The sequence below is a fragment of the Salinicola rhizosphaerae genome, assembly GCF_014652715.1.
Classification (GTDB): domain Bacteria; phylum Pseudomonadota; class Gammaproteobacteria; order Pseudomonadales; family Halomonadaceae; genus Salinicola; species Salinicola rhizosphaerae.
The window spans coordinates 135,184-192,854 of record NZ_BMZI01000001.1 but is presented as its reverse complement, the minus strand read 5'-3'; the positions used below and the strand labels follow the sequence as shown (position 1 = coordinate 192,854).

At 61.9% G+C, this 57,671-nt stretch carries 49 protein-coding genes (2 of these 49 only partly in view); 12 read left to right on the top strand and 37 right to left on the bottom strand.

All coding sequences use genetic code 11. From position 1 onward, the window contains the following. From nqrE to IE125_RS00740, 6 genes are all read right to left on the bottom strand, one after another. Positions 1-466: the 5' portion of an NADH:ubiquinone reductase (Na(+)-transporting) subunit E gene (gene nqrE, locus IE125_RS00765; RefSeq protein ID WP_189442687.1), read on the bottom strand. 155 nt of this gene lie to the left of the window's left edge; the window shows 466 of its 621 coding nt (coding positions 1-466); its start codon is at positions 464-466; its stop codon lies beyond the left edge, outside the window. Next, a complete protein-coding gene (locus IE125_RS00760; RefSeq protein ID WP_189442686.1) occupies positions 459-1,139 on the bottom strand; it encodes an NADH:ubiquinone reductase (Na(+)-transporting) subunit D in 681 nt (226 codons plus the stop codon). The genes nqrE and IE125_RS00760 overlap by 8 nt, the downstream gene beginning before the upstream one ends. Before the next feature lie 2 nt (positions 1,140-1,141). Next, positions 1,142-1,921, bottom strand: coding sequence for a Na(+)-translocating NADH-quinone reductase subunit C (locus tag IE125_RS00755; RefSeq protein WP_189443162.1), 780 nt, complete (start codon positions 1,919-1,921; stop codon positions 1,142-1,144). Next, complete coding sequence (locus tag IE125_RS00750) at positions 1,918-3,183, bottom strand: NADH:ubiquinone reductase (Na(+)-transporting) subunit B (RefSeq protein ID WP_189442685.1); 1,266 nt, start codon at positions 3,181-3,183, stop codon at positions 1,918-1,920. Before IE125_RS00750 ends, IE125_RS00755 begins: the two co-directional genes overlap by 4 nt. Then, the gene (locus IE125_RS00745) at positions 3,183-4,532 is read right to left on the bottom strand and encodes a Na(+)-translocating NADH-quinone reductase subunit A (RefSeq protein ID WP_189442684.1); all 1,350 of its coding nucleotides are present in this window, start codon (positions 4,530-4,532) and stop codon (positions 3,183-3,185) included. The genes IE125_RS00750 and IE125_RS00745 overlap by 1 nt, the downstream gene beginning before the upstream one ends. 305 nt (positions 4,533-4,837) lie before the next feature. Beyond that, entirely contained in the window at positions 4,838-6,289 is a 1,452-nt protein-coding gene (locus tag IE125_RS00740; protein WP_189442683.1) for a glyceraldehyde-3-phosphate dehydrogenase, read from the bottom strand. Between the two features lie 249 nt (positions 6,290-6,538). Between IE125_RS00740 and mfd the strand changes: the two genes are divergently transcribed. Continuing rightward, complete coding sequence (mfd, locus tag IE125_RS00735; RefSeq protein WP_189442682.1) at positions 6,539-9,988, top strand: transcription-repair coupling factor; 3,450 nt, start codon at positions 6,539-6,541, stop codon at positions 9,986-9,988. Positions 9,989-10,005: 17 nt separating this feature from the next. Here mfd and IE125_RS00730 read toward each other — a convergent pair whose 3' ends face one another. Together IE125_RS00730 and IE125_RS00725 are read right to left on the bottom strand one after the other, a co-directional pair. Further along, positions 10,006-11,430, bottom strand: a complete 1,425-nt coding sequence (locus tag IE125_RS00730) for a sodium:solute symporter family protein (RefSeq protein ID WP_189442681.1) — start codon at positions 11,428-11,430, stop codon at positions 10,006-10,008. A gap of 52 nt (positions 11,431-11,482) precedes the next feature. Beyond that, positions 11,483-12,628 (bottom strand): metallophosphoesterase, encoded by a 1,146-nt coding sequence (locus IE125_RS00725; protein WP_189442680.1) that lies wholly within the window; start codon positions 12,626-12,628, stop codon positions 11,483-11,485. 299 nt (positions 12,629-12,927) lie between these two features. Between IE125_RS00725 and IE125_RS00720 the strand changes: the two genes are divergently transcribed. The 3 genes from IE125_RS00720 (at position 12,928) to IE125_RS00710 (ending at position 16,761) form a co-directional block, all read left to right on the top strand. Then, positions 12,928-13,359: a universal stress protein gene (locus IE125_RS00720; protein ID WP_189442679.1), complete on the top strand. Its 432-nt coding sequence runs from the start codon at positions 12,928-12,930 to the stop codon at positions 13,357-13,359. A gap of 111 nt (positions 13,360-13,470) precedes the next feature. After that, complete coding sequence (locus IE125_RS00715) at positions 13,471-14,988, top strand: alanine/glycine:cation symporter family protein (RefSeq protein ID WP_189442678.1); 1,518 nt, start codon at positions 13,471-13,473, stop codon at positions 14,986-14,988. A 117-nt stretch (positions 14,989-15,105) separates the two neighbouring features. Next, a complete protein-coding gene (locus tag IE125_RS00710; RefSeq protein ID WP_189442677.1) occupies positions 15,106-16,761 on the top strand; it encodes an FMN-binding glutamate synthase family protein in 1,656 nt (551 codons plus the stop codon). A gap of 32 nt (positions 16,762-16,793) precedes the next feature. Here IE125_RS00710 and IE125_RS00705 read toward each other — a convergent pair whose 3' ends face one another. Next, a complete protein-coding gene (locus tag IE125_RS00705) occupies positions 16,794-17,741 on the bottom strand; it encodes a cation diffusion facilitator family transporter (RefSeq protein ID WP_189442676.1) in 948 nt (315 codons plus the stop codon). 232 nt (positions 17,742-17,973) lie between these two features. Between IE125_RS00705 and IE125_RS00700 the strand changes: the two genes are divergently transcribed. Next, on the top strand, positions 17,974-18,135 hold the full coding sequence (locus IE125_RS00700) for a hypothetical protein (protein ID WP_189442675.1): 162 nt from the start codon (positions 17,974-17,976) through the stop codon (positions 18,133-18,135). Positions 18,136-18,217: 82 nt separating this feature from the next. On the opposite strand, the gene IE125_RS00695 is transcribed toward IE125_RS00700, so the two are convergent. The 4 genes from IE125_RS00695 to topA all read right to left on the bottom strand — a co-directional run bounded on the left by IE125_RS00695 (position 18,218) and on the right by topA (position 22,681). After that, positions 18,218-19,114, bottom strand: coding sequence for an aldolase (locus IE125_RS00695; RefSeq protein WP_229808855.1), 897 nt, complete (start codon positions 19,112-19,114; stop codon positions 18,218-18,220). 44 nt (positions 19,115-19,158) lie between these two features. After that, the gene (locus tag IE125_RS00690; RefSeq protein ID WP_189442674.1) at positions 19,159-19,401 is read right to left on the bottom strand and encodes a hypothetical protein; all 243 of its coding nucleotides are present in this window, start codon (positions 19,399-19,401) and stop codon (positions 19,159-19,161) included. 206 nt (positions 19,402-19,607) lie between these two features. After that, on the bottom strand, positions 19,608-20,063 hold the full coding sequence (locus IE125_RS00685) for a DUF6586 family protein (RefSeq protein WP_189442673.1): 456 nt from the start codon (positions 20,061-20,063) through the stop codon (positions 19,608-19,610). Continuing rightward, positions 20,060-22,681: a type I DNA topoisomerase gene (gene topA, locus IE125_RS00680; protein ID WP_189442672.1), complete on the bottom strand. Its 2,622-nt coding sequence runs from the start codon at positions 22,679-22,681 to the stop codon at positions 20,060-20,062. The genes IE125_RS00685 and topA overlap by 4 nt, the downstream gene beginning before the upstream one ends. A gap of 565 nt (positions 22,682-23,246) precedes the next feature. On the opposite strand from topA, the gene pyk reads away from it, so the two are divergent. Next, positions 23,247-24,710, top strand: a complete 1,464-nt coding sequence (pyk, locus tag IE125_RS00675) for a pyruvate kinase (protein WP_189442671.1) — start codon at positions 23,247-23,249, stop codon at positions 24,708-24,710. A gap of 132 nt (positions 24,711-24,842) precedes the next feature. Here the strand turns inward: pyk and IE125_RS00670 are convergent, their stop codons facing one another. The 3 genes from IE125_RS00670 to IE125_RS00660 form a co-directional block, all read right to left on the bottom strand. Next, complete coding sequence (locus tag IE125_RS00670; protein ID WP_189442670.1) at positions 24,843-26,222, bottom strand: class II fumarate hydratase; 1,380 nt, start codon at positions 26,220-26,222, stop codon at positions 24,843-24,845. A gap of 211 nt (positions 26,223-26,433) precedes the next feature. Further along, complete coding sequence (locus tag IE125_RS00665; RefSeq protein ID WP_189442669.1) at positions 26,434-27,561, bottom strand: zinc-dependent alcohol dehydrogenase family protein; 1,128 nt, start codon at positions 27,559-27,561, stop codon at positions 26,434-26,436. A gap of 68 nt (positions 27,562-27,629) precedes the next feature. Beyond that, the gene (locus IE125_RS00660; RefSeq protein WP_189442668.1) at positions 27,630-28,559 is read right to left on the bottom strand and encodes a sugar phosphate isomerase/epimerase family protein; all 930 of its coding nucleotides are present in this window, start codon (positions 28,557-28,559) and stop codon (positions 27,630-27,632) included. A gap of 293 nt (positions 28,560-28,852) precedes the next feature. Here IE125_RS00660 and IE125_RS00655 point away from each other — a divergent pair, with 293 nt between their 5' ends. Then, positions 28,853-29,272 carry a secondary thiamine-phosphate synthase enzyme YjbQ gene (locus IE125_RS00655; RefSeq protein ID WP_189442667.1) on the top strand — a complete coding sequence of 140 codons (420 nt, stop codon included), beginning with the start codon at positions 28,853-28,855 and terminating at the stop codon, positions 29,270-29,272. 170 nt (positions 29,273-29,442) lie between these two features. On the opposite strand, the gene IE125_RS00650 is transcribed toward IE125_RS00655, so the two are convergent. The 6 genes from IE125_RS00650 to IE125_RS00625 form a co-directional block, all read right to left on the bottom strand. Then, positions 29,443-31,197 (bottom strand): IlvD/Edd family dehydratase, encoded by a 1,755-nt coding sequence (locus IE125_RS00650; protein ID WP_189442666.1) that lies wholly within the window; start codon positions 31,195-31,197, stop codon positions 29,443-29,445. Positions 31,198-31,290: 93 nt separating this feature from the next. Then, entirely contained in the window at positions 31,291-32,691 is a 1,401-nt protein-coding gene (locus tag IE125_RS00645; RefSeq protein ID WP_189442665.1) for a GntP family permease, read from the bottom strand. A gap of 220 nt (positions 32,692-32,911) precedes the next feature. Next, positions 32,912-33,916 (bottom strand): L-arabinose ABC transporter permease AraH, encoded by a 1,005-nt coding sequence (gene araH, locus IE125_RS00640; protein WP_189442664.1) that lies wholly within the window; start codon positions 33,914-33,916, stop codon positions 32,912-32,914. 76 nt (positions 33,917-33,992) lie between these two features. Next, positions 33,993-35,486, bottom strand: a complete 1,494-nt coding sequence (gene araG, locus IE125_RS00635; protein WP_189442663.1) for an L-arabinose ABC transporter ATP-binding protein AraG — start codon at positions 35,484-35,486, stop codon at positions 33,993-33,995. A gap of 66 nt (positions 35,487-35,552) precedes the next feature. Beyond that, positions 35,553-36,491: an arabinose ABC transporter substrate-binding protein gene (locus IE125_RS00630; RefSeq protein ID WP_189443160.1), complete on the bottom strand. Its 939-nt coding sequence runs from the start codon at positions 36,489-36,491 to the stop codon at positions 35,553-35,555. Positions 36,492-36,884: 393 nt separating this feature from the next. Then, a complete protein-coding gene (locus IE125_RS00625) occupies positions 36,885-38,126 on the bottom strand; it encodes an aldose epimerase family protein (protein ID WP_229808854.1) in 1,242 nt (413 codons plus the stop codon). A gap of 143 nt (positions 38,127-38,269) precedes the next feature. On the opposite strand from IE125_RS00625, the gene IE125_RS00620 reads away from it, so the two are divergent. Next, a complete protein-coding gene (locus IE125_RS00620; RefSeq protein ID WP_189442662.1) occupies positions 38,270-39,235 on the top strand; it encodes a LysR substrate-binding domain-containing protein in 966 nt (321 codons plus the stop codon). Here IE125_RS00620 and hda read toward each other — a convergent pair. Together hda and IE125_RS00610 are read right to left on the bottom strand one after the other, a co-directional pair. Then, entirely contained in the window at positions 39,213-39,914 is a 702-nt protein-coding gene (gene hda / locus IE125_RS00615; protein ID WP_189442661.1) for a DnaA regulatory inactivator Hda, read from the bottom strand. The genes IE125_RS00620 and hda overlap by 23 nt on opposite strands. Beyond that, complete coding sequence (locus IE125_RS00610) at positions 39,911-41,008, bottom strand: AI-2E family transporter (RefSeq protein ID WP_189442660.1); 1,098 nt, start codon at positions 41,006-41,008, stop codon at positions 39,911-39,913. Before IE125_RS00610 ends, hda begins: the two co-directional genes overlap by 4 nt. Before the next feature lie 104 nt (positions 41,009-41,112). Between IE125_RS00610 and purM the strand changes: the two genes are divergently transcribed. From purM to IE125_RS00595, 3 genes are all read left to right on the top strand, one after another. Continuing rightward, positions 41,113-42,207 (top strand): phosphoribosylformylglycinamidine cyclo-ligase, encoded by a 1,095-nt coding sequence (gene purM / locus IE125_RS00605; RefSeq protein WP_189442659.1) that lies wholly within the window; start codon positions 41,113-41,115, stop codon positions 42,205-42,207. A gap of 8 nt (positions 42,208-42,215) precedes the next feature. After that, complete coding sequence (gene purN / locus IE125_RS00600) at positions 42,216-42,962, top strand: phosphoribosylglycinamide formyltransferase (protein ID WP_189442658.1); 747 nt, start codon at positions 42,216-42,218, stop codon at positions 42,960-42,962. A gap of 264 nt (positions 42,963-43,226) precedes the next feature. Beyond that, entirely contained in the window at positions 43,227-44,312 is a 1,086-nt protein-coding gene (locus tag IE125_RS00595) for an aldo/keto reductase (RefSeq protein WP_189442657.1), read from the top strand. Positions 44,313-44,445: 133 nt separating this feature from the next. On the opposite strand, the gene dcd is transcribed toward IE125_RS00595, so the two are convergent. The 13 genes from dcd to IE125_RS00530 all read right to left on the bottom strand — a co-directional run bounded on the left by dcd (position 44,446) and on the right by IE125_RS00530 (position 56,856). After that, positions 44,446-45,012 (bottom strand): dCTP deaminase, encoded by a 567-nt coding sequence (gene dcd / locus IE125_RS00590; protein WP_189442656.1) that lies wholly within the window; start codon positions 45,010-45,012, stop codon positions 44,446-44,448. A gap of 207 nt (positions 45,013-45,219) precedes the next feature. Continuing rightward, a complete protein-coding gene (gene apbC, locus IE125_RS00585; protein WP_229808892.1) occupies positions 45,220-46,020 on the bottom strand; it encodes an iron-sulfur cluster carrier protein ApbC in 801 nt (266 codons plus the stop codon). Between the two features lie 152 nt (positions 46,021-46,172). Further along, the gene (locus IE125_RS00580) at positions 46,173-46,637 is read right to left on the bottom strand and encodes a tellurite resistance TerB family protein (protein WP_308430104.1); all 465 of its coding nucleotides are present in this window, start codon (positions 46,635-46,637) and stop codon (positions 46,173-46,175) included. Positions 46,638-46,893: 256 nt separating this feature from the next. Beyond that, positions 46,894-47,409, bottom strand: coding sequence for an S-ribosylhomocysteine lyase (gene luxS / locus IE125_RS00575; protein ID WP_189442654.1), 516 nt, complete (start codon positions 47,407-47,409; stop codon positions 46,894-46,896). Positions 47,410-47,551: 142 nt separating this feature from the next. Beyond that, positions 47,552-48,277, bottom strand: a complete 726-nt coding sequence (locus tag IE125_RS00570) for a glutathione S-transferase (RefSeq protein WP_189442653.1) — start codon at positions 48,275-48,277, stop codon at positions 47,552-47,554. Between the two features lie 250 nt (positions 48,278-48,527). Beyond that, on the bottom strand, positions 48,528-48,797 hold the full coding sequence (locus tag IE125_RS00565; protein ID WP_189442652.1) for a hypothetical protein: 270 nt from the start codon (positions 48,795-48,797) through the stop codon (positions 48,528-48,530). 103 nt (positions 48,798-48,900) lie between these two features. Further along, positions 48,901-51,288, bottom strand: a complete 2,388-nt coding sequence (locus IE125_RS00560; protein ID WP_229808853.1) for a DNA polymerase II — start codon at positions 51,286-51,288, stop codon at positions 48,901-48,903. A gap of 106 nt (positions 51,289-51,394) precedes the next feature. Further along, positions 51,395-52,732, bottom strand: coding sequence for a glycosyltransferase family 2 protein (locus tag IE125_RS00555; RefSeq protein WP_189442651.1), 1,338 nt, complete (start codon positions 52,730-52,732; stop codon positions 51,395-51,397). Between the two features lie 207 nt (positions 52,733-52,939). Beyond that, positions 52,940-53,404: a GNAT family N-acetyltransferase gene (locus tag IE125_RS00550; protein WP_189442650.1), complete on the bottom strand. Its 465-nt coding sequence runs from the start codon at positions 53,402-53,404 to the stop codon at positions 52,940-52,942. 23 nt (positions 53,405-53,427) lie between these two features. Continuing rightward, a complete protein-coding gene (locus IE125_RS00545; protein WP_229808852.1) occupies positions 53,428-53,898 on the bottom strand; it encodes an ASCH domain-containing protein in 471 nt (156 codons plus the stop codon). Continuing rightward, complete coding sequence (locus IE125_RS00540; protein ID WP_229808891.1) at positions 53,895-54,728, bottom strand: GNAT family N-acetyltransferase; 834 nt, start codon at positions 54,726-54,728, stop codon at positions 53,895-53,897. The genes IE125_RS00545 and IE125_RS00540 overlap by 4 nt, the downstream gene beginning before the upstream one ends. A 363-nt stretch (positions 54,729-55,091) precedes the next feature. Then, complete coding sequence (locus IE125_RS00535; protein WP_189442648.1) at positions 55,092-56,231, bottom strand: L-dopachrome tautomerase-related protein; 1,140 nt, start codon at positions 56,229-56,231, stop codon at positions 55,092-55,094. Between the two features lie 112 nt (positions 56,232-56,343). Further along, entirely contained in the window at positions 56,344-56,856 is a 513-nt protein-coding gene (locus tag IE125_RS00530; RefSeq protein WP_189442647.1) for an SRPBCC family protein, read from the bottom strand. Between the two features lie 116 nt (positions 56,857-56,972). Here IE125_RS00530 and IE125_RS00525 point away from each other — a divergent pair, with 116 nt between their 5' ends. Continuing rightward, positions 56,973-57,671 carry the 5' portion of a LysR family transcriptional regulator gene (locus IE125_RS00525; protein ID WP_189442646.1) on the top strand. The gene runs 216 nt beyond the window's last position, so only the first 699 of its 915 coding nucleotides appear in the window; the start codon lies at positions 56,973-56,975; its stop codon lies beyond the right edge, outside the window.

Below are 57,671 nucleotides of genomic sequence, written 5' to 3'. Positions count from 1 at the left end.
CACCGGCACCGGCGCCGTAGATCACGGACTCACCAAAGGTGTAGTCGCGTTGCACCATGAAAAGTGAAGCCCCCATGATGGCGCAGTTGACGGTAATCAGCGGCAGGAACACGCCAAGCGCGTTGTAAAGCGCCGGCACGAACTTGTCGAGAAACATCTCCAGGATCTGCACGATCGCCGCGATGACGCCGATATAGCTGAGCAACCCCAGGAAACTCAGATCGATGTTTTCCGCCCCATCAAGGCCGGTCCAGCTCAGGGCGCCGGCCTTGAGCAGATAGTTCAGGATCAAGTTGTTGACCGGCACCGTGATGGTGAGCACCACGATGACCGCGATACCCAGACCGATTGCCGAGGAAATTTTCTTGGAGACGGCCAGAAACGTACACATGCCCAGGAAAAAGGCCAACGCCATGTTTTCGACGAAGACCGCCTTCACGAAGAGGCTGAGATAGTGCTCAAACATTGGCGGTCTCCTTGATCTTGGCCTTGCTGTTGGCAACGATGCGGTATTCCGTCTTCTCGATCTGGTCCGGGTTCAACGTACGCAGCCCCCAGATCAGCAGACCGATGACGAAAAATGCCGAAGGCGGCAGCAGCATCAGGCCATTGGGCACGTACCAGCCGCCATTCTGCACCGTCGGCAGGATGGTCAGGCCGAAGACGCTGCCGGAGCCAAGAAGCTCGCGGATGAAGCCCACCACCAGCAGAATGACGGCATAGCCGAGCCCGTTGCCGACACCGTCGAGAAAGCTCATGACAGGGCCGTTTTGCATGGCATAAGCCTCGGCACGCCCCATCACGATGCAGTTGGTGATGATCAGCCCAACGAAGACCGAAAGCTGCTTGGACATATCGTAGGCGTAAGCGCGCAGCACCTGATCGACCACGATGACCAACGAGGCGATGATCGTCATTTGTACGATGATGCGAATCGACGAGGGAATATGATTGCGGATCAGCGAGACGAACATGCTGGAGAACGCCGTCACGGCGATGACCGCCAGCCCCATGACCAACGAGACGCTCATGGAGTTGGTCACCGCCAACGCCGAGCAGATGCCCAGCACCTGCAGGGCAATGGGGTTATTCTTGAAGACCGGTGACAGGACGACGTCTTTGACGGAGTCGTTAGCCATCTTCACGCACCTCCTTGAGAATCGTCGTGGAATCGGGCGAGATACGGGGCGTAGCCCTCATCACTCAGCCAGAACCGCAACATATTGGTGACACCTCGACTGGTCAGCGAGGCTCCGGACAGCGCATCGACTTCGTATTCGCCGCTGGCACCACCCTTCACGAGTTGAATCTGAGGATCCTGATAATCCCCGTTCTCGTAGATCTTCTTGCCGTCCCACTTGGCTTTCCAGCGGGGGTTGTCCACCTCTCCGCCAAGCCCCGGCGTCTCCGACTGATCATAGTAGGAGAGCCCCACGATAGTATTGCCATCGCCGCGGACCGACAAGAAACCTTCCATCAGGCCCCAAAGCCCCTGCCCGCGAATCGGCAGCACGATCTGGTCGGGATTCTCGGGATCACCGACCAGGTAGACCGTGGAGAAGTTTTCCTGTCGACCGATGCCGGCGATGTCGTCATCACCCGATAGCGTACGCGAGGTTGCCGGATCCTTGGCCGCATCGAACTGATCAAAGGTCTGCGGATCGAGACTTTCGGAGTACTCGCCAGTCTCGAGATTGACGACACGCGGGGTGATCAGTTCGGCGTACTTCTCCTCGACGTCGTCACCCGGCTTGTAGAGCTGAGTGACCTGCAGGATATTGCTCTTGCGGTCTAGCTCCTGGTTCTGAACTTGGCGCGGCTTGAGTACCACGGCGGCCGACGAAACGACTACCGAGCAGATGACACAAAGCGAAAACGCGACGATGAGCGTCTTCTTGATCGAGTTGTTGCTCGCCATCAGACGGCCTCCTTCTCGGCGGGCATCGCAGCCGTGTCAGCCGGCGTCGCCGGGGCGACCGCAGCCAGGCGTTTCTGGCGCCGCTTGACATTGGCTTGCACGAAGATGTGATCGATCAACGGTGCGAACAGGTTAGCAAACAGAATGGCCAGCATGATCCCCTCCGGAAAAGCCGGATTGACCACGCGAACCAGCACCGTCATTACGCCGATCAGCGCCCCGAATATCAATTTGCCCGGGTTGGTCATCGAGGCCGATACCGGATCGGTCGCCATGAACACCATGCCAAAAGCGAAGCCGCCGAGCACCAGGTGCCAGTACCACGGCATCGCGAACATCGGGTTGCTGTCCGAACCGATGAAGTTGAACAGCGACGAAGTCACGATCATACCCAGCATGACGCCCGCCATGATCCGCCAAGAGGCGATTCGCGTGAGTAGCAGCACGGCTGCACCGATCAGAATGGCCAGCGTGGAGGTCTCACCCAGCGAGCCCTGGACGAAGCCGAAGAACGCGTCCCCCCAGCTGTACTGCTGATGCAGGCCATCCATACCGTTCAGCGAGGCATTGGAGAGCGCGGTCGCACCCGTGTAGCCATCGGCAGGCACCCAGACGCTGTCACCGGAGATCTGCGCCGGGTAGGCGAAGTAGAGAAAGGCGCGGCCGGTCAGCGCGGGGTTGAGGAAGTTCTTGCCCGTGCCACCGAAGATCTCCTTGCCGATCACCACCCCGAAGCTGATGCCGAGCGCCACCTGCCACAACGGGATGGTGGCCGGCAGCGTCAGCGCGAACAGCACCGATGTCACGAAGAAGCCTTCGTTGACCTCATGACCGCGCTTGACCGCGAACAGCACCTCCCAGAAACCGCCGACCACGAAGGTGACGAAATAGATGGGAATGAAGTAGGTGGCGCCCAGCACGAAGTTGGCCCAGACGCTGCCCGGATCATGGCTCCCGGCAAGCGCCATGGTGATCGCCTCGCGCCAGCCACCGAAGGCGCTGAATCCGTCGGCGATCGCCAGGTTTGCCTGATAGCCGGCGTTGTACATGCCGAAGAACATCGCCGGGAAGGTGCACATCCAGACGGTGATCATGATGCGCTTGAGATCGATCCCGTCACGCACATGCGTCATGCTTTTGGTCACGCTGGGCGGCGAATAGAAGATCGTATCCACCGCTTCGTAGAGGGCGTAGAACTTCTCGTACTTGCCACCCTTCTCGAAATGAGGCTCCAGCTTGTCGAGCGTGTTGCGAATCCCCATCATCAGGCCTCTTTCTCGATCATGGTCAGGTTGTCGCGCAGAATCGGGCCATATTCGTACTTACCCGGGCACACGTAGGTGCAGAGCGACAGATCCTCTTCATCCAGCTCCAGGCAACCGAGCTGCATCGCGGTCTCGATGTCGCCGACGATCAGCGAACGCAGCAGCTGCGTTGGCAAAATATCCAGCGGCATCACCTTCTCGTAGGCACCGATCGGTACCATCGCGCGCTCGGAACCGTTGGTCGACGTATTCGGTGCGTACTTGGGCAGCCCGAGAAACTGGGAAACATAGATACCCATTACCGAATGACGGTTGCGACCCGGCGAGAGCCAACCCATGAAGGCACGCTTGTTACCCTCTTCGATCAGCGAGAACTGGCGATGAAAGCGTCCGAGATACTGCCGGGACCCTTCGCACTGCAAACCGCCGAATATCGAGCCGGAAATGACGCGGGTATCGTCGGCGCGATCGATCTCGCCCTCGAGGAGCTCTGCACTGCTGGCACCCAGACGGGTGCGCAGCAGTCGAGGTTGCTTCGCCCGCGGCCCGCCGACCGCCACGATTCGCGTCGGATCGAACCGCCCTTCGACGAAAAGCTTGCCGATGGCGATCACGTCCTGACAGTCGAGATGCCAAACCTGACGCTGGAGCCCGACCGGAGAGAGATGGTGAATGTGCGTACCGACCAGACCTGCCGGATGCAGCCCTGCAAACCCTTCGGCTTGCACGCCCTCGAGATCGTCGCCCGGCAGCGCGGCGCTACCCTGCCGGCAGACAAAGACCTTGCCCAACGTCAGGTGCCGTATCACCTCGAGCCCCTGGCGGAAGGCGTCGCTCTCGGCTTCGATGATCACGCGCGGGTCGGCAGCGAGCGGATGGGTATCGATCGCGGTGACGAAAAGATCAGCCGGCACCTCGGACAGTCCCGGCGTGCGCGAGAAAGGACGCGTGCGCAGGGCCGTCCACAGCCCGGATTCGACCAGTTGCGCGACGACCTGCTCGCGCGTCAATGATGCCAGGGCGTCGGCCCCATGCGCGGTGTAGCTCTCGCTCTGCTCGTCGTCGTCGAGTTTGATCACCACAGACAGCAGGCGACGTTTCTCACCCCGATTGATCGCGACGACCTCACCGGCGCCGGGCGCCGTGAAGCGAACGCCCTCGACCTTCTTATCGGTGAACAAGACCTGTCCACGCTTGACGCGATCGCCCTCGCGAACCTCCATTGTCGGCTTCATGCCGACGTAGTCGGTTCCGAGCAGCGCGACGTGACGCACGCGGCGCCCCTCGTCGATACGCTGCTCAGGCGCCCCGGTCACGGGCAGATCCAGGCCTCGTTTGACTTCGATCATAGTCTCGCCCAGTTATCGAATCTGATGTACGCAAGGAAAGAGTCGATGGACGTCCGGCATCCAGCAGCATCGCCGTGGACGAAACGACGTCACGGTCTTCGAAAGCTTTACTTATCAGACCTGAAATGGATTCTGCGACCCATTGCCACATGGACCGCACCTAAAAATCGCGCTCCATTATAAAGATACGCGCCTCGAAAGACCACTCGCCGGCCAGGGCCATGCCCCTCCCGACCACGAAAAAGCCCCGGCAGAACCGGGGCTTATACAAGACTAAAGTCTAACGTTCGGCGGTGAAATTCGCTTCAAGGACTCAGTGGCAGATAGCGATGATGCACGTGCGACATCGATTGCAGGATGCGCACCACCTGGCAGCTGTAGCCGAATTCGTTGTCGTACCAGACATAGAGCACGGCGTTCTTGCCATCCGCGATCGTCGCCTTGGCGTCGATGACACCCGCATGACGGTTGCCAACGAAATCGGACGAGACGACCTCCGGGGAGTCGACGTAATCGATCTGCTTGTGCATCGGCGAGTGCAGTGCCATCTGGCGCAGGTACTCGTTGAGCGAGTCTCGATCGGTCTCGCGCTCCAGCGACAGATTCAGAATGGCCATCGACACGTTCGGTGTCGGCACGCGGATCGCGTTGCCGGTCAGCTTGCCGGAAAGTTCCGGAAGCGCCTTGGAGACAGCCTTGGCCGCGCCGGTCTCGGTCAACACCATGTTGAGCGCCGCACTGCGCCCCCGGCGATCCCCCTTGTGGTAGTTGTCGATCAGGTTCTGGTCGTTGGTGTAGGAGTGCACCGTCTCGACATGGCCATGAAGGATGCCGAACTCGTCGTTGACCGCCTTCAGCACCGGTACGATGGCGTTCGTCGTGCACGACGCCGCGGAGACGATGCGGTCATCGGCGGCAATATCCCCGTGATTGATGCCACAGACGATGTTTTTCAGATCGCCCTTGCCCGGCGCCGTCAGCAGCACCTTGGCCACGCCACGGGACTCGAGATGTTGAGACAACCCCTCCCGGTCGCGCCACTTGCCGGTGTTGTCGACCACAATGGCGTTATCGATGCCGTAAGCGGTGTAGTCGATCTCGGCCGGAGAGTTGGCGTAGATGATCTGAATGTAATGGCCGTTGGCGATTAGCGCGTGATTGTCGGTGTCGACATCGATCGAGCCGGAGAATGGCCCGTGAACGGAGTCGCGTCGCAGCAGACTTGCACGCTTCTCGAGATCGTCGCCGCTGCCGCGCACCACGATCGCTCGCAGCCGCAGCAGATTCCCGCCGCCGGCTTTCTCGATCAGGATACGGGCAAGAATCCGGCCGATGCGACCGAAACCATAGAGCACGACATCCTGTGGCTCGCCGCCCATGCCGCTGGCATCATGACGACCCACGATATCGGCCAGTTCCCGCTTGAGAAACGCCACCACGTCGCTCTCGCCGGCATTCTTGAAAGCGACACCCAGGCGACCGATATCGATGTGCGCCGGTCCGAGGTCGAGCTCGGTCATCGCGCGCACCATGGGCAGCGTATCCGCGACCGAAAGCTCGGTACCTTCGACCTTTCTCACGTAGCGGTGGTTCTTGAGAATGCGGGTGACCGAGCGATTGATCAGCGAGCGGCCGTAGAGCGACGGGATGACGTTGTACTGGCGGTAGAGTTTGCCCAGCAGCGGAATCATCTCCTCTGCGCGGGTTTCGTTGTCCTGCCACGCCTGGAAGACGTTATCGAGCTGTTCCTGACTCACGTTCGGGCCCTCGGATCATCGGGTTCGCGGGAATCGGTCGGATCCGTGCGCGGATCGTCTCGTGCAAAAACTGCCGTATTATCCGCACCCTATGAAAAGCGCCGCAATCTCCGCGTAGTCGCAAACGGTGTAGTTTCACTACAAAAGTCGAATATTGCCGATCCCCGCCCCGCCCGATGACGCTCGCGCCCCGCAAGCCCGCGTAGCCTGCTATCATCCGTGCACGCAAACTCGTTCGTCGAAAGGCCCATGTCGCACTTCACACCGCTTGCCCCGCCGCTGCCGACCGGCACGCGAGAGATCACCTATTGTCAGCTGCCCCACGGTAGTGCCAGCGCCCTGGCACTCGCGCGGCTGGCCGATGACGCGCCGCTACTCGTCATTACGCCGGACACCGCCAGCGCGCAGCGTCTCGAGAGCGCGCTGCGTTTCTATGCCCAAGTGCCGGTGATGCCTTTCCCTGATTGGGAAACGCTGCCCTACGACAGTTTTTCACCGCATCAGGACATCGTCTCTTCCCGTCTTCGCACCCTGCGAGAGCTACAGGAAGGAACCCAGGGCATCGTACTGGTGCCGATCAATACCCTGATGCAGCGCCTGCCGCCGCGCGATTACGTCGCCGGGCGCGTGCTGACACTCGCCACCGGCGACAAGCTCGACCGCGAGGGCTTTCGCGAGCGCCTCTCCCGTGCTGGCTATCGCGCCGTGGAGACCGTCTACGAACCCGGCGAGTACGCCATGCGCGGCGCCTTGATCGACCTCTATCCCATGGGCACGAACGCCCCGCTGCGCATCGACCTGTTCGATGACGACATCGACTCCCTGCGCCGCTTCGACCCCGACACCCAGCGCTCTCAGGAAAAGATCGAGCGAGTCGAACTGCTGCCGGCGCACGAGTACTCACTATCGCGCTCGGCCATCGCCTGTTTTCGCGAGGGTTTCGAAACCCTTTTCGACGTCGACCCGCGCCAGTGCCCGCTGTATGTCGACGCGATCAAGAGAATTCCATCACCGGGTCTCGAACAGTATCTGCCGCTGTTCTTCGAGGAGACCGCCACCCTGTTCGAGCACCTCGCCGACGACACACGCGTCGCCCTGCTGCCAGGCGTCTTCGAGGCCGCCGAGCATCATTGGCGGGCGATCGAGAGCCGTTATGACAACCTCGGCGTCGATCCCACCCGACCGCTGCTGCCACCGGTCAAGGCCTTCGTGCCGGTGGCCGAAGCGTTCGCCGCGATCAAGCGCCACCCGCGCCTCGAATTCATCCGCGATACCGACTCGAGGTCGACGCTGGCCAGCGCGACACAGCCGCCACCCGAAGTCGCCATCAACGCGCGCGCCCAGCGCCCACTGGATCGTCTCGAGCAGTTTCTCGACAGCCACCGCGATGTGCGCGTGCTGTTCGTGGCCGAGTCTCGCGGTCGGCGTGAAGCCCTCGACGAGACCCTGTCGCCACTACGGCGCCATATTTCGCACGTCGATGACTGGCAGACGTTTCTCGCCAGCGAGCTGCCGGTGGCGATCACCGAAGGTGCCCTCGATGAAGGCCTGTGGCTGGGCGACCCTGCGCTGGCGATCATCACCGAGACGGAGCTTTATGGCGAGATCGTGCGTCAGACCCGCCGCCGCGCCAAGGCGACCGACGACAACGAGCTCGCCGTGCGTCACCTTTCCGAGCTCAAGCCCGGCTCGCCGGTGGTCCACCAGCACCACGGCGTCGGCCGTTATCAGGGCCTCGAGACGATCAGCGCCGGTGGGCAGGCGGCAGAGTTTCTCGCGCTCGAATACGCTGGGGGGGCCAAGCTCTACGTGCCGGTCGATAACCTTCAGCTGATCTCACGCTACGCCGGCGCCAGCGACGAACTCGCGCCCCTGCACAAACTCGGTTCCGACAGCTGGGACAAGGCCAAACGCAAGGCCGCGGAAAAGGTCCGGGACACCGCAGCGGAGCTTCTGGACATCTACGCCCGCCGTGAGGCCCGAGAGGGCTTTGCCTGCGACGAACCCGGTGAGGAGTACGCACGCTTCGCCGCGAGCTTCCCTTTCGAGGAGACACCGGATCAGCAGGCCGCCATCGAGGCGGTCATCGCCGACATGACCGCCCCAAGACCAATGGACCGCGTCGTCTGTGGCGACGTCGGCTTCGGTAAGACAGAGGTTGCCATGCGTGCAGCCTTCCTGGCGGTCAACACCGGTCGCCAGGTGGTCGTGCTGGTTCCGACCACCCTGCTCGCCCAGCAGCACTATGACAATTTCCGTGACCGCTTCGCCGACACCGCCGTGCAGATCGAAATGCTTTCACGCTTCACCGGCGGCAAGGGAGAGAGCGACGCGATGCAGCGCATCGCCGAGGGGCGTTCCGATATCGTCATTGGCACGCATAAACTCCTGTCGAAGTCGTTCAAGGCGCCCAACCTGGGACTGATGATCATCGACGAGGAGCACCGCTTCGGCGTCTCGCAGAAAGAGCGCCTGAAGCAACTGCGCGCCGAAGTCGACATTCTCACGCTCACCGCCACGCCGATCCCGCGTACGCTCAACATGGCCATGAACGGTATCCGCGATCTCTCGATCATCGCGACACCGCCGGCACGACGCCTGTCGGTCAAAACCTTCGTGCAGCAGCGTAACGAAGCGGTGGTCAAGGAGGCGCTCCTGCGGGAGATTCTGCGCGGCGGCCAGGTCTATTTCCTGCACAACGAGGTCAAGACCATCGAAGCCACCGCCGACAAGGTGCGTGAGCTGGTGCCCGACGCACGCGTCGGAGTCGCCCATGGCCAATTGCCGGAGCGCGCGCTCGAACGGGTAATGTCGGATTTCTACCACAAGCGTTTCAACGTACTGGTCTGCTCGACCATCATCGAGACCGGCATCGACGTGCCGAGCGCCAATACCATCGTCATCGAGCGCGCCGACAAGTTCGGCCTGGCTCAGCTTCACCAACTACGCGGAAGAGTCGGGCGCAGCCACCACCAGGCCTACGCCTATCTGTTGACACCGCCGCCCAAGGCGATGACCAAGGACGCCATCAAGCGGCTGGAAGCGATCACGCAAAGCGATGACCTCGGTGCCGGGTTCACGCTGGCAAGTCATGATATGGAGATTCGCGGTGCCGGCGAGCTGCTCGGCGACGAGCAGAGCGGCCAGATGGAGACGGTCGGTTACAGCCTCTACATGCAGATGCTCGATCGCGCGGTGAAAGCGATTCGCGCCGGCAAGACGCCCAACATCGAAGCGCCGCTGGACGACGGCACCGAGATCAGTCTCAACCTGCCGGCGCTGATCCCGGACGACTATCTGCCCGATATCCAGCAGCGGTTGATCATGTACAAGCGCATCTCCAGCGCCGCCAACGAAGGCGAGCTCAAGGAGCTGCAGGTCGAGATGATCGACCGCTTCGGACTGCTGCCGGCGCCACTCAAGACGCTGTTCCGTCAGACCCGGCTACGTCAGCGTGCCGAACGGCTGGGGATCGCCAAACTCGAGGCCGGCGCCGAGCGAGGCCGCGTGATCTTTGGCGCCGACCCGCAGGTCGATCCGATGACGCTGGTCGAACTGATCCAGCGTCAGCCGGCACGCTACAAGCTCGACGGCGCCGACACGTTGCGCTTCACCGGCGAAATGGAGAAAGAAGAAGCCCGCTTTCAGCGAATCGACGAACTGCTCGATACGCTCAACCGCAAAGCCAAGGCTGCATGAGAAGCGGACTGCGTGTCTCACGAAGCCTCGAGCGATTCGGCAGGCCGCGCCATCAGCGCGCCCACCGCCAGCGCGAGGATCGACACCGGCAGGCCGACAAACACCGGATGCCAGCCGAAGGGCTGGCCAGTCACCTGCCAGAGTATCGCCACCGCCAGACCGGTCCACATTGACGTCAGTCCTGCCACGGGCGCCAGACGCGGCCAGACCAGCGCAGCGAGCACCGGCGCCAGTAGTCCGGATACCAACATGGCGGATCCGAGAATCCACATCTGGACCAGATTGGGTAGATAAAGCGCCAGTGCCAGTGCGATCAACGACATGATGACGACCGACAGCCGACTGTATCGCAGCAGTGTGCGCTCGTCGGTACGTTTGAGACGCGGGCGTATGATGTCATTGGCGATCGAGGATGCGCCCGCAATGAAAAACGAGTCCGCACAGGAGATCACCGTGGAGAGCAACGCAACGATCATCAATGCCACCAGCGGTAGCGGCAAAACCTCTTGAATGATGGCGTAATAGACAAGGCCAGGATCAGCGAGATCCAGGTCCAGGCCGACTGCCCCGAATGTGCCCAGCACCACAACCACGGCACCGGTCAGAAACGCCACGATGAGCCCGATCCAGTAGGCCCAACGAATTGTGGGAAGGCTCTTCGCAGCCCAGATCCGCTGCCAGAGATCCTGGCGTACGAACTGATAGGCACCGATGGTAAGAAACAGGACCGCCAACTCCTGCATGGGAATTCCACTCCATGCCAGCATGTCGGCCTGTCCTCTCGCGGCTGCCAGGCTTTCGATATCGCTCCAGCTTCCCAACCGGTGATAGACCACTACCAGCAGCACGACGACCGCGATGGTCTGCAGCGTGCCGAGCACCGCGTCTGACCAGATGACCGCCTTCAGCCCCCCAAGATAGGTCTTCAGCGTCAGCAGTAGCCATGCGATCAAGATTCCCATGGTGGTGCTAAGACCAAAAACGAGATGGAGAATCGTGGCGATGGCGACGAACTGCATGCCGGTAATGGCGCAGTAGGCGCACAGGATGCTGATGATCGTCGGGATACGGGCGCCATTGCCGAATCGCAGTGCGGTGAAATCCGCGATCGAGACCATGTCGTGAGCGTCCCCCACCTCGCGAATGCGCCGCAGAAAGAAAACCGCCAACAGGATGCTGGTCACGGTGAATGACCCCGGTAACCAGATCTGCCCCAGGCCGCTGACATAGCCCTGGCTCATCGCCCCCAGCAATACCGAGCCACCGATCGCGGTACCCACGATGGTCAGAATCATCGGAAACAGCGAAGCCGAGCGGCCTGCGACGTTGTAATCGGCGTAGGTCTTGGTCGAGCGATAGAAGTGCGCCGCATAGCCGATCAGCAACAAAAAACAGATCGTCACCACCACGCCGAGAACCCAGCGCTCCGTCGAATCGAACATGATGTCATCCTTTGTCTTTATCCTGGATTTAACGTCATTTCGATGCGTGCCCTCACGTCTGCGCGATGGACGCACCTTCCGCCTGCCGCAGGCGTATTCGGGTAATTTCCGAGGGCGCACCGAGACGCATCGGCGGTCCCCAGTAACCCGTCCCGCGGCTGGTGTAGACCCACATTCGCCCTTCTCTGCCCAGCCCGGCGAGAAACCGATTGGCGCGTCTGGCCAGAAGGCTCCAGGGCCAGATCTGGCCGCCGTGGGTGTGACCGGATAGCTGCAGATCGAAACCCGAGAGCGCAGCCGCGGGCGCGGAGTTGGGCTGATGCGCCAGCAGAATGCGAGGGATGCCCTGCGGCATGCCCTCGGCTGCCTGCGTCGGGTCGCTGCGGTGACGGTCGACGTAGTAGCCGGCGGTGAGGTCGGTGATACCGGCAACCGCCAACTGGTCTGTATCGTGTTCGAGGAGCGCGAATTCATTGACCAGAACACGCAGCCCGAGACGGCGAAACGCGGCGACCCAGGCCTCCGCCTCGCTGTAATACTCGTGGTTTCCGGTGACGCAGAACGTGCCATGACGCGCCTCGATGCGCGACAGCGACTCGAGCTCGGGCATCAATTCATCCACCCGCCCATCGGTCAGGTCGCCGGTGATCGCAACCAGATCCGGGGACAGCGCGTTGGTGCGCTCGATGATTCGACGGAGATGACCGCCCTTGATGGTCGGCCCGATGTGGAGATCGCTGAGCTGCACGATCGTGAAGCCGTCTAGACCTGCGGGCAGAGTTTCCAGCGCCACGTCGACTTCGACCACCGGGGGCAGACGCCGGCCCTGCCAGAGCGCGTAGCCAGCCAGCATGAGCGTTGCCACGAGCACCAGCCAGGCGCTTGAAGTGAGGATGGCGGTCGATGGCGACCCCGCGACGGCCCAGACGCCCAGCACGACATCACGGACCAGGGTAAAGCCAAGCAGAAACGAAAATAGCCCAGTCATTATCGCCACGGGCCAGGCGAGCCAACGCCCGTTGAGCCAAGTGACCCGTACCACCAGCGGAATCAGCAGCGCACTCGCTACCAGATACGCACCGAGAAGCGCCGAACCGATCGTCCCCACCGCCAGATCCGGAATCAGGCGCCAGCCGACGTAAAGGTGGAGGATCAGCAGCAGAAGGCGAATACGGAGAAACGATCGGTGGTGTCGCACGCGTGGGCAGTCCTTGCGATAGATGATGAGCGTTGCGCTCCAGTGTGGCGCGATGCAGCGCAAACCTGAACGCTTGGCGTCAGGTTTTTGAAAATCCCTCGAAAAATCTCCACGTTGTTGCAAAGCGTTACCGACGCCTGGCGTCGGCCCGGTCACGATCAACGACCTGTCAACGAACGTGGTTTGCGATTTTTCCACTTTTGTTCAATATCAATTAAGGCTCAATCGCGATCTACGCCCCTGCGAGACCCTCGCGTTGAACGTTCACGACAGCGTGGCATAACAACAAGGAGATCGACATGACGCAAACCTACCTTGTCGGCGTCGATGGCAGCGAAGGGAGCGCACGTGCCGCTCGCTTCGCCGCCGAGCGGGCCAAGACGATGCCAGCGAAGCTGGTGGTGCTGTACGTGATCGACTGGTCGCCCTACAAGATCTACACCGCGCAGGAGGCCGATAGCCGAAGCGCCGATCGCAAGCGAGAAATGGCCGAAGTCGACACGCGCATCATGCAGCCGCTGCTCGCAGGGCTGATGCAGGAAGGCGCCGACGTCAGTGGCGAGATTCGCTACGGACACCCTTCACGACTGTTGATCGATTATGCCAAGGAGATCTCCGCCGACGAGATCTATGTCGGCCGGCAGGGGCGCTCGCCGCTCAATCTGATCTTCGGCAGCACCACCAGTCACCTGGTTCAGGTCTCTCCGATTCCCGTCATGGTCGTGCCCTGAACGGGCTCGCCTGCGACGACACCCAATTGCCGGCGCCTCCGCAGAAGAGGCCAGGCCACGCTTCGACGCACGCCGCTCGACAATCACAACTCAACGAGCAGGAGTCTTCCCATGCTGCGAATGGTATTCGCTCTTTTCCTGGCCTTCGGCTGGGTCCCCATGGCCCATGCCCAGGAAGCCGAGAGCGGCATCGATGCGGCCATCAATGCCATTATCGGGCCGGTGGCGAACACTGTGGCCGCCATCATCTTCTTTTCGGTGCCGGTTGCCGGCGTCGACCTCCCCTTGATCGTGGTGTGGCTGGGCGTCGCGGCGGCCTTCTTCACCGTCTATTTCGGCTTCATCAACCTGCGTTCGTTCGGCCACGCCTTTCAATTGCTGAGAGGCACCTACACCGACCCGAAATCGGCCGGTGAGATCTCTCACTTCCAGGCCCTGGCAACGGCGCTGTCGGGCACCGTCGGGCTTGGCAATATCGCCGGTGTGGCGGTCGCCATCTCGCTCGGCGGGCCAGGCGCGACGGTGTGGATGATCGTCATGGGGCTGCTCGGCATGAGCAGCAAGTTCGTCGAGTGCACGCTCGGGGTCAAATACCGGATCGAGAACGAAGACGGTTCGGTCTCTGGCGGCGCCATGCGCTATCTCAGCCGCAATTTCGCACGCCGGGGCATGCCGGGATTCGGCAAGTTTCTCGCCGCCTTCTTTGCGCTCATGATCATCGGCGCGGCCATCGGCGGCGGCAACATGTTCCAGGTCAACCAGGCCTACCAGCAGGTGCTGGCAGTGACGGGTCAGGATGCCAGCTTCTTCGCCGACAAGGCATGGCTATTCGGGATCATCGTCGCGGCGCTGGTGGCAATCGTGACGATCGGCGGGGTGAAGCGCATCGCCAGTGTGACCGACAAGCTGGTGCCGGGCATGGCGATCATCTATCTGCTGGCGGGTTTCGTCGTGCTGATCATCCATTATGATCGCATCCCCCATGCCGTCTCCGAGATCATCGGCGGCGCGTTCTCTCCCGAAGGGGTCGCCGGCGGCTTCGTCGGCGCCCTGATCCAGGGCATTCGTCGCGCCACGTTCTCCAACGAAGCCGGTATCGGTACGGCTGCCATTGCGCACTCCGCGGTCAAGACCGACGAACCGATCACCGAAGGCATCGTCGCCCTCCACGAACCGTTCATCGATACCGTGGTGATCTGCACGATGACGGCGCTAGTCATCGTGGTCTCGGGTGTTTATGACGGCGCTGGCGATATCAGCGGCGTGCAGCTCACGTCCCAGGCCTTCGGTTCGGCGCTACCGTGGTTTCCGCTGGTCCTGGCGATCGCGGTCGTGCTGTTCGCCTTCTCGACGATCCTCGCCTACTCCTACTACATCGTTCTCGCCGGCAATTATCTGTTCGGGCGGACGCCCCGGGTGAGCCTGATCATGCAGATCATCTTCATCATCTTCACGGTGCTGGGCGCGACCATGAGCCTCGGCGCGGTGGTCGATTTCTCGGATGCGATGCTGTTCGCCTGCTCGATCCCGAACATCATCGGCCTCTACTGGTTTGCCAGCGAGGTGAAGGCGGATTACAAGAGCTACATGCGGCGTCTCAAAGCCGGCGAGTTCCCGCGCTTCAAGTAAGACCCGCGCGGATCGGCTAGCGGAGGTGCGACAGTTTGTCATCCTCGCACGCTGGTCTATGCTGGACGGCCGCGGTGGCTTCCACCGCGACCGTCCCAGCCAGGAGCCGATATCCGCATGATCGATACCAAGGGCCTTTCTCGCCTGCCCTCGCGCAATATCACCTTTTTCAGCGTTGCCTTTCTTCTTGTCGTCTCCGTCATCGGGCTCGCCTTCGACGCCGCCTGGCGTTTGGGTGTCGTGATATTCGGCGGCCTCTTTCTGCTCGGCCTGCACGACATCCGTCAGAGACGCCGGACGATCAGCCGTAACTACCCGATTCTCGCCCACTTCCGATATATTCTCGAATCGATCGGCCCGGAAATCCGTCAGTACTTCATTCAGTCCGATCTGGACGAACGCCCCTTCTCTCGCGAGCAGCGCGCCGTTGTCTATCAGCGAGCCAAGAACGAGAGCGACAAGAAGCCGTTCGGCTCGTTACTGGACATGTACGCGCCCGGCCACGAGTGGGTCAATCACTCGCTGCGCCCGACCGATATCGACAGCCACGACTTCCGCATCACCGTCGGTGGCAGCCTCTGCAGCCAGCCCTACTCCGCCAGCGTCTTCAACATCTCGGCGATGAGCTTCGGATCGCTTTCCGCCAACGCGATCGAATCGCTCAACGCCGGCGCGCGTAAAGGCGGCTTCTATCACGACACCGGCGAGGGCTCGATCTCGCGCTATCACCGGATTCATGGCGGCGATCTCGTCTGGGAGATCGGTTCCGGTTACTTCGGTTGCCGTAATGACGACGGCACCTTCAACGAAGAACGCTTCGCCGCCAATGCGCGCGACGAGCAGGTCAAGATGATCGAGATCAAGCTCTCGCAAGGCGCCAAGCCCGGCCACGGCGGGATTCTCCCGGCGGCCAAGGTGACGCCGGAGATCGCCGAGGCGCGAGAAGTCGCGATGGGTGAGGATGTCGTCTCCCCAGCCGCGCACAGCGCGTTTTCCACGCCACTGGAGCTGATGAGCTTCATCGGCCGGCTGCGTGAGCTGTCTGGCGGCAAGCCGGTTGGCTTCAAACTGGCGATCGGTCACCCGTGGGAGTGGTTCGCGATGGTCAAGGCGATGCGGGAAACCGGGCAGCGACCCGACTTCATTGTCGTCGATGGGGGCGAAGGCGGTACCGGCGCGGCGCCGCTGGAGTTCATCAACCGCCTGGGCGTGCCGTTGACGGAAGCGTTGATGCTGGTTCATAACACGCTGCTGGGTGTCGGGCTCCGCCAGGAGATTCGCATCGGGGCCGCGGGCAAGGTCACCTCCGGGTTCAACATCGCACGGACGCTGGCGCTCGGTGCCGACTGGTGCAATGCCGCTCGCGGTTTCATGTTCTCGCTCGGCTGCATCCAGGCCCTATCCTGTCATTCCGACAAGTGCCCGAGCGGCGTCGCAACCCAGGACCCGAAGCGCAGTCGGCACCTGGACGTCAGCGACAAGAGCGAGCGTGTCTACAACTTCCACCGCAACACGCTCAAGGGGCTGGCCGAGATGCTCGCCGCTGCCGGGCTGCAGCACCCGAGCGAACTGGGTCCTGAGCACATCATCCGGCGGGTCTCGAGCGACGAGATCCAGTCCTACGACAAGCTCTTCACCTTTCTCAAGCCCGAGGAATTGCTTGGCGGCAACAGTCAGCACACGGTATTTCAGAACTACTGGGAAGAGGCCCGCGCCGACTCCTTCCTGCCGCCGGCTCACGTGGCCGAGCTACGGCTGACCAAACTGCACTGACGGCATCCGCAACCGTGCCCCCGCCGGCAAGATCAGAGACCGGCGGTGGGCGCCGCCCAACGGCTTTCCGCCGTGAACACGGCATCGACGACGACCGGGGAGATCAGCGACCTCACGCCGGTATCGAGCCGTTCACGAAAGCGATCGGCAGCGGCGATATCGAGCGACGCGCCCTGCTCGATCACCACGTGTACCGTGACGTAGAGCAGCCTGCCCGGCCGCACCATGCGCACGTGCACCGCCACCGGCGAAAGCGGCGCGAGAGTCGCCTCGATGCTGGCACGAACCGGATCGGCCAGCGCGGCCGCTGGCGCCCGATTGAGCAGCTCTCGCAGCGCGCGCCGCGCCATGCGCACCGGTACGCCCAGACATAGCAGCACGACCACGATCACGAGCAGAGAGTCGACATAAGGCACGACCGGGTCCCAACCGACCCAGCGGGCGACGGGGATGAGACAGAACGCCAGCAGCACCGATGCCGAGATCAGCGCGTTGACCTGCCAATTTTCGATATCCGCGTCGACCAGCGGGCTCGCCAACCGATCGCGCACCCGCCGCAGCACGAGCGCGGTCGCAGCACAGCCGAGGGTCGCCGCGAATGCGTAGACAATGGATAGCCCTGCCGAAATCGCACTGCCACCGCTCGCCAGCGTCACCCCGGCGTTGTAGAGCGCCAGCACCGACACGCCGAGCATCAGAAGCCCTTTGACCGCGTTCACCAGGGACTCGAAATAGGCATAACCGAAGGGATAAGTGTCATCGTCAGGTGCCACGACCATGCGCCCGACACGTAGCGTGAAAATCCCCACGACGGCGTAGATGGCGTTGAACAGCCCGTCCAGCAGAATTGCCTGAGATCCGCTCAGCACGGAAACCGTCAGCGCTACCGCGCCGATCACGCCAGCGACAGCCGTGGATAGCCTAAGGGCACCGCTCTCGGTTGCGGGCCAGGCATGTTCAGCCCGCGAGGTATCGCGCATGCTCGCGCCTCCTTTTACCACGTTAAGCGTCAGCAGCCCTGAATCGAGCGTCAATCGCACTGCATCGAACGTCAGCGGCGCTGCAGCTCGCGCCATGACCTGTATAATGCCGCCGACCCATTCGGTCATCTTGCCGACGATGCGAGAGCCTGTTCATGGTCCGTCACACTACGGTTACGGACCGGGCCTTGCGTTCGCCAGCGTCTTTTTCGAAACAGGAGCCCCACCGCCGATGGCCAATTTTGCTTGGGTAGTTTCGGTACTCTCCATGACCATCGCGTTCGCGACGTTCTTCACTTTCAGCGCCACTCGACGACGCGGACTGCTGATCACCGCTCTGACGACACTCGCCATCGCCATCATCGCTGCGCTGGTCGCGGGCCTGACGCAGTAAGCCGAAACCATCGAGGTAGATCAGGTGGATGCGGTAAGCGTGTAGCGCAATGGGGACGACCAGCGCCGCCATGGAAACCGACTCAGCTCGCGAAATCGGAGCCGGTTTTCGCTAGCCTGCGGCGAACGCTCGCGAGATGCAGCCGCGCACTTTCGGCATCCTCGGCGCGGATCTGTGCCGCTGTCCGCTCCGCCAGTGCTCGAGTGACGGGAATTACCTCGCGCCCAGAGCTCATTGCCTTCAACTGCACCTCCGCAGCGCGCTCGAGATAGTAGAGATCGTCCCACGCCTCGGCGATCGTCGGGGCGGTCACCATGACGCCATGATGTCGCATGAACAGGATATCCGCCTCCCCCATTGCTTGTGCAATGCGATCGCCTTCGTCAGCATCCAGCGCCAGTCCGTTGTACGTTTCGTCCACCGCCGTGCGGTCGTAGAACTTCAATGCGGTCTGGCCCGCCCAAAGCAATGGCTCCCCGGCTGTCATGGTCAACGCCGTGGCATTGGGCATGTGCGTATGGAAGGCGACTCTGGCGCTCGGCTTGCCCAGATGCAGACGCGCGTGAATGAAGAATGCCGTCGCCTCGGGCATACCGTCCCCTGCGACCACGTGGCCCTCGAAATCACAGATCAGCAACGAAGAGGCCGTCACCTCATCGAATGAAAGTCCGTAAGGATTAACCAGGAACAGGTCGTCGCGACCGGGCACGACAGCAGAAAAGTGGTTACAGATCCCCTCCCCCATGCCAAGGCTCGCTGCCATGCGAAAACAAGCGGCCAGATCACGGCGCGCCTCGACAATGGCATCGCTGTCGAGATCGATCTGGGTCGACCGTTGTGCGTTTTCCAGTTGGTGCGCCATGAGACTCCTCTCCCGGTTTCCGTGGCATCGGGTATTGTTGTTGGGCGGTGGAACGAGTTGGGCTGTGGAAAGAGTAGCGAGCTGCCGACGCTCTTCGAGGCGCAGGCCGAGGGACAACTCGTGTGTGGTCACCAGGATGACCGAACGTCGAGCAAGCCACGTCAGTGGACCGTGGTGACCTCATCGAGGGCGCCGTCATCATCGTCACCTTCCCACAGGTGCGAACGCGTGATGGCGTGATCGAGCATCTCGCGAGCCACGTCGAAGCGGCTGCGTCGCAGCAGCTCGACCGCTTCTTCCGAGAAGCGGATCGATACCAGTGGCTCGCTGCTCGCCTCGGCCGGGCGCAGCACCACCTCTCCATCGGCAAGTTCGACGATTTCCAGAATCGCGGTATCTGACACGTTTGACCTCGCTTGCCGTCGACCCGCCGGGCGAGAAGACGGCGTATGTAAAAATGAATGACGCCGTGAGAGCGCGCTTGAGCAACGTGAAAAGTCGCCCAGGCAAGAGGCGTGGATAACGACAGTCGCAATAAAAAACGACCAAGGCGCGCACGCCCCGGTCGTTGTATGGCTGTTCTCAGGCTAACACGATCGACCGAAGCCGGTCACCACTCCAGGCTGCCCTCGCGCAGGCTCGGCAGCAACGCCTTGAACTCGCGATGGAACCAGCCAAGCTGCTCGCCGAGAGGCGGCGCCGATGCACTCGCGATGAGATCACGGCGCGCTTCGCGACGCGCCGCACCGTCGTCGCCATGCAGCGCCTCGAGACGCGTGAGCAAGACAGCCAGCCAACTCTCGGGCGCACTCGCCAGACCGCGCAGGCGCTCGAGCTCCGCCACGTTGACGTCGGTCGAGAGCCAGTCACGAAAGCCCCGGTGGGAAAGATCGGTATGTCCGGTCACTTCACGCGCCAGCGCATCGAGCGCCAGCTCCAATTGACCGAGCGCGGCTTCCTCCAGCGCCATGCGACGAGCCACCGCGTGCTCGTCGTTCCCGACAGTCTGCTCCAGCAGCAGCTCCACCTGATAGAGCAGCTGATTGGTTCGTGCAGCAGGGTTCACTTGCGTTTATCCTCTACCTGCCAGCGGCCGCCCTCGAAGGTTGCCTTCCAGCCGGTTGCCTTGCCGTCGTCGTCGGTCATGACGTACTGACTCTTCGTCTTGCGCGAGAAGCGGATCTGCGCGGGCCGGCCGTCCGGGTCTTCGCTTGGCGCCTCGAGCAGAAAGTGATATTTCTCGGGCAGCTCCTCCGCGTGCGATTTGAGCTCCTTGACCAACGGCGGGCGTGTCTCGCGATTCTTGGGAAACTGGCTCGCAGCCAGGAACAGTCCGCTCGCGCCGTCGCGCAGCACATAGGTGTCATCCACTTTCTGACACTTGAGCTCCGGCATCGGAATCGGATCGATCTTGGGCGGCGCGACCTCCCCGCTCTTGAGCAGCTTGCGCGTATTGCCGCACGCCTCGTTGGTGCAGGCAAAGTACTTGCCGAAGCGCCCGCTCTTCAGCTGCATCTCCGAGCCGCACTTGTCGCATTCGATCACGGGACCGTCGTAGCCCTTGATGCGGAAGCGACCCTGCTCGATCTCGTAGTAGCCATCATCGTCGTTGCTGAGATAGAGCTTGCGCGTCTCGTCGATGAGATAGCTATCCATCGCGGTGCCGGTGTTGGGATTCCGGCGCTTGGCGCGCAGCGCATCGGTCTCCGCCGCCTCATCGGCATCCGCCGGCACCGCCTCTTCGCCGGGAATCAGATCGATCGTGGTCTTGCAGCGCTCCTTGGGCGGCAGGTTGTAGCCGGAGCAGCCGAGAAACACGCCGGTCGAGGCAATTCGAATCTGCATCGGTCGGCCGCAGGTCGGACAGGCAATATCGGTCTCGACCGGCTCGTTGGGCCGCATGCCCTCGTCGCCCTCGGCGTGATCGAGCTTAGTCTTGAAGTCGGCGTAGAAGGCGTCGAGCAACTTCTGCCAGTTCTCGTGACCGTCGGCGACCCCGTCGAGGCGATCTTCCATTCGCGCGGTGAAGCCATAGTCGAGCAGGTCATTGAACGACTCGACCAGGCGGTCGGTGACGATCTCGCCGAGCTTCTCGGCGTAGAAGCGACGATTATCGAGCTTGACGTAGCCTCGGTCCTGAATGGTCGAGATGATCGCGGCGTAGGTCGAAGGCCGTCCGATGCCGCGCTTCTCCAGCTCCTTGACAAGGCTTGCCTCGGTATAGCGTGCCGGCGGCTTGGTGAAGTGCTGCTGCGGATCGAGCTTGTCGAGTTCGAGAGTGGCGCCCGTCTCGATGTCCGGGAGCTGCGCCTGTTCGTCTTTCTTGGCCATCGGCTTCATCACGCGAGTATAGCCGTCGAACTTCAATACGCGGCCGCGCGCCTTGAGCTCGAAGCCGTCGGTCTCGATGGTCAGCGTGGTCGCGAGATACTCCGCCGGCACCATCTGACACGCCACGAACTGCCGCCAGATCAACTCGTAGAGCCGTTGCGCATCTCGCTCCACCGGCAGATCGTCGGCACGCTGCGTGACGTTAGACGGACGGATCGCCTCGTGGGCCTCCTGCGCATTCTGCTTGCTCGAATAGCGGTTGGGCTCCTCGGGCAGGTAGCGCTTGCCGAATTCGTCGCCGATATAATCCCGCACGGCGGCCACCGCGTCCTGAGACAGATTCGTCGAATCGGTACGCATGTAGGTGATGTACCCACCTTCATAGAGGCGCTGAGCCAGCGTCATGGTCTTCTTGACCGAGAATCCGAGCCGGCCGCTGGCGGCCTGCTGCAACGTCGAGGTAATGAACGGCGCATTGGGCTTGGAACGGGTCGGCTTGGTCTCGCGATCGGTCACGCTGAACGACTTGCGATCCAGCGGCGCGATGCGCGTCATCGTCTCCTGCTCGGAAGTCGGCCGGAAGGTTTCGCCGTTCTGGCGCACGATCTCGAAGCGAATCGGCTCGCCGTCGGCGGTGACCGTATCGGCGTGGACGTCCCAGAACTCCTCCGGATTGAAGGCGCGAATTTCACGTTCCCGATCAACGATCAGCCTGACCGCCACGGACTGCACGCGCCCGGCGGAAAGACCGCGCGCCACCTTGCTCCAGAGCAGCGGCGAGACCATGAAACCGACCACGCGATCGAGAAAGCGCCGGCTCTGCTGCGCCTCGACACGGGAAATATTGAGCGTACCCGGCTGCTTGAACGCTTCCTGGATCGCATTCTTGGTGATTTCGTTGAACACCACGCGTTTGTAGCGCGAGTCGTCGCCACCGATCGTCTCTTTCAAATGCCAGGCGATCGCTTCCCCCTCGCGGTCCAGATCGGTCGCGAGATAGATGGTGTCGCTCTTGTCGGCGAGCTTCTTGAGCTCGTCGACCACCTTCTCCTTGCCGGGCAGCACTTCGTAGTTGGCACGCCAACCGTGCTCGGGGTCGATGCCCATGCGACGCACGAGCTGATCCCACTGCTTGTGCTTCTTGTACTCGGCCTTTTCGTCCGGCGACATCTTGCGCGTCGCTGCCGCCTGACGCGCTCGCTCCTTGGGATCGCTGGCCTGCTTCGACGAGCCGCTGGTCGGCAGATCACGAATATGCCCGACACTCGACTTCACCACGAAATCGTTGCCGAGATACTTGTTGATGGTCTTGGCCTTGGCCGGCGACTCGACGATAACCAGAGACTTGCCCATAGCGCTCCTGCTTCTTCTATCTTTCTCTATATAGGATGTGGCGGTTCCAGCCGATGGCGTGCTCGACGGCGCTGACATGGGACCCTGCCGTAAAATCCGCCTACCCTACCCCAGCCATTCGGATGGCGCCAGCGATCCCTCTTTCCGCTTCCGTGATCGTGTGCCAGACCGACTCACTACCGTGACGGCGCTTGGCAGGCCTTCCTAGATGGGTTTGCGGTCGCCGATTCCAACCCGTTGGCGTGCAAATTCTCCGAGCGAACTACGACTTTCGTCGATGTCGGGCCGACGCCAGCCGCGCTACACTCGAGCCAGGAAAGGCAGCGGCCGAGCCAGGACAGACAGAGACAACGTCTTCACGTCATCGTAACGACATGCCCATGCGGTCAACATGCACGCGACCGACCGGACAGAACTTTTCCCTGTCGATCGTCGCTCTTGATGGAATAGCGCAAGGTCGCGTTTCGGACAAGTCCCCTGCCTTGTTGTAAAATCACCACCTGTCGGTATCGCACCCGATGTCGAGTGCGTTCAGATACCTCACCCAGTTGCCAGGAGAATTTCCATGCAGCACGCGTTTCACGGCCCGATCCGCCGCACCAAGATTGTTGCCACCCTCGGTCCCGCCACGGATCGCGAGGGCGTGCTGGATGCCATCATCGAAGCCGGCGTCGACGTCGTCCGTCTCAACTTCTCCCACGGTAACCCCGACGATCACCGTCGCCGGCTGCAGGCGGTTCGCGAGTCCGCCGAGCGTCATGGCCGTGCGGTAGCCGCACTCGGCGACCTGCAGGGGCCGAAGATCCGTATCGCGCGGTTTGCCGCCGAGGGCGGCGTCAAGCTCGAAAAGGGCCAGAAGTTCGTGCTCGATGTCTCGCTCGAGCGCGATGCCGGCAACGCGGAGCGCGTCGGTTGCGATTACAAGGAGCTCGCCGATGACGTGAAAGCTGGCGACGTGCTGCTGCTCGATGACGGGCGACTCGTGCTCGAGGTCGATCGCATCGAGGGTCCGCAGATCTTCACCACGGTCAAGGTGGGCGGCAAGCTCACCAACAACAAGGGCATCAACAAGCAGGGTGGTGGCCTGTCCGCCTCGGCGTTGACCGAGAAAGACAAGGAAGACCTCAAGACGGCGATCGAGATCGGCGTCGACTACCTCGCCGTCTCCTTTCCGCGTAGCGGCGCCGACATGCAGTATGCCCGCGAGCTGCTGGGCGAGGCCGGTGAGGATATCGGTCTGGTGGCCAAGATCGAACGCGCCGAGGCCGTCGCCGACCCGGAAACGCTGGATGACATCATCCGTGCCTCCGAAGCGGTCATGGTGGCACGCGGCGATCTCGGCGTGGAGATCGGCGATGCGCAGCTCATCGGGGTCCAGAAACGGATCATTGCCCGCGCTCGCACGCTCAACAAGGTCGTCATCACCGCCACTCAGATGATGGAGTCGATGATCGAGTCCCCGCTGCCGACGCGCGCCGAGGTCTTCGACGTCGCCAACGCGGTGCTCGACGGCACCGACGCCGTCATGCTCTCGGCGGAGACCGCCGCCGGTGACTACCCGGTCGAGACGATTCGCGCCATGAACCGTCTCTGCCTGGGTGCCGAGCGTGAGCGCAGCGCGCAAGAGTCGAAGCACCGCATCCACGAAGGCTTTACGCGCGTCGATGAAACCGTCGCACTCTCCGCCATGTATGCGGCCAATCATCTGTCCGGTGTCGTGGCGATCGCCTGCGTCACAGCCACCGGCTATACGCCGCTGATCGCCTCGCGTATCCGTTCGGGGCTGCCGATCGTCGCGCTGGCCGAGAATACGCAGGTACAGCGCCGCATGGCGCTCTATCGCGGCGTCGTTTCGCTGGTATTCGACAGCTCGCGCTTCCCGCTGACCGAGATCAATGCCGGCGCGATCAAGGAGCTGGTCGACCGTGGTCTGGCCAAGCGCGGCGACCACGTGATCCTGACCCGCGGGGATCACATGAACGCCCACGGCGGCACCAACACCATGAAGATCATTCAGGTCGAGGAGTAAGACCCAGGCGCCGGGAAAGCCCCCGGCGGCCAAGTCAGGGCCAGCCCGCCTCTGAAACGACAAACGCCACCGATACGGTGGCATTGCTGGTTGTCGATCCCCGAAAATGCTTCCTTGCGGAGGCGACGCATATCACTCGGGAATGCCGCCCTCGGTCAACTTGGCGGGGTCAAGCAGCCGTTCGAGCTCTTGACGGGAGAGTTCGGTCTCTTCCTCGGCCACATCGATGATCGGACGCCCGGCCTGGTAGGCTTTCTTGGCGACCGCCGCGGCCGCGTTGTAACCGATCACCGAGTTGAGCGCGGTGACCAGAATCGGATTCTTGGACAGCGGCGCCTCGATGTTGTCGCGGCGCACGTTGAATGTCGCGATCGCGCGATCCGCCAGCAACCGGCTGACGTGGGTCAGTAGCCCGATCGACCCCAGCAGATTGTGCGCGATCAGCGGCAACATCACGTTCAGCTGGAAATTGCCGCTCTGCCCGCCGACCGTAATCGCGGCGTCGTTGCCGATGACCTGCGCGGCCACCTGCGCGGCCGATTCCGGTATGACCGGATTGACCTTGCCCGGCATGATCGAGCTGCCCGGCTGTAGCGCTTCCAGTTCGATCTCCCCAAGCCCGCCGAGCGGCCCGGAGTTCATCCAGCGCAGATCGTTGGCGATCTTCATGACCGTGCAGGCGTAAGTCTTCAGATGCCCGGAAAGCTCGACCGCCGCGTCCTGCGAGGCCAGGCTGGCGAAAAAGCTGTCATTGGGACGAAACTCGAGCTGCGTGTCACGCGCCAGCTTCTCCGCGACCTTGACCGCGAATTCAGGGTGCGCATTGACACCGGTGCCCACCGCAGTGCCGCCAAGCGCGAGTCGCGTTACCCGCTTGAGCACATCCTTCAAGCGATCTTCGGCCTGGCCGATCTGACTGGACCAGCCGCCCAGCTCCTGGCTCAGGCGAACCGGCATCGCATCCATCAGATGCGTGCGTCCGGTCTTGACCACGTCGTCGACCGAGGCTGCCTTTCGATCGACGGCCGCGCGCAGATAGCCCAGCGCCGGCAGCAGCCGCTCGTTGACCTCGACCGCGGCGGCGAGGTGAATCGCGGTCGGGATCACATCATTGCTCGACTGCCCCATGTTGACGTGATCGTTCGGCCCGACGTCGAGTCCGTCGCGACTGGCGAGATGCGAGATCACCTCGTTGACGTTCATGTTGGTCGAGGTGCCGGAGCCTGTCTGAAAGACATCGATCGGAAACTGATCGACGTGCTGGCCTGCGATGATCTCGTCGGCGGCGGCGACAATCGCCTTGGCGCGAGCCTCATCGAGCAGCCCCAGCGCCTGATTGACCTCGGCCGCCGCCCGCTTGATTCGCGCCACCGCGGCAATGAACTGCGGCGGCAGCGGCTGACCGCTGATCGGGAAATTGTCGACGGCGCGCTGGGTCTGGGCGCCATATAGTGCGCTCTCCGGGACTTCCAGTTCGCCCATGCTGTCGCGCTCGATGCGAGTCCGTGTCATGAGATTCTCCTTGGCTTACCGAGTGAAACACCGGCCGGAGTGCGCACTGAGCGCGACGCCGGCGCGGCGGATGAAGTGGCAAAGGACTCATTCAAGACTAGCAGTCGGTCACGGCCGTGCATCGTTTCGCACGGGAACGCACCCGCTTCGCGTGGCGGATGTCGTTGAAACGACATTCTATCGCGTCCCTCCCACGCGTGCCGCCATTGCCTCAATCGAAATCGATCACCTGGCGGATCGCCTGGCCCGAGGCGAGGCGCTCAAATCCTTCGTTGATCTCGTCGAGCTTCAGCCGGTGCGTGAGCAGGCGGTCGACCGGCAGTCGCCCGGACTGATAGAGCGCAATGTATTCGGGCACGTCGAGCGCCGGCACGTGTCCGCCAAGGTAAGACCCCTTGAGCGTGCGCTCCTCGGCGACCAGTCGCGTCGGAGAGAGCGCGAAACGCACATCCGGATGGGGCAGACCGGAAGTGACTGTCGTGCCGCCGCGTGCGGTGGATTCGTAAGCAAACTCGAGCGCCTTTGCAGCACCGGCGAATTCGGCCGCGATATCCACGCCGCCGCCGCTGACCTCACGCACCTGCGCCAGCGCATCGGGGTCGCCACTGTCGACGACGTGCGTTGCCCCTAACGCCTTCGCGGTTTCCAGCTTGTCCGGGGAGAGATCGGCGGCAATGACCTGGCGCGCGCCGCCGGCCAGGGCACCGATCACGGCGGCCAGACCGACGCCACCGAGGCCGACGACCAGTACCGACTGCCCCAGTCGAAGCCCTGCGGTATGCACCACGGCGCCTACGCCCGTCAGCACCGCGCAGCCGAACAGCGCGGCGATGTGAAACGGCAGCGCCGGATCGATCCTGGTCAGCGAGCGGCGCGAGGCGACGGTGTACTCCGCGAACCCGGAAACGCCGATGTGGTGATAGAGTCGCTCGTCGCCTCGATGCAGCCGCATGCCACCGCCGAGCAGATGCCCCGCCGTGTTGGCCACCTGCCCGGGACCACACAACGCCGCCCGCCCGGAGAGACACGACGGACAGGTGCCGCAGCTCGGCGCGAACGAGAACACGACGTGATCGCCGATCGCCAGATCACTGACCCCTTCGCCAATTTCCACCACTTCCCCGGCCGCTTCGTGGCCCAGCACCATCGGCAGCGGTCGCGGTCGGTCGCCGTTGATCGTCGAGAGATCGGAGTGACAGAGCCCGGCGGCCCGCAGCTTGACCAGCACCTCACCCGGGGCAGGGCCATCGAGTTCGACCTCCTCGATCGTCAGGGGCAGAGACGCCCCGTAAGGTCGAGGCTTTTGCATCTCTCGAATCACTGCCGCGCGTGTTTTCATGACTCCCTCCCCGGGTATCGAAGATTGAAAGAGGCGACCGACAAGCATCGCCTCGGTACGAGTCGTGCTTACGCCGCCATGAAGCGGCGCCACGCGGCCACGCTGCGAGCGATCTCCGCATCCAGCGCCTGCCGCTCGGCCGCGGTTCGCGGCGGATTGCTCGGGGTCAGCGCCGGTAGCACCGGCTCGACGGCGACGCTGCCGCGGAACCCGGACTCGACCAGTGCCTCGTACTGCGCACGGAAATCGATATGTCCGCTGCCGATCCCCCCGCGCCCCGAATCCGAAATATGATAGATCTCGGTCATGGCGCCGTGATCGCGCAGCACGCGCAGTGGATCGGCCTCGTTGATATTCATATGGAAGCTGTCGAGAACTAGCCGCATGTTGTCGCCGCCCACCTGCTGGATCAGCGCCTGACAGTCTGCCGCCGTGTGCATCAAAGGCACTTCGTAGTGATTGCACGCTTCATACAGCGTCGTAACGCCCCGCTGCTGTGCGTAATGGTCGACCGCTTCGCAGCATGCCAGAAGCCGCGCCATGGCCGACTCGCGATCGGGACAATTGCGCGTCCACTGCGACAGCCCCTGCAGCGTCACAGGTGCACCGCCAGCATCCGCCGCGAAGTCCACGACACGTCGGTAGTAGGCGATGGCGGCTGCCTGGGTGGCCTTCTCAGGGTCGGGAGGGCCGGCATTGAACGGATCTACGGCAAACAGCCGAAGGCCGGCCGCATCGAGGGCCTTGCGCAACGCGCTACCGCTGCAGTCTCGATAGTCGCCGGCGTACTGGACGCCATCCAGTCCCAGCGACACCGCCTTTCGGGCCACCGCTTCAGGCTCGGTCATGCCCAGCGTCCAGGTCACGATGCCGACATCCATCCTGACTCGATCTCGACTCGCCGAACCCGATTGTGCCCGGCTCTCGGGCAGGTAACCGGCCAGTGCGACCAGGCTCGCACCGGCAGCCGCCGCCTTGCAGAATTCACGCCGTTTCATGCAGAGATCCCGCTCCTCTCGATCAGTGTTCGACAACAGACCAATGGTCGACAACGGCAAATCGCCTGCCGCGCGTCCCTCGTCCGATAGTGAAATCAGACTAACCCGCCGGACGCTTTCCAGACGTGCGACTTTTGTCGGCTATCGCGCCCAATCCAGGTCAGCCCGATCGCTCGACGTTTTCTGGCTAAACGCTCGAGGCTGTCTGTGGTGGACGCTCCGGGCCGTCTATCGTCGACGCTCAAGGCTGTCTATCCTGACCCCATATTCATCGACTACGTCAGGAGCGCGCCATGTGGCACCGCCAACAGTTTTCACTCAAGCCCCGCTCGCGCGGGTTTCATCTGGTCACGGACGAGATTCTCGGCACCATCGACGAGATGCGTTCGATCAAGACCGGCCTGCTGCATCTGCAACTGATGCACACCTCCGCTTCACTCACGCTCAACGAGAATGCCGACCCCGACGTACGACACGACATGGCCCTGTTCGCCGACAAGCTGGCGCCGGCAAACCTCGCCGGCATGCGCCACACCCTGGAAGGGCCGGACGACATGCCCGCCCACGTGCTGGCGAGCCTGTTCGGCACCGAACTGACACTGGCGGTCGAGCGGGGGCGGCTGCTCACCGGGACTTGGCAAGGCATCTGGCTCGGCGAGCATCGCGAAAGAGGCGGTGCCAGAAAAATCACCGCCACGTTGATGGGCGAGTGACGAAAGCGTCTGCGCTCATTCATACAGTGTTAAAAATTGGCTCCCAGTACTCATTTACACCCTCGTAAACTGGTGCGTCAGCCCGGTCCGCCTGGTCGCCAATTTTTGCCTTGTCTGAATATCGCTCGAATGCTTTCGTGCCCTCCGGTTGAATTCGATTCTCTATCAGTTCAATGCGAATGGCGTGGCACCTCACTCCCCCGGCAGCCTCTCAGGAAGTCGAAGTCGCAGCCCTCGTCGGCCTGTAGCACCCGCTCGATATAGAGCTGGCGATAACCGCCGCTGCGCGCAATCTCGTTCGAGGCCGCCATTGGATCGGCCTGCGCCAGCCGCCGGGCGATCTCGGCATCGTCGACCTCGAGATCCAGCGACCCGCTGTCGCAATCCATCGAGATCCAGTCGCCGTTCTTGACTGCCGCCAGCGGGCCGCCGGCAGCGGCTTCCGGGGCGACATGGAGCACCACGGTGCCGTAGGCGGTGCCGCTCATGCGGGCGTCGGAGATGCGCACCATGTCAGTGATACCCTGCTCGAGAATTTTCGGCGGCAATCCCATGTTGCCGACCTCGGCCATACCGTGATAGCCGCGCGGCCCGCAGTTCTTGAGCACCAGAATATCGTCGGGTTCGACGTCCAGATCCGGGTCGTTGATTCGAGCCTTGTAGTCATCGAAATTCTCGAACACCACCGCACGACCACGATGCGTCATCAGCTCGCGCTTCGCCGCCGAAGGCTTGAGCACGGCGCCATTGGGCGCCAGATTGCCGCGCAGGATGCACATGCCGCCGTCTTCGCGCAGCGGGTTATCCAGCGGGCGGATCACGTCGTCGTTGTAGTGCGGCGCGTCCTGCACGTTCTCCCACAGCGTCTTGCCGTTGACGGTCAGCGCATCCTTGTGGGGAATTCGGTCGGCCTCACCGAGACGACGCAGCACGGCCGGCAATCCACCTGCGTAGTAGAACTCCTCCATCAGGTAGCGACCGGAGGGCTGCAAATCGACGATCGTCGGCGTGCCACGGCCGATACGAGTCCAGTCATCCAGCGCAAGGTCGACGCCGATACGTCCGGCAATCGCCTTCAAGTGAATGACCGCGTTGGTCGAGCCACCGATCGCCGCGTTGGTGCGAATCGCGTTTTCGAACGCTTCACGCGTCAGAATCTTCGAAAGCCGCAGATCCTCGTTGACCATCTCGACGATGCGGTTGCCCGAGAGATGCGCCAGCACGTAGCGGCGCGAATCGACGGCCGGGATCGCGGCGTTGTGCGGCAGCGAGACGCCCAGCGACTCGGCCATGCAGGCCATCGTCGAGGCCGTGCCCATGGTATTGCAGGTACCCGCGGAGCGTGACATGCCGGCTTCGGCGGCCATGAAGTCGTGAATCGATATCTGCCCGGCCTTGACCTGCTCGGACAGTTGCCACACCACGGTGCCGGAACCGATATCCTTGCCCTCATGCTTGCCGTTGAGCATCGGCCCGCCGGTCACCACGATCGCCGGGATGTCACAGCTCGCCGCGCCCATCAACAGCGCCGGCGTGGTCTTGTCGCAGCCGACCAGCAGCACGACCGCATCGATGGGATTGCCGCGAATCGCCTCTTCGACATCCATGCTGGCGAGGTTGCGAGTGAACATCGCCGTCGGCCGCAGATTGGACTCGCCGTTGGAGAAGACCGGGAACTCCACCGGATAGCCGCCGGCCTCCAGCACGCCCTTCTTGACGTGCTCGGCCAGCTTGCGGAAGTGCGCGTTGCAGGGCGTCAGTTCCGACCAGGTGTTGCAGATGCCGATGATCGGCTTGCCCTGGAACTCATGGTCCGGAATGCCCTGATTTTTCATCCAGCTGCGGTACATGAAACCATTCTTGTCGGCGGTGCCGAACCACTGCGCCGAACGCAGCTTGCGTGAACCTTCTTTCGAATCGCTCATTCTCTTTCTCCTCGAGCCGCCGGTGGGCGGCAGCGAACCGTCACGGTGATGGGTGGTCACGGCGACAGCGAGATGGCCGTCGCCCGAAATGCCTTACAGCAGCGAAAACGCGAGCCACGACAGGCCGAATGCCATCAGCGAGATACCGATCGAGACGACCGTCCACGTCTTGAGCATGGTTTTGGTATCGACGCCCAGAAAACGCCCGACCAGCCAGAATCCGGAGTCGTTGACATGCGAATAGCCGATGGCGCCGGCCACGATCGCCACGGTGACGCAGGCGGCCGGCAGGCCGACCAGCGACGGATCGCCCAGTACCACAGGTGCCATGATCCCCGCCGCAGTGGTCCCGGCGACGGTCGCCGATCCCTGCGCGATTCGAATGACCGAGGCGATCACGTAACCGGCGACGATCACCGGCAGCCCGAAGGCCTGCAGACTGTCCGCCAGCGCCTCGCCAATGCCACTGGCGGTCAACACGCCGCCGAACATGCCTCCCGCGCCAGTGATCAGAATGATCGAGCAGACCGGCGACAGCGCCTGTTCGACGATCTCGTTGATCGAATCCATGGCGCCGCGTTCGCGCCCGCGAATCACCAGCAGCCACATCGCGATACAGGTGCTGATCAGCAACGCGATCGGTGTTTCGCCGATCAGCATCAGTGCCGATACCAGCGGGTTGTCGCCGTCGATGGCACCGCTCTGGCCCAGCGTCGAGAGGCCGGTATTGAGGAAGATCAGGATGAGCGGCAGCAATAGCACCAGCAGCACCGTGCCGAATGCCGGGCGCTTCTCGGCGGAAATCTCGTCGTCGTCTCCACCCATGTAATTCGGTACCGGCTGAAAAGGCGCACGATTGGCCAGCAACAGCGATAGCCGATAACCCATCACATACCAGGTGGGCAATCCTACGCAGAGCGCGACGAACAGGACCTGACCGATATCGGCCTGCAGGAAGACCGCTGCCGCAACCGGGCCGGGGTGCGGTGGCATCAGCGCATGCATGACCAGAAACGCACCGGCCGCCGGCAGACCGTAAAGCAGCAGTGACGCCTTGAGCTCACGGGCGACCGAATAGATCACCGGCAGCATGACCACGAAGGCGGCATCGAGAAAGATCGGGAATCCGAACAGCAAGCAGGCAATCGACAGACCCAGCGGTGCGCGATCACGGCCGAACAGTCGAATCAGGGTATCGGCGAGCACCCGCGCCCCGCCGGAAACCGCCACCAGCCGCCCCAATACCGCGCCAAAGCCGATCAGCAGCGCCACGTTGCCGAGCGTCTTGCCGAAGCCACTCAACAACGTCGGCAGGAGGTCGGCGACTGAAATGCCGGTAGCCAGCGCCGTGCCGATACTGACGATCACCAGCGCAAAGAACGGATGCAGACGTACCCGAATGATCAATATCAGAAGAATGGCGATTGCCGCCGCGGCGATGCCCATCAATCCCAGCGTGGACATATCCGCTGCGGCCTGTGTCGTCTCTTGCATGGAATCTCCTCACGGTTCCGCGGCACTCAAGCTGGCGTGCTAGCCGCGAATGCGCAGACAGTAACCGGGAGAATCGATAACCGATAATCCAATTTTATGGAGCCATCGATATCGATATAGTTATCGAAAAAACGGACCGTGGCAGAAGACAGGCGCTGCAGGACGGCTTTACGCCTTCGTCTCAGAGACCAAAGTTGCAGCGCGATCGTGATGGCGCTTATTACCCGCTGCCAGCCCGCCGACTCTGTTTCCAGCGATCGAACATCACCGCCAGCAGTAGAATCGCACCGCGTACCAGGTACTGATAGAAAGTCGGCACATTCAGCAGGCCCATCGCGTTCTGCACGCAACCCATGATCAATACGCCAACCAGCACGCCGGTTATCGACGCCACCCCGCCAGAGAGTGATACCCCGCCCAGTACACAGGCAGAAATCACCGCAAGCTCCAGCCCTTGCGAGGTATTCGGATCTCCCAGCCCCATTCTTGAGGTGAGCAAGACGCCGGCGATGCCGGCAACCAGCCCTTGAAGGGCGAAGACGGTGATCTTCAGACGCCGCACGTTGACGCCAGCCAGACTGGCTGCCTCGGCATTGCCGCCAGTCGCCAGCGTATTGCGACCGAAAGCCGTCATGTTGAGGACGACGCCAAATACCACGAAGCAGCCGATCATCGTCCATACCGGCAGCGTCAGCCCGAGAAACGAGGCGCTGCCAAGTTCGAAAAACCCGGGAACGGTGATCATCACCGCATCGCCACCCGAGGTGATGTAGGCCAGACCCCGTACGAACTCCATGGCGGCCAGCGTGGCGATCAACGAGTTGATGCCGAAGCGGGCGACCACGAAACCGTTGAACGCCCCGACGGCAGTACCGGCTGCGATACCGACCAGCACGCCGATGGCGACGCTGCCGCTGGTCGAGGTCACGATCGCCGCAACGACACCGGCAAAGGCGACGATGGACGCCACGGACAGGTCGACCTCACCCAGCGCCAGCACCATCATCATGGTGGTCGCGATCGTGCCGATCAGCGTCACCGAGAGCAGCAGGCCAACGATGTTGCGCCCCGTCAGAAAATCGGGGACGAGCACGGACAAGCCGATGAATAGCAGAATGAAAACGGCGATCAGGCCCGACGTATCGAGCAGGGTTCGCAACGGTTTGGGCAGCCCCCGTCGCCCTTGGACGGGAATTGCCGTGGAATTGACGACCTTGTCAGTCATGGTTCGGAATCCTCTTGCGATTCTCGGTTCTGAATGGGGAAGGAAAAACGCGATCTCAGCGCATGCCTCGCCGGCATCAGGCCGGCAGCGCCAAGCCAAGCAAGCGCTCGGGCGTCGCCTGATCGCGCGATACGATGTCGATCAACTCGCCGTCTCGCATGACCCCGATGCGATCGCAGATCGAGCTGACTTCCGCCAAATCGCTAGAGATCACCAGTACGCCTTTGCCGCGTTCGGCGAGCTCGTAAAGCAGTGAGTAGATATCCCGTCGCGCGCCGACATCGATGCCGCGAGTGGGCTCATCCATCACGAACAGATCGATCTTCTCCGCCAGCCAACGCGCCAGTATCACCTTCTGCTGGTTGCCACCGGAGAGGTTGGCAATGGGAGTCTTCGGTCCCGGCGTCTTGATGCGAAGCTGGCGAATGTAATCTTCGGTATTCGCCGTCTCGCGCTGCGGATCACGGAAGCCACCCCAACGCCTGAAGAAACGACGGCAACTGATATTGAGATTGTCCGAGACGCTGGCGACCGGAAATATCCCCTGCGATTTACGATCCTCCGGGCACATGGCGATACCGGCCCGAATGGCCGCCTGGACAGAGCCAAATCGGCAAGTCGCGCCGTCAAACAGGACTTGCCCACCAGCGGCGCGTTCAGCACCACAGACCAGACGCATCAACTCGCTCCGCCCGGCGCCGACCAGTCCGAATAGCCCGAACACTTCGCCGCGGTGCACTTCCAGACTGACGGGCGCCTTGACGCCTCGCCCCTCGATCGCTTCTAGGCGCATCAGCACATCACCATGCGGCCGAGGTCGGTAACCGTAGACGTCTTCGATTTCACGGCCGACCATTTCGCTGACCAGCGTGTCGTGGTCGAGCCCGTGTAGCGTTTCGTGCGTGTGAATATGGCGGCCATCTCGGAAGACCGTCACCGCGTCGCACATTTCGAACACTTCTTCCATGCGGTGCGTGACATAGAGCACCACACGCCCTTCCTCACGCAGACGCGAAACAATTCGCTTGAGATGCCGGATTTCCTGGACGGATAGCGAGCTGGTCGGCTCGTCGAAAGCGATGATGCGGGCATCGCGCAACAATGCCCGACCAATCTCGATCATCTGCTGCTGGCCAATCGACAGTTCGCGCACCTTGGTCGAAGGATGAATATCGCCTTCGCCCAGTTCCTCCAGAATGGACATCGCCCGCTCTCGCAAGCGTCGCCGATCGAGAAAACCGCGCTTGACCGGCAACTGCCCCAACAGCAGATTTTCCGCTACCGACAGATTGGGCGACAGCGTCAGCTCTTGGTAGATGATCGAAATGCCTCGCCGCAGCGCTTCCCGCGCGTTATCGAACACCGTCGGTTCACCGTCGATCCACAGTTGGCCGCCCGTGACACGATTGACGCCGCTCAACACCTTCAGCAGGGTCGACTTACCCGCCCCGTTCTCACCCATCAGCGCGTGCACCTCACCCGCTCGCGCCGCGAAGCTGACGCCGTCCAAGGCACGAACGCCGGGGAACTCGACCGTGATGCCGTCGACGCGTAAATACGCCTCGCTCATCCCTGTTCTCCTCGAAGACCCATCGATTGCCGACTCTCGTGGCGTCGGCGACGCGTTATTGCTGCGCTAAAGGCCCAGGTCTTCTCGTACCTGTTCCCAGTTGTCGCGGGTCATCAGCGTTCCCGTGGTTTCGGTATTGGCCGGCGGCTGCTTGTCTTCGGTGATCCAGGTGTAGAGATTGTCGGCACTCTGGCGCCCATGCATGGTGGAACTGACCGCCACGGTGCCGTAGAACCCGGTCGGCTTCTGGCGGGAGAATTCGGCGAATGCCGCCCCGGAGCCGTTGATGCCGATACCAATGACCTGATCCGGCGCCAGGCCATATTGTTCGCTAGCGCGCACGCCACCTAGCACGCTCTCTTCATTGAGCGCGTAAATCACCCAATGCTCGAAGCGACCGTTCTTGGAAAAGATCGGCGACGCCGCGGCAAAGGCACTACTGGTATCCGTATTCTGCTGCGGCGCATCGAAGATGTTGTCACTGACGAAGCCGGCGTCCAGCAGCGCATCGGTCGCGCCATCGGTCCGCTCCTTGGCGGTCGGCAATTCATTGTTACTAATGCGCAGGGCTGCCACGCTCTGCGGCTCCCAGCCTCTTGCCTTCATTTCCTTGGCAATCGCATCGCCGACTTGACGGCCGATCTTGTAGCCGGACATACCCAGGTGTGGCACCTCGGCCATCGGCTCCCCGTCCGGCCCCAGAAACTGGTCGTCGACAGTCACGACCTTCATGCCGTACTGCTGGGCGCGGTTGGCGATGGCCGGTCCCAGGCGCACGTCAGGCGGACAGATCACGAATCCCTGCGCGCCCTGAGAGTTAAGATTGTCGATCGCGCTGAGCACCTGCTGGCCATCTTCTCCAGAGAGCCGAACGACCTCGAAGCCTTTCTGCTCGCCGAGCGCACTCGCCGCATCCTGTTCATTGATGAACCAGGCCTGCTCGGGCTTTTTGACGATAAACCCGATCTTTACGTCGTTCTGTGCCAGGGAAGATCCGGCGCCCATGCCGAAACTGGCCACTCCGAGTACCAGCAAAGACGATTTCAGGAAGTTAATCACGGCTGCCTCCAGCTCCACCGGGAGCGTGTGGTTGTTATCGGATGACGTGCAGGTCATGGCTGATACGTGCGATGCACCAGTACCCGCTGTTTTTGCGGTGAGGTCACGGTATGTAGCCGACCGATAACCGACAAATATCGATACGATGGTGGAGTGATACGGTAGTTGCTATTGGCCGATAGGCAGTACAAACGGAGTGCGGGAAAACCGGATAGTCCCAGGTGTCTCGTCCCGACTAAAGTCGTTTCAAGACTTTGGTCAAACGGACGTTTTATCCCCAAAAAACCGCCACGATCCATGGCGGTTTTCATACGCTTGATTGCGCGACTTGCCGTTAGATTAAAAGGGAGCGAAGCCAGGCAGATCCTGCGTCGTCGAAAACCGGTAAACGGTTTGCGAATGGTAAGTCTCGCCCGGCTGCACGATCGTCGAAGGGAAGTTGGACTGATTGGGAGAGTTCGGGAAGTGTTGCGTTTCCAGCGCCAAGCCGGCGTGTAGAGTGTAGGGTTGTCCACGTTTCCCGATCAGAGTGCCATCGAGAAAGTTGCCCGAGTAGAACTGCAGCCCTGGCTCCGTGGTCGAGACTTCGAGTACGCGACCACTCTGCGGTTCGATGACTCGGGCCGCCAGCGACGATTGCCCGGCTTGACCGGGATTTCTGGACAGCACGAAATTGTGGTCATAGCCCTTGGCATAGGCCAGCTGCGTGTTCTTCTGCCCCATGCGCATCCCGATGGCAGTCGGCTCGCGAAAATCGAAAGGTGTGCCGCTGACGCTGGCGATTTCTCCGGTCGGAATCAGCGTGTCATCGATGGGCGTATAGGCGCTGGCGTTGATCACCAACTGGTGGTTCATGATACTGCCGTTGCCTTCTCCGTGGAGATTGAAATAGCTGTGTTGCGTCAGATTGACCGGCGTCGCTCGCGAGGCCTTGGCCCGATAATCGATGGCCAGTTCGTTGTCGTTGGTCAGCGTGTAGCTCACGCGCGTCGAAAGCCTACCGGGAAAACCTTGCTCGCCATCCTCGCTAGTGTAGGTGAGGACTACCCCTCTCCCCTGAACGGAAGAGAATGGCTCGGCATGCCACAGCCGCTGGTCGAAACCGACATCGCCGCCATGAAGTGTATTGGGACCGTCGTTCGTGGGCAGTCGATAGGTTTCACTTCCCAGCGAGAAACGGCCATTGGCGATGCGATTGCCGTAGCGACCAATGAGGGCACCAAAGTAGGGGTTGGCCTGACGGTAAGCATTAGAGAGATAATCGTCCAAGGCGTTGAAGCCCAGCACGATGTCATCAAGATCGCCGCTTCGATCGGGTGTCTTAAGCGATACGATGATGCCGCCATAATTGATGACTCGCATCTCGAGACCGTCGTCGTTGGTGATTCGATAGCAGTCGACCTCGCGACCGTCCGGTAAACGCCCGAAGATCGACCGCTGGACACCGGCTGGCAAAGCGTCGGTCGTCGATGAAGACATCGGCTCGCCCTGGGCCTGAGCTTGCACCTGAACCATGAGCATGGCCGGGGTGAGCATCAATCCCAGAAAACGTAATGGAAAAGCAAAGACATGGCGCGTCATCACAGACTCCTCATGATCGTATGCTCGACTGGAACCTCTAAAACGTAGCCCGGAGCCCTCAATCTGACTATGCGACAATACCTCGTTATGCCTCATCAAAACGTCGCACGCCTTGAACCCCGCCCGTGATGAGATCGCGACCCGTGGATTTGCTGTCTCCGGACTGGTTCCTGCGTGCCAGGCTCAAGTTTCGACATCTTCAGCTGTTCGTGGCGCTGGACGACTGCCGCAATCTCCATCGCGCGGCAGAACGCTTGGGCATGAGCCAACCGGCGGCCTCGAAATTGCTCGGCGACATCGAGCGGCTACTGGGCGTGCCCCTCTTCGAGCGACATTCTCGAGGCGTGACGCCCAACTGGTATGGCGAAAGCCTGATCCGACATGCGCACAGCATGCTCGACGCGCTCAATCAGGCAAGCGAGGAAATCAACGCGCTCAACGAAGGCAATGCCGGTACCGTCTCGATCGGAACCGTGCAAGCGCCCGCCGTGACCCTGATTGCCAGCGCCGTCGAACAGGTTCACCGCGAAAGCCCGAATCTTAAGGTCAATATCGATGTGGATGTCAGCGGCAAGCTAGTGCCGAGATTGAGGAATGGCGAGCTCGATTTCGCCATTGCGCGAATTCCACTGGGCACTCCGGCGAGCGACTTCGTTTTCGAGGAGATCGGCGAGGAAAAACTCTGCTTCGTCTGCCGCGCTGGCCACCCGCTCGCACGATCCCGAGCCGCCGCACTGGAGGAAATGCGACATTATCCCTGGGTGCTGCAGCCTCCGGGCACGCTGATGCGACAGCGGGTGGAGCATCTCTTTCTGCATCACCGCATCGCGATGCCCGCGCGCGTCATCAACACGCCGGATATCTACATGTCGCTTGCCATGATCGACAAATCAGAGGCAGTGACCGTCACGACGCGGGAAGTCGCGGACCTGCTCTGCGCGCAGCCCCGCTTCTACCGACTGCCCACGGCTGACGCGCTGAGCGTGCAGCCCTACGGGCTGATCAGTCTGCGCGAACGGCGTCTATCGCCAGGCGCGGCCAAGTTGATGAGCACGCTGCATCGCTTGATCCGCGAACAGCGCACCCTCACCACTCGAGCGCCTGCTTGACGAAGGGGATGGTCAGCTTGCGCTTGGCGGAGAGCGATTCGCGATCGAGCCTGGCGAGTATCTCGGAGAGTCGGTCGAGCTGACGCGGCCCGCGATGCAGGATGTAACGCGCGACTTCGTCGGGCAACTGCATCCCTCGGACGCGCGCCCGCAGCTGCAGCGCCGCCAGCCGCTGCCCGTCGTCGAGTGGTTGAACGTGAAACACCACGCCCCAGGTCAGCCGTGACGCCAGATCGGGCAGTTTGACCTCCAGCTGACGCGGCGAGCGATCCGCCGCAATGATCAGCCGCTTGCCGGCATCCCGTAGCCGATTGAAACCGTGGAACAACGCCTCTTCCCAGCGCTTGCGGCCGACCACCAGTTGCAGATCGTCGATTGCCAGCAGGTCGAGGCGTTCCGGTTCTTCGAGAATATCGGGGGGAAAATGCCCGAGGGCATCGAGCGGTAAATAGAGCGCGCGCTTGCCTTCGGCATCCGCGTTGTGACAAGCGGCCTGCAGCAAATGACTGCAACCCACCCCTTCACCGCCCCACAGATAGAGAAACGGCTCGCCGCCCTCACCGAGCTGCTCGTCAAGATGGGTCATCAGGGAGGCGTTGGCGCCGGGAAAGAAGTTGGCGAAGGTCGCATCGTCGCGTAGACCGACGCCGAGCGGCAGCTGTGAAGAGGTCGGGCTCATCGGTCGCCCTCGCGCTTGGCAGTGACCGCCGCGGTGGTGCGAACTCGCTCGCGATCGTAGAGCTGGCTATTGCGGTAGCGCTGATAGACGTAGCGCAGCAGGACCATGATCACGGCCGCCACCGGCAGCGCCAGCAGGATGCCGGTAAAGCCGAAAAGTTGCCCGCCCGCCAGCACGGCGAAGATCACCGCCACCGGATGCAGGCCGATCTTGTCGCCAAGCAGCAGCGGCTGCAGCAGTGTGCTTTCGGCGATCTGACCGATGCCGAAGACCACGAGCACTCCGACCAGTGGCAGCCAGGTATCGAACTGGAAGAACGCCACGACCAGCGCCGTGAGGATACCGACGATCATTCCCAGGTAGGGCACGATACTGGCCAGTCCCGCCATCAATCCAATCAACAGCCCGAAGCGCAGGCCGAGGACACTGAGACCGATGGCGTAGATCACGCCGAGGCTCAGCATGACCAGTAGTTGCCCGCGCAGGAAGGCCGAGAGCACCTCGTCGCACTCGGTACTGAGCGCGGTGACTCGTGGCTCGATATGACGCGGCAGCATGTCTTGCAGATAGCCCTTGATCCGATCCCAGTCCAGCAGCAGGTAGAACGTGACGACCGGAATCAGGGCGATGTTGCCGACCCACACCGCGAACGCCAGCCCGGAGCGCGATGCCTGCGCCAGGAACGCCGCCGCATAAGTGCCCGTCTCGCGCCAGTTGCTCATCAGCGCTTCACGCAGCTGATCGAAGTCCGCGGTGAAGTCGATGCCGGTCAGCGACTGGATTTCGGGCAGGATCGTTGCCTGCACCCAGTTGAAGACTTCGGGCAAGGCTTGTATCAGCTGGCCGATCTGGCGTCCCAGCACCGGCACCAGAATCACGATGGCGCCGATCACCAGTACGCTGAGCAGCAGGAAAACGACACTCACGGCCAGGCGCCGCGACAGCCCCCGCGCCTCGAGGCGATCGGTGATCGGGTCGCCCAGATAGGCCAGTATCATGCTGACGAAAAACGGCATCAGAATCGGCTCCAGCAGCACCAGCAACCAGAGTGCGATAACCGCCCCGACCACTCCCCAAATTTGTACTCTTGTCATTGTGCGCTCGTCGTCCTTCGACTGCCCCCTCGATGAAGGCAATGCTACAATGCGCCCCGCTCAACATCATCCCTATTCATCGGCTCCGCGAGAAAGGTCCATCTATGACGCGCTCCACTTCCGACAATCCGAACGCGCCCCGTTCGAACGGCGCCAAGCCCATCACCTATCGGGACGCCGGCGTCGACATCGATGCGGGTAATGCGCTGGTCGAGCGCATCAAGGGAGTGGCCAAGCGCACGGCAAGACCGGAGGTCATGGGCGGCCTGGGTGGTTTCGGCGCCCTCTGCGAACTGCCGGCAGGCTACCGCCAGCCGGTACTGGTCACCGGGACCGACGGCGTCGGCACCAAGCTGCGCCTGGCGATGGACCTCGGCCGTCACGACACCATCGGCATCGACCTGGTCGCCATGTGCGTCAACGACCTGGTGGTCGCCGGCGCGGAGCCGCTGCAGTTCCTCGACTATTACGCGACCGGCAAGCTCGATGTCGATATCGCCGCCGACGTCGTCACCGGTATCGGCGAGGGCTGTCACCAGGCGGGCTGCGCGCTGGTCGGCGGCGAGACCGCCGAGATGCCCGGCATGTATGAAGGCAGCGACTACGATCTCGCCGGTTTCTGCGTCGGCGTGGTAGAAAAGTCCGAGATCATGGACGGTACCAAGGTCGCCGAGGGTGACGTACTGCTGGGCCTGGCCTCTTCCGGTCCGCACTCCAATGGCTACTCGCTCATCCGCAAGATTCTCGAGGTCGGCGGCGGCAAGCTCGACGACACGCTCGACGGTCAACCGCTGGGCGACCTGCTGATGGCGCCGACGCGTATCTACGTCAAGCCGCTGCTGTCGCTGATCAAGGAAAGCGGCGTCGACGTGCACGCCCTGTCGCATATCACCGGCGGCGGCCTGCTCGAGAACGTCCCGCGCGTGCTGCCGGACTCGCTGGCGGCGCGAATCGATGTCTCGAGCTGGCAGCGCCCGGCCGTGTTCGACTGGTTGCAGACCCAGGGTAACGTCGAGGAGCGCGAGATGTACCGCGTACTCAACTGCGGCATCGGCATGGTCGTGGTCGTGCCGGCCGCACAGGCCGAGGCGGCGACCCGGCATCTGGAAGCCGCCGGCGAACAGGTACATCGCCTCGGCGAGATCGTTACACGCAACGCCGGCGCGGAAGCGGTGCAGCTCGAGAATCTGCCGGCATGAGCGGTGACATGAACGATCAAAGCGACACGCTCAACGACTTCGAAGCGGCGGCGGCGGAAAAACCCCGTGTCGTCGTGCTGATCTCCGGCAATGGCAGCAATCTTCAGGCGCTGCTCGATGCCCAGCAACACGACGAGCTCGGCGGCGAGATCGTTGCCGTGATTTCCAACAAGGCGGATGCGTACGGGTTGAAACGGGCGAAGGACGCCGGCGTCGACGCCGTCGCCCTGCCCCACCGGGAGTACGACTCCCGCGACGCCTTCGACGCCGCGCTGATCAAGGTGATCGACCGCCACGAGCCGAATCTGGTCGTGCTCGCCGGCTTCATGCGCATCTTGACGCCGGCCTTCGTCGACCATTATCGCGGACGCATGCTCAATATTCACCCGTCGCTGCTGCCCGCCTATCAGGGGCTGAATACGCACCAGCGCGCCCTGGCAGATGGCGTCAGCGAGCACGGCGTCAGCGTACATTTCGTGACCGAGGAGCTTGACGGCGGCCCGGTGATCATTCAGGCGGTCGTGAATGTCGAGCCCGAGCAGGATCTCGACGCCTTGATCGACAAGGTCCACGCTCGCGAACATCTGATCTACCCCATCGCGGTGCGCTGGTTCCTGGAAGGCCGCGTCAAATTGACGCCGGACGGCCAGGTTACGCTCGATAGCATGACGCTGCCGGCGACGGGCTTGCGCATGTCTCACGCCGATGCGGCGGAAGAGCTCGACGAGGATCTCGACCCCGACGAGCAAGACTGAGGGCCGCCGCCTGGCCGCTCTCCCGTGGGCCAAACCCATTCTCGATGGCGACTCCTGCAGAACCGTATCGCAGGAGTGGCCTCTTGCTTCGGCGCCCACGTCCGCGGTTCTTGCGCTCGACGCCATCCTCTCGCCCTCCGTTACTACCAGTCCTCAAGCTTGTCGTGGCGCCAATCTTTGCCAGACTGATTCGAGCCCGGTCCGCGTCCAGCGTGGCACGCCGGGCACCTTCAATCGCAGCGCCAACTCAGGGAGGAACACGATATGGATTATCGTCCGCTTGGCAATTCGGGCCTGCTGGTATCCCCGCTCACGCTCGGCACGCTGACCTTCGGCGGCGACAATGGCTTCGAGAAGACCGGCAAGGTCGACGTGACCGGCGCGAAACGCCAGTTCGACATCGCCTTCGAGGCGGGTATCAACGTGGTCGACACGGCCGATCTCTATGCGATGGGGCTGGCCGAGGAGATTACCGGCAAGGCGCTCGGCAGCAAACGCAACGACATCATCCTGGCGACGAAGGGCCGCAGCCCCATGGGCGACGACCCTAACGCCTCGGGCTCGTCGCGCTATCACCTGATACGCGCGGTCGAGGCGAGCCTGAAGCGACTGGGTACCGACCATATCGATCTCTATCAGCTGCACAATTGGGACGGTGTCACGCCGATCGAGGAGACGCTGGAAGCGATGCATCATCTCGTCGCCAGCGGCAAGGTGCGCTACTGGGGCACCTCCAACTACAGCGGTTGGGAGATGATGAAGACCCTCGGCAAGGCCGAACTTCACAATCTCACCAAGCCAGTGAGTCAGCAGATCTACTACACCCCGGAATCGCGGGAAGCGGAGTACGAGCTTATGCCTCTGGCGCTGGACCAGAACGTCGGCTCGCTGATCTGGGGCCCGATGGGTGAAGGGCTGCTGACGGGCACCGTTCGTCGCGGACAGCAAACCCCGCCGAATACCCGCCAGGGCGATGGCTGGCCGGAGCCCTATGTTCACGACATGGCGCGTGCCTACGACATCATCGAAGCACTGGTCGCCATCGGCGAGGCACACGACTGCTCGGCGGCACGGGTCTGTCTAGCGTGGCTCAAGGATCGTCCCGGGGTGACCTCGCTGATCGTCGGCTCGCGCAGCGAGGCGCATCTACGCGACAACATCGCTGCTCTTGAGCTCACGCTCACCGAATCCGAGACCCGGCAGCTCGAACGGCTGACCCGGCCGGCACCGCTCTATCCCTACTGGCACCGCATCGTCGCCGGCATGGATCGTCTCGACCCGGCGGAAAAACCGTTTCTCGATGGCTACGCCGAGACCATCAGGGATCGCACCGACGACCGCTCGGCATAATGTCGTCATTGGGAGCGATTCAATCACGAACAAAACGGGGCGCCGATCGATCGGCGCCCCGTTTCATGGCCAATAAGATTCAACACCAATACCATTCAAGGCCAATACTGGGTTCGTTTGGGCTCGTTCGGCTTCAGGTTCGCGGCAGGGTCACGCCGCGCTGCCCCATATACTTGCCACCGCGATCCTTATAGGAGACATCACACTCCTCGTCGGACTCGAGGAACAGCATCTGCGCCACCCCTTCATTGGCGTAGATTCTCGCCGGCAGATTGGTGGTGTTGGAGAACTCGAGCGTCACGTGCCCCTCCCACTCCGGCTCCAGCGGCGTCACGTTGACGATGATGCCGCAACGGGCATAGGTCGACTTGCCCAGGCAGATCGTCAGCACACTGCGCGGAATACGAAAGTACTCGACCGTGCGCGCCAGGGCGAACGAATTGGGCGGAATGACGCAGACATCGCCCTTCACGTCGACGAAGCTCTTCTCGTCGAATGACTTCGGATCGACCACCGCCGAGTGAATATTGGTGAATACCTTGAACTCATCGGCACAGCGCACATCGTAGCCGTAGCTCGAGGTGCCGTAGGAGATGACACGCTGGTTGTTCACGTGACGGACCTGATCGGCCTCAAAGGGCTCGATCATGCCTTGCTGATCCGCCATACGGCGTATCCACTTGTCGGATTTGATACTCATGCAGGGTCCTTGAAACCGGGCGCTCGACCGGCGATATCTCGAGATCGAATGATGTAAGGGAGATGGTGCGACATCATAGCGGCGCGACCTGACTGCGGTCCATCGAACGCGCCACCCAAATCGCGTGGATGACCGTCAGGACGCTTGCCGTGGCGATAGTCCGTGTATCTGACGCCTCGCCGTTTGCCGCCTCGATGCAAGTCTGCATTAATCGCTGAACGAGATGCTCGGACCGCTGGTGTCCTGGCCCACCACGCCACTGGCGACCGCCCGGGCTACCTGGCGGAACGTCTCGGCGACCTGGCCTTGGGGTTCGGCGACGACGCTCGGCTTGCCGCCGTCCGCCTGCTCGCGAATCGAGAGCTTGAGCGGCAGCTGACCCAGCAGCGTCGTCTGGTACTGCTCGGCGATGCGCTCACCACCGCCCTCGCCAAAGATCGGTTCACTGTGCCCGCAGTTCGAACAGACATGCAGGCTCATGTTCTCGACGACGCCGAGCACCGGCACGTTCACCTTGCGGAACATCTCGATCCCCTTCTGGGCATCGAGCAGCGCGATATCCTGCGGCGTGGTCACGATCACCGCGCCATCCACCGGCACCTTCTGTGCCAGCGTGAGCTGGATATCACCGGTGCCCGGCGGCATGTCGATGAACAGAAAATCGAGATCGTCCCACAACGTCTGGTTCAGGAGCTGCTGAAAAGCACCGGAGACCATCGGCCCACGCCATACCATCGGCTGGCTGATATCCACCATGAACGCCATCGACATCGCCTGGATGCCGTGCGCCATGACCGGCTTCATGCTCTTATCGTCGATCACCTCGGGCCGGGTGCCTTCCGCCAGCCCCAACATACGTGCCTGACTCGGACCGTAGATGTCCGCGTCGAGCAGGCCGACTCGATATCCTTCCGCTGCCATCGCCAAGGCCAGGTTGGCCGCGACGGTAGACTTGCCGACGCCGCCCTTGCCGGAAGCGACGGCCACGATATGCTTGATGCCCTCGATCACTGAATGCTCCTTGACCTGATACCGATCCGTTCATGTTGCCGCAGTATAACGAGCGATGGCGCCTATACCCTAGCAGGACAGTCGGATTACGTTATCACGGTATGACATCGACGTTTCGGGCGGAACATCCGCGATCGCGGGACACGCATTCAGGTGAGGCCTAACTCCTCCTTGACCGCCAGTTTGGTACGAATGAAATCGCTGTGCGTCACGTAGAGCAGATCCGCCAGCCGCCGAATGCGATGCTCTTCCAAGGGCGCTAACTCGTTATCGATGTAGGCCAGCCGCCACATCTCCGCAATCAGCTCGACGCGCTGGTTATAGGTGAAGTGTTCATTGAGCAGCGAAACATAGCGAAAATGATCGACCGCGTGCTCTACCTGGGCTTCGGCCTTCACGACCAGCGACTCGACGCTGGCCTCGTCCAGCCCGAATCGCCGCGCCAGAAACTGACGCATCGCCCGCTCTTCGGCCGGGTCGATATCGTAGTCCGCGCGCAGCACTTCGCTGAGCAGTGCCGCCACGGCAAGCTCGGGCGTTATCGCCTCGCGCCCGTCGCCTTCAGGCACGGACAATACCCGCTGAAAGAACTGTTGAACGGTATCGAGCATCATGATGTCGCCCTCGCTGACCGGCGGTGAATAAAGGTTACCGTTTGACACCTTTTCAGTGACAAGTTCGCTCCCGGTGACAAGTTCGCCCTCAGTGACTAGTTCATCCTTACCGATGAACTCATCGCGCGGACGAGCCGATGGTGACCCGAGCGACATGCCCGACGAGGCGTCCATCGAAAACCCCCGCAACAAAAAACCCGCGACTTGAGGGCCGCGGGTTTTCGTCACGCATCGAATGCTCGGCAGATGACGCGATTCAGGCGCCGTGCGCGGCGAGGAACTCCGGCGTCAGCTTCAGTTCGCTGTTGGAGTTCACGCCGATGCCGCGCGAGGTGACGTTGCGCGCAATCTGCTGCGCCTCGTCCAGCGAGTGCATGCCGGCGGTACCGCACTGATAGATGTTGAGCTCGGGGATCGACTTCTGATCGGTCAGCGCCAGAACATCTTCCATCGATGCATTCCACGCCGCGCCGACGGCCTTTTCGTCGACCTGCCCGATCAGGCTCATGTAGAAACCCGTGCGGCAACCCATCGGTGAGATATCGATGATTTCGACACCGTCACCGTTGAGATGCTGGCGCATGAACCCGGCGAACAGATGCTCCAACGTGTGAATGCCGCGCTCGGAGAGGATCTCTTCGTTGGGTACGCAGAAGCGCAGGTCGTAGACCGTGATGTTGTCGCCGCCAGGCGTCTTCATCTGCTTGGCCACGCGCACCGCCGGTGCATTCATCTTGGTGTGGTCGACCATGAAACTATCGAGTAATGGCATATCGTGCCTCCTTCTCGGCGTGTCCGAGAGCCGAGCCTGCATTGGCTCGACCCGATGTCGTAACTGCCTACTTTAGCACGCTAAACGCCGTTGTCAGGTGCCGATTACCCGGCATCGCCGATAGCCGCGGCGGTGATCGTCGTCACCTGTCCAGCTCGGGATAGTGACGAAAGATGCCGCTTTCGTTGAAGTCGAGCCGTCGATCGGATGTCAGGTAGGCCGCCACGCGAGGCCGCTGACTGACCCGGTCCACCAGCGCCGTCAGCATCGGCAGTTCCGGCTCCAGGCGGGACATCGCTCGCGGAAAGGCGTAGCGCAATCCCGTGACGACCTGAAATAGCGACAGGTCGACGTAGCTGTGGGCGGTCCCGACGAGATACGCCTCGTTGCCGCCATTGGTGGCCAGCACCCGTTCAAAATAGTCGAGAAACTTCGGCAGCCGTTCCTGCACGAAGCCTTCGGCCCGCTGCACGGCGGCGGCCTGCTGATTTTCGTAGTAGAGCGAGACCCCGATCGGATGATGGGTGTCGTGAATCTCGGCGACGAAATCGGTCAGCGTCAGCTGCAAACCATTGGCCCAGGCCCGGCTGGCCTCATCCGCAGGCACGAGATCGAGCCGCAGCGCCAGGTACTGCAGAATATTGGCGACATGCGAGACCACGAGATCACCCGCTTTCAAGATCGGCGGTGCAAAGTGCGGGTGCCCGATCTCGCCACCGTGCAGAAATTCGCTGACCGCATTGGCACCGCCGTCGGCACCGGCCCGTCTGCCGACGTCTTCGTATTCGGCACCTGCGTCTTCAAGCGCCAGCCGCACGAATTCGCCGCGTCCGGGAATCCCCGGCCAATAGTAGAGCTGATAGATCATGCGTCGTCCCTCCAGACAACCGGGAGAAACCTTGAACATAGCAGCCAACGGCTCGCAGCGAGAGATCCCGGCGCCGCTGGGATATCACGCTATTTCGCGTGACCCTGGCAAGCAAAGACAAAGCAGACGATAGTCGGCGGGAAGCGCCGAGCCGGATTCTCGGCTCGGCAAGATGACGCTGAGTACTGGACCGAGGCACCGGTACGTTTGATGCGCTGTCGAACACACCGGCGAGGCACTCAAGACCTGATTATCGGCACGGCACCGCGCGGCGCAGCGTGCTCTTTACCCACAGCCGCTGGTCATCGGGTGTGCGGCCCTGATCGTTCCACTGCTGCGTAGTCTCGACGCAGAACGAGCCCAGGTCCTCGACGGCAGGTGCCGTCGCGTCCGGGCGATCGCCGCCGATGCGCAAGATATCGGTATTGGTCGACTGATAGTTCGGTGCAAAGGTGTTGGACGCACAGCCGGCGGTCAGCGAGACCACCCCGCACGCCAGCAGGAAACGGCGCAATGCCATCTTGAAAAGATCCTCGAAAGGTACCGGCACGATTACCGGCAGCGCTAGATAGCACCCAATGCAAACCCGGTCAACGGAATTTGTCCCGAGCTCGAAACCCCGGTTACGAGAACAGGCCGAGCTGCTGATCGATCAGGCGCGAGAAATCGTCACCCACGAACGGCAGAATACCGTCGGCAACCGGTTGGAGCTGTCGACTCACGTAGTGCTGATAGTCAACCGGCGAACGCCGGTTTTCCAGCGGCTCAGGACCAGCCAGCGTGATCACGTAGCGAATCCAGCCACCGTTCTGGTACTGCAGCGGGCGTCCCATTCGCCGGTTGTAGTCATCGGCAAGTCTGGCTGCGCGCACGTGCGGCGGCACGTTACGCCGATAGTCGTCGAGCCTGCGCCGTAGCCGCTTGCGGTAGACGAGCTCGTCGTCGTGATCGCCGGCCAGCGTCTCCTGGACGATCCGGCGCACGTAATCCTGATAGGGCTCGCCGGCGAAAACTCGCCGATAGAGTTCGCGCTGGAACGTCTTGGCCAAGGGCGACCAGTCTGCCCGCACGGACTCCAGACCCTTGAAGACCAGACGCTCGTTACCGTCGTCTTCACGAACCAGTCCGGCATAGCGCTTCTTGCTGCCCTCCTCGGCGCCACGAATCGTCGGCATCAAGAAGCGGGAGAAGTGGGTTTCGAACTGCAGCTCCAGCGCACTCTCGAGCCCATGTGCTTTGGCCAGATGCTCGCGCCAGAACGCATTGACCCGCGCCACCAGCTGCCGACCGATCGCGCAGGCCTGCTCGTCATCGTGCGCGCCGCCCAACCACACGAAAGTGGAGTCAGTGTCACCATAGATAACGGTATAACTTACATCACGGTATTCGTCTTCGATAAGCTCCCGCGTGCGGCGCATGATCTCGTGGCCGCGCATGGTAATCGAGGACGCCAGCCGCGGGTCGAAGAAACGGCAGCCGCGGGAACCGAGCACGCCGTAAAAGGCATTCATGATGATCTTCAACGCCTGCGCCAGCGGCGCGTTTCCCTCTCGCTTGGCCGCCTCGCGGCCCTCCCAGACCTGCTCGACGATAGCCGGCAGCGCGTGGCGGGCTCGTGAGAATCGCGCACCGAGGAACCCGGGAACCGAGGCTGTATCGCTCGGGTCCGCCAAGCCCTCGACGAGCCCTATCGGGTCGATCAGATACGACCGGATGATCGAGGGGTAGAGACTCTTGAAATCGAGCACCAGCACCGAGTCATAAAGGCCGGGCCGAGAATCCATGACGTAGCCACCCGGGCTGTCCTCTCCATCGCGACTGCCCAGCGTCGGCGCCACATAGCCGAGCCGATGCATTCGTGGCAGGTAAAGATGCGAGAACGCGGCCACCGAACCGCCACTGCGATCCGCAGGCAAGCCGGTGACACTCGCGCGCTCGAGCAGAAAATCGATGATTCGCGTGTGCTCGAAGATCCGCGTGACCAGCTCACAGTCCTTGAGGTTATAGCGGGCCAGCGCCGGTTTGTCCTCGGCGAACATGCGATTGATATCGGCCATGCGCTGGTAGGGGTTGTCGATCGCCTTGCCCTCGCCAAGCAGCGTCTGGGCGACGTTCTCCAGGCTGAAGGAGGGAAAACTCCAGGTCGCCGACTTGAGCGCTTCGATACCGTCGATCGCGAGTCGTCCGGGGATAGTGACGAACTGGTGGTTGGGCTGATGGCCGTGGGCGCGCCATTCCATCAGTGTCTCGCCGCGACCGAGGGTGAGCGGCACGCCCAGTCGCTGCGCGTGCTGTTCCAGTTTGCGCAGATCGAACTGGATCACGCTCCAGCCGATGATGGCATCGGGGTCGAAGCGGCGAAACCAGGCATTCAGCGCACGCAGCAGATCGGCGCGGGAATCGCAGTAGACCAGCTCGAAATCGCGAGCGCGGTCCGCTTCGCTCCCCTCACCCGCCGGCGGCCCGAGCATGTAGACCACGCGCTGGCCGCAGCCGTGCAGACCAATCGAGTAGAGCTCGCCACGCTCGCTGGTCTCGATATCCAGCGAGCAGAGACGCAATGTCGGCCGATAATCGGATGCCGGCCGAAGTTGAGCTTCGGTAACTGCGCCGTCGGCCGCGATCGTTCCCTCGAACGTCACCCCTGCAGTGATGAAGCGCTCCATGAGATAGCGATCCGGCGGTCGCACGTCCGCTTCGAGCAGGTCGATGCCTGCCTCCCGCAGGCGACGTTCCAGATTCATCAATTGACGATGGCTGGCGCAGTAAAGGCCCAACACTTGCTGCCGGTCGAAATCGCACAGCTCGAGCTCGCGCAGCTCGACGCCCCGCTCTTGTGTCAGCAGCGACTCCACACGCGCACGCTGCGCACGGCCGACGAACGCCACCGACGTCTGCACGCCGAGCGCTACACGACGCGGACCCGCATCGGTCGCCAACCAGAACCAGACCGCCGTGCCGGCGGGCGTATCCTGCCAGTGGCGCGTAAGAATGAAACCCTGTCGATCCACGATGCGCTCTTGGCAGCCAGACGATCATGCCGATGGTAAGGCCTGTGACGCATCCTGTCGCGGCGCCGTCTGTCGTGGCATCAGGCTGTCGCCGGACCGACCGCACTCACCCCATCTTGCGAATAGCGCTCTGGGCCGCCGCTCTCAACCATGCGAACCGACGCCCCAGAAACGATCGAGATCTCGACGCTCCGACACTCCTGGAACTTGAAGGCACCAAGCCGACTCTCCTTGATGGCTCTGCGACGACAGCCGACCGATACGCAGGTTGGCGACTATCGGATACCGCGCTGCCAGCCGAGGTCACGACGTGGAGTGCATTACCCGCTGTCCTGGTGGCGACCTCCGCGCTGCCCTCGGACTGGGCGGGCGATGATTTCGAGACGCTTTCCCCGGCAGGCGCAGCCGGTATGGGTGTCTCGGACGCTGGTGCCGCAACGGCCTGGCTGGCGCTTGCCCAATGGCGGGTTCCCTTCAGTGCCGTGACCGCCTGGTCACGTTCGTGCGTGGCGAGCATCGACTTCAAACGCACGACCGCTCTCTCCGAGCGATTCAGGACCGCGCGGCGATCGCGCTCGATCAAAGCCCGCGCCCCTATCTGCTTCATGAACGCCGACCGTTTGCCGCGATAATCCCTGAACGCCTCGCGCGGCCACGTATTGCGCCGTTTCACGTCAACGTTTTCGTGCGAGCGATAGGCCCGCCGATTGGTCTTCAGTTCCGACTTGCCGGAGGGGCGCCCCCGCAGCAGCAGCGCAAGATACTCATCTTCGGAGCGGAACATGCGATGGATCACATACGCACTTTTGGGCGCGATCACCGCGCTGGCCGCCAGCTCGGGCTCGTCTTCGCGGAAGGCCATGGGTTGGCCCTCGGCATCCAGCACCACCACAGCGTCATCGAATAGCGGGCAGTGAATTCTGACCTTGCGAATATTCAGCGTCTGAATCGGCGTCAGCGTCTTCAGGTGAGACGACAGCTCGTAGCCAGAGCCGTTGCTCAACGGCGTAAAGGCTTCCCGCTGACCTAGCTCGCAGTGCCATAGAAAGGAGATCGGGCTCGGCGTCTCCAGGTTCATCCGCGCGATGAACTCACCGATCGGCGTTGCCAGATCCCGAGGTGTCCAGAATTCGTCGACATCGAGAAACATCAGCCAGTCGACGCCCGCGCGTCTCGCCTCGTCCAGTGCCTTGGCGTAAGCGATCGTCTGCAGTTTCTTGCTGACGCCGGGATCGCAGACATCGATCCAGTCGATGAATTCGAAGGTGACCTGAGGATAGTGTCGCCCGATTCGCTCGAGCAGCGCGGCCGAGTGGTCCGAGGTGCGATTGAGAATGACGTGAATCTGATCGAACCCCAAGTGCAGATGGTGAAAGACCCACTCTGCGAGATAGGGGCCCTCATCCTTGGCGACCGCACAAAGTCGCGTCAATAGCGTGGTCACGGTTGTTCCTCGCCCGGCTGGGCTGACTGATGACGTCTCATCGGCGGCGATGCCGACATGAACACTCAGCGTAAGGTAACGTTGCGTAACGCTCAATACGGTTTATTTCACACGGAAGGCTCAATCTCGAGGCACGGGCGTCCTCACCGAAAGCGGTTCATCTTGCCGGGAAGGGAACAGGAAAGGCCTTTTCTCACCGTCGAGGGTTCATGATCCTCTGGCCATCTCGACGTGTTCGACTCCCGTGATCGCCGAAACGAAAGGCTCGCCGACAGGCAGGAAGCCCTCGTTTCGGTAGAACGCCGTCGCGTGACACCTCGCATTCAGTCGGATGACACCGCCTCCTGCCCTGACCGTCGCGTCGATCAGCTCTCTCAGTATGAGCCTCCCGACGCCCTGCCCTTGGCACGCTGGAGCCACGACCATCTGCGAAATCAGCCAGCTGCCATCCGGAAGCTGGTTCAATCGCCCATAGCCCAGCAGATCGCCATCCCGCACGGCAGCGAGATGCCAGGCAGACGCCTCCCGTTCGTCATCCATCACCGACTCGGGCAGTCCGTGATCGGCAAAGAACAGCTGATATCGCAACTCGCGGGCCTGCTTCCAAAGAGTGCCGCCAAGATCAATCAAGGTAATCTGAGGTGTCGAAGCCGCGGCTGATGAAGAATTCATGATGACTCTCGGATCCCGGTCGATCAGGGAAATACCTTCTCGAAATACTCGAGCAGTAACTCGGCGTCTCCCGTGAAAGCGATATTCAGCTCGGCGGCCTGACGACGAAAGAAGCGAAGGTGTTCGCGATGCCACCACGAGTAGGAGCCATCTCCCTCGCCTTCGAGCGTCGCAAATTCAGGAGATACGTCGTCGAAGCGACAGATGTCGATCGCGGTCAACCTGATGATGCAGACCGGCAGTTCCGCGCTATCCAGCACGATCGTCAGCTGGCCAACTTCAGGCAGCGGCTGTTGTCCGGCGCGATATACCGCCAGCCAGCTGCAACTGGCTCGCTTGATACCGGCGTGAATCAGCCGCGCGCACTCGTCGATCAATACTGGCCGATCTCCAAAGCACTCTGCGACCACGCCCGGCATTTGGGCACCATCGATCATTTCTGTCGAGTCCCGGTAACGCTGTAGAAAGTCCGATTGCGCCGGCGTCAAATTCATGGAGACTTCTCGCGAGCGTCAGCTCTACCGGGCCCGATATCACCGCCAGCACGCCGGGACGTTTCTCCACCAATGCCGTTTTCAGCCAGCGCCTGCAACATCATCAACGCGCCGGAGCGAGCCAGCAGCGTCTCCCGAGAACCTGCTCCCAGGTCCTCGGCGAACCTTGCCGCGAGTGCCGTATACACCTCGCACCAGCGGGGAACGGCATGGGGCTCACCGGCGCACAAGCGGGACTCCATGCGTGAAATGGTGTCGAGCAATTCCGTGTCGAGAAGTCTCGCCTCGAGGCTATCGCTCGATGGAGACGCAGGCACCAAAGGCTCACCCCACTCACTGCGCAGTACTCCGTAGCGAAGGGAATCGTAATACTCGCCCTGATAAAAGCGCACCTTGCGCAGCCGCCCTTCCAGCCGATAACCCGCCTTGAGCGCGCAGGTCATCATGCCGGGATTGCCGGACCAGGTCGTCAGTCCGACACGTTCGACTTCGAGGCGTTCGAACAGGCGGGTCGTCCACTGCTGCAGGGCCCGGTGACCAATCCCCCGGCCCCAAACGCTGGAGTCATAGATCGCGATCCCGGCCTCGAGCCAGCGCGTGCTTTCGGATTCCCAGTAGAAACTGACTTCGCCTACCGGGCGCCCTTCCAGAAAGATGACTTGGGCGTCGTCGCCGGCCTGTAATCGCTTGAAGCGTCTTTCCCGAAACTCATCAAACGAAGGACGCTGATAGCCGAAATATGGGCCATTATAAAGAGTCCACGTCTCATCCGCTGTCATCAACTTATACAGAAGTTCTGCCGAACCCGGCGGGGCAACGTCCAATGTCACTTCCAACAATGCGCTGTCCTTTTGCATAGAGAACCGTTATCGGAAAATGGATACCCAGATGCACATGACGTGATGCACTGAGATCACAGGCGATTGGATTGCGGTCCATTCAGCCACCTGAACATTTGATGTGCCGTCAAAGCAGTAATCGAGAGACTATGTCACAGCCACGAAAGCGGAGGGGTGTCCGCGAGCAGTTACCCTTTGCTAAGAAAAGCTTCGCGATATACCCGCCTCTATCTGCTGGACCGCCGCAACCAACAGTGGCTCCGTCGATACAACGATAACGTATCGCCAGTCCGAGTTAAAAACCGCCACTCACTGCCTGAAACCGTTGACTACGACGATGAGTCCCCTGCGGGGTTAGCCAACTGGCCCGCCGAGCGCGATGCCCTCGAAACGTTCGGGCAGCCCAACCGAGTAAATCACATACGGCGCATCGGTATCCGCATAGGCCGCAGGCGGCGTCTTGACCGGAATATAGAGTCTTCGGTCATGACTGATGAAGCTTCCGTCGGGGCGCATCAAGTCAGGATCGTCGACCAAAGTGACCTGGCGCCGGTCGCTCGTGAGCAACGTAATTCGCCCTGTCGTGGTTTCCGAAAGATAGAGATTTCCTCGACTGTCCATTGAGCAGCCACTGGAGAAAGTGATATCTGCAACAGGCTCGACGTGAGCGAGCAATGCCTCGTCATCGAGGCGCTCATCTTTCAGAAACGAGGTGCGGATGCGATAGAAGGGTCCGGTGGGTGCGGACCAGTAGAGCCATTCTCCGTCTCCGGTTACTTCAAGGAAATCGCTGTTCGGCGGATGAAACTCGCGACCTTTAAGACGGCTCGCCAATCCCGCCGGCATCTTCCCGGGGATTGCCAACATTGGCGCCATCCCGGAAAGCCTCCGAAGCGTCTTGCCGCTTGTCTGATCGTGCACGATCAGCGCGCCGAGCCCGGAGTCGGTCACGTAAAGCGTTGATCCATGTCGCCGAATGTCATTCAGTTTGGCGCCTTGCGGAAGGATCGTCGGATCGAAGCGCAGAACATCGATGACAGCCCCACTCTCGGCATCCAGCTGGACGATTTTCCTGGCACGATCATCCAATGCCGCGTTGGCGTCGGCGGCCCCTTTACCGCTCAAGATCCCCTGATCGACACACCATACCGTGTCATCGGCAAAGATATGCACCGAGTTGATGTAAACGAAGGCGTCGATGCCATCGTCGCCGGGCTGCCAGGCATTCCAGCCTCCGCCGGGAAATGGCCTCAGCGATCCGTCGGACTCGCGTCTCGCGACCGAAGGCGTCTCGACCGCGAGTTCATGGCGAGGCAGCCCGAGAAACAGTCGGCCTTGACTCGTGAGCGCAACCTGATTCGCCAGCCACGGTGAGCGCACGGCGACTTCCAGTGGCAAGGTCGGCGCAGGCGACTTTGCAAACAGCGACTGAGCATTGCTCAATGCTCCAATGGTGGCCAGGGCCTTGACGAAGCGGCGACGAGAAATGGTCACGAAGGGAAATCCTATCGGCATGCGAAGACAGCGCTTACCTGCCACAGCCACATAGCAGGCAGGTCGGGTAGCGAGCGATAAGTTGTCCCACAAGGCAGAAAAGCATGCAATCTCAGCCTGCCTGCCTCGCTGCCTGCACCAGCCCGTCGAGCCACTCTTGATGGCCATTGATCATAGGATTGGGCACGGTCTGAGCGAGCTCTTTTGCCGGATTGCCGTTCTGGGTTTCCTGAGTGAGGATCCGCACGCGACCCGCGGAGAGGTCTTCGATCAACCAAGCGTGATGGACATCCAGTCGGTCGTCAGCGCCCTCATTTCCGAACCAGCCGTGCCAGGCAAGCCGCGCAGGCTGCCCTTCGACTGGAGGTACGTATTCGACACAACGCGATTCGACCGGAAAGCCAAATGTTTTGAAGAAAAAGCGGGTTCCGTGCTCCAGTTCCGGCCCCGTACCATCATGAATTTTCACACTGGAGGAATTTTGGTAGTAATCAGGCCAGCGCGTTGGATTGGCCAGAAAGGGCCAAATCTGCTCTGTGGTGAGCCCTTGCACGATTACTTCGTTCGAACAGAAATTGTCCGTGAATCCGGGTACAAAACCTTGGGGCCAAATAATATCGCTCATCGTCTGTCTCCCTGCTAAAACATGCTGAAAGAAACGTGTTACCACATCAGTGGGATGGCAATATGGCCGCAGGCAAGATATAACGCCAATTAGAATAGGATATTTCAGGTATCAGCTTGAGCAATATCTCAAAGATCGATCTCAATCTTCTGAGGGCGCTGAATGCGCTGCTCGAAACCCAATCAGTCACCCGCGCTGCCGAGCGATTAGGCCTGACGCAGCCCGCCGTTAGCGGCATGCTGGCGCGCCTTCGCGATACCTTCCAAGATCCCCTGTTCGTTCGCACTCAGAGGGGGTTGCGACCCACGCCACGGGCCGAAGCGCTAACCGTGCCACTGGCATCCGTGCTGGCCAACGTCGAGCATTTACTGAAGCCCGAGGACTTCGACCCCGGTACTGCCGAGACCACGGTTCACATCGCGGCTACGGACTATGCACAGCACGCCATCATAGTGCCTTTTCTGAGCGCGCTACGACGGGAAGCTCCGGGAGTGAAAATCGCCGTTCAATCGGTAACCAGTGCCAGCTTCGCTCGCCAGCTCGAAGATCGCGAGTTGGATATGGCACTAGTGACACCCGACATGGCACCGGACACATTACGAGCGCGAAAACTCTTTGAGGAAAGCTACATCGGGGTCGTTCGCCACGGGCATCCTGCACTTTCCGAGGGATCGCTATCACTGGAAAGCTTCTGCAGCCTTGACCACGCCTTGATGTCCCATGATGGCACGCATTTTCAGGGCGCCACGGATGCGGCACTGGCCGCAAAGGGGTTGACCAGGCATGTCGTCGCGACAGTGCCCAGCTTCATGATT

Bases quoted from the DNA above. Each gene is read 5' to 3' on its own strand.
- IE125_RS00700 (WP_189442675.1), top strand. From the start codon at position 17,974: ATGGCCAATTTTGCTTGGGTAGTTTCGGTACTCTCCATGACCATCGCG.
- purM (WP_189442659.1), top strand. From the start codon at position 41,113: ATGACGCGCTCCACTTCCGACAATCCGAACGCGCCCCGTTCGAACGGC.
- mfd (WP_189442682.1), top strand. From the start codon at position 6,539: ATGTCGCACTTCACACCGCTTGCCCCGCCGCTGCCGACCGGCACGCGA.
- IE125_RS00530 (WP_189442647.1), bottom strand. From the start codon at position 56,856: ATGAGCGATATTATTTGGCCCCAAGGTTTTGTACCCGGATTCACGGAC.
- IE125_RS00660 (WP_189442668.1), bottom strand. From the start codon at position 28,559: ATGAAACGGCGTGAATTCTGCAAGGCGGCGGCTGCCGGTGCGAGCCTG.
- IE125_RS00570 (WP_189442653.1), bottom strand. From the start codon at position 48,277: ATGATCTATCAGCTCTACTATTGGCCGGGGATTCCCGGACGCGGCGAA.
- purN (WP_189442658.1), top strand. From the start codon at position 42,216: ATGAACGATCAAAGCGACACGCTCAACGACTTCGAAGCGGCGGCGGCG.
- topA (WP_189442672.1), bottom strand. From the start codon at position 22,681: ATGGGCAAGTCTCTGGTTATCGTCGAGTCGCCGGCCAAGGCCAAGACC.
- pyk (WP_189442671.1), top strand. From the start codon at position 23,247: ATGCAGCACGCGTTTCACGGCCCGATCCGCCGCACCAAGATTGTTGCC.
- IE125_RS00625 (WP_229808854.1), bottom strand. From the start codon at position 38,126: ATGACGCGCCATGTCTTTGCTTTTCCATTACGTTTTCTGGGATTGATG.
- IE125_RS00720 (WP_189442679.1), top strand. From the start codon at position 12,928: ATGACGCAAACCTACCTTGTCGGCGTCGATGGCAGCGAAGGGAGCGCA.
- IE125_RS00645 (WP_189442665.1), bottom strand. From the start codon at position 32,691: ATGCAAGAGACGACACAGGCCGCAGCGGATATGTCCACGCTGGGATTG.
- IE125_RS00730 (WP_189442681.1), bottom strand. From the start codon at position 11,430: ATGTTCGATTCGACGGAGCGCTGGGTTCTCGGCGTGGTGGTGACGATC.
- dcd (WP_189442656.1), bottom strand. From the start codon at position 45,012: ATGAGTATCAAATCCGACAAGTGGATACGCCGTATGGCGGATCAGCAA.
- araH (WP_189442664.1), bottom strand. From the start codon at position 33,916: ATGACTGACAAGGTCGTCAATTCCACGGCAATTCCCGTCCAAGGGCGA.
- IE125_RS00565 (WP_189442652.1), bottom strand. From the start codon at position 48,797: ATGGCATTGCGCCGTTTCCTGCTGGCGTGCGGGGTGGTCTCGCTGACC.
- IE125_RS00580 (WP_308430104.1), bottom strand. From the start codon at position 46,637: ATGATGCTCGATACCGTTCAACAGTTCTTTCAGCGGGTATTGTCCGTG.
- IE125_RS00750 (WP_189442685.1), bottom strand. From the start codon at position 3,183: ATGATGGGGATTCGCAACACGCTCGACAAGCTGGAGCCTCATTTCGAG.
- luxS (WP_189442654.1), bottom strand. From the start codon at position 47,409: ATGCCATTACTCGATAGTTTCATGGTCGACCACACCAAGATGAATGCA.
- IE125_RS00655 (WP_189442667.1), top strand. From the start codon at position 28,853: ATGTGGCACCGCCAACAGTTTTCACTCAAGCCCCGCTCGCGCGGGTTT.
- IE125_RS00710 (WP_189442677.1), top strand. From the start codon at position 15,106: ATGATCGATACCAAGGGCCTTTCTCGCCTGCCCTCGCGCAATATCACC.
- IE125_RS00550 (WP_189442650.1), bottom strand. From the start codon at position 53,404: ATGAATTCTTCATCAGCCGCGGCTTCGACACCTCAGATTACCTTGATT.
- IE125_RS00665 (WP_189442669.1), bottom strand. From the start codon at position 27,561: ATGAAAACACGCGCGGCAGTGATTCGAGAGATGCAAAAGCCTCGACCT.
- IE125_RS00705 (WP_189442676.1), bottom strand. From the start codon at position 17,741: ATGCGCGATACCTCGCGGGCTGAACATGCCTGGCCCGCAACCGAGAGC.
- araG (WP_189442663.1), bottom strand. From the start codon at position 35,486: ATGAGCGAGGCGTATTTACGCGTCGACGGCATCACGGTCGAGTTCCCC.
- IE125_RS00715 (WP_189442678.1), top strand. From the start codon at position 13,471: ATGCTGCGAATGGTATTCGCTCTTTTCCTGGCCTTCGGCTGGGTCCCC.
- IE125_RS00670 (WP_189442670.1), bottom strand. From the start codon at position 26,222: ATGACACGGACTCGCATCGAGCGCGACAGCATGGGCGAACTGGAAGTC.
- IE125_RS00745 (WP_189442684.1), bottom strand. From the start codon at position 4,532: ATGATCGAAGTCAAACGAGGCCTGGATCTGCCCGTGACCGGGGCGCCT.
- IE125_RS00630 (WP_189443160.1), bottom strand. From the start codon at position 36,491: ATGGGCGCCGGATCTTCCCTGGCACAGAACGACGTAAAGATCGGGTTT.
- IE125_RS00760 (WP_189442686.1), bottom strand. From the start codon at position 1,139: ATGGCTAACGACTCCGTCAAAGACGTCGTCCTGTCACCGGTCTTCAAG.
- IE125_RS00545 (WP_229808852.1), bottom strand. From the start codon at position 53,898: ATGAATTTGACGCCGGCGCAATCGGACTTTCTACAGCGTTACCGGGAC.
- IE125_RS00650 (WP_189442666.1), bottom strand. From the start codon at position 31,197: ATGAGCGATTCGAAAGAAGGTTCACGCAAGCTGCGTTCGGCGCAGTGG.
- hda (WP_189442661.1), bottom strand. From the start codon at position 39,914: ATGAGCCCGACCTCTTCACAGCTGCCGCTCGGCGTCGGTCTACGCGAC.
- IE125_RS00610 (WP_189442660.1), bottom strand. From the start codon at position 41,008: ATGACAAGAGTACAAATTTGGGGAGTGGTCGGGGCGGTTATCGCACTC.
- IE125_RS00595 (WP_189442657.1), top strand. From the start codon at position 43,227: ATGGATTATCGTCCGCTTGGCAATTCGGGCCTGCTGGTATCCCCGCTC.